Consider the following 56,379-nt stretch of genomic DNA (forward strand, 5'->3'; position numbering starts at 1 on the left):
ATGCCTACCTGGACGACTGGGCGCTCGTCGCGCTGCGCTCCCTCGGTGTCGACGCCACATACAAGCCGCTCAACGACATCGCCAGCCCGCAGGGCAAGATCGGCGGCGCAGCGCAGAAGCGCTTCAAGAACGGCGCCGTGCTGCACCACGTGACCATGAGCTATGACATGGACGGTCAGAAGATGACCGAGGTGCTGCGGATCGGACGCGAGAAGATCAGCGACAAGGGCATCGCATCCGCGGCCAAACGAGTCGACCCGCTGAAGGCGCAGAGCGGACTCAGCCGCGCCGAGATCATCGACCGCATGAAGCAGACCTTCAGCGACCTCTATGGCGCGAGGCCCGGCGACATCAGCGACGCGGAGTACGCGGATGCGGAACGTCTCGTCGTCGAGAAGTTCGCGACCGACGACTGGCTCTATCGGGTGCCCTAGCGCTGGCAGCCGGAGTCGCGGAACCCCGAGCTCCCTGGTCGCGGGCGAGTCGAGGGGCAGCGTTTCTTCGGGTCCGCTACTGGGAGGGGTCGGTGCGTCGGCTTGGTGACCCATGAATGGGGGTGTCCTGGGCGTTCCATTCCGGTCGTGTAAGGTACCCGCGTGGGCTGGTGGATACTCGTCGGTGTGGTCGCCGTCTGCATCCTGCTCTGGCTCGCCCACCACGTCGGATGGATCGACCTGAGCGACAAGAGCCGCAAGGACTCCAAGGGCGGCTCATCCCGTGGCGGCGGCGTGCTGATGATCGGCGACGAGGTGTTCGCCCCGGCCAAGTACGAGGCGCAGCTCGAGGTCGACAAGCAGGCTCGCCTGCCGATTCCAGCGCCCATCCCTGGCGACGGCGACAAGGGGATCTTCGGCGACGGGCCGGTGCGCATCCGTCTCGACGCCGAGGGGCGGCCACTGCCGTAGCGCAGCCTCTCCGAGCCGGTCCCGATGCCGCCGAATCGCCCTTCTATCTCCGGTGCATGAGGGCGAGCCTGCGGTAGCGGATGGGCCGCGAAGGACTGCTCGCCGGTCCGACACCTCGGGCGCGATCGATCCTTCGCCGTGGCGACCCGGCACGCGGCGCGGGATGATGGCGGGATGGATGCCGTCGAAGCGCTGGACGAGATCGCCTTCCTGCTGGAGCAGGATCTAGCGCCGCGCTTCAGGGTGCAGGCGTTCCGTCGCGCATCCGCCGCGATCGGCGGTCTCTCGACCGACGAGCTTGGCGAACGGATCGCCGACGGAAGGCTCGCCCGCACCAAGGGCATCGGGGACCGCACCCTCGAGGTGATCACCCAGGCGGTAGCGGGAGAGACTCCGACCTACCTCACAGGGCTCCAAGAATCACGAGGCGACGCCCCGAAATCCTCGATCGCCCCGTTGTTGCGCGGCGACCTGCACGCCCATACGGAGTGGTCGGACGGCACGGTGACGATCGAGGCGATGGCGGATGCCGCGGCATCCCTCGGCCACGAATACCAGGCGATCACCGACCACTCGCCGCATCTCACTGTGGCGAACGGGCTGAGCGTCGAGCGGCTGGGACAGCAGTTGGAACGCATCAGGGAGTGGAACGACGCCGCGAACGGCGGGCTCACGCTCCTGGCCGGCATCGAGGTGGACATCCTGGAGGATGGCGCGCTCGACCAGACCCGCGAGCTTCTCACGCGCCTCGACGTCGTGGTGGCGAGCGTGCACTCGAAGCTGCGCGCGGACTCCGCGACCATGACGAAGCGGATGCTGTCCGCCATCTCCGACCCGGCGACCAACGTGCTCGGACATTGCACGGGCCGCCTGGTGCAAGGCTCGCGCGGCACCCGTCCGCCGTCCGACTTCGACGCCGACCGCATCTTCGCGGCGTGCGCGCGCGAGGGTGTGGCGGTCGAGATCAACTCGAGACCGGAGCGGCAGGATCCTCCGGACGAGCTCATCGCTGCCGCCTTGAACGCCGGATGCCTGTTCAGCATCGACAGCGACGCTCACGCTCCCGGTCACCTCGGCTTCGTCTCGCTCGGTGCGGCTCGCGCGGAGGCCGCAGGCGTGCCGGCCGACCGGATCGTGACCACCTGGCCGCTGCCGCGGCTGCGCGACTGGCTCACGTCGCGCCGGTGACGCCGATCGCCGGTTGAGCGGGTGGGCAACGCCGAGTCGGACTCTCCGTGTCGCCAGCTGATGGTGTCGAAACCTACCAAGAGCGTCCGGCGTCGTTCAGCGCTGCAGGTCCTGGTAGTCCGGGTGACGCTGCAGCCAGGATCTCACGTAGGGACACAGCGCCACGACGCGCAGCCCAGCGGTGCGCACGTCGTCGAGCGCCGACTGCACGAGCTGGGAGGCGAGTCCCTCGCCCTGGTGCCCCTCGTCGACCTCCGTGTGGGTGAACACGATGTGGTCCTCGAACCGGTTGTAGTAAGCGGCACCGACGATCGCGCCGTCGGTCTCGATCACGTAGCGGGTGGCATCCGGATCGTCGCGTACCTGTGTGCTCATAGCGCCACCTTAGGCGCGCGCGCCGATGGCATCGGGTCGTCTACGCCGGTCAGCGGTGAAATCGTCGCGGAGGAGCGCGGCGTCCGGAAGGGGTGAGATGCCCTTCAGCCGACCGCGATTCACTTGTATGATGACTTACTGAGACATAAGATGACAGTAGTCCAGTTGGTCGGGCGTGGAGACGAGGACGTGACAATGAGCAACGGCGTGCAGCATCCGGAGACCGAATCGGCACGGCAGTCGCAAGCGAGTGCATCGCAGGCCGGTGACGCCGTGAGCCGCATCCGGGTCTCGTCGATCACCCTGCCGCTGGCCACGCCCATCAGCGACGCGAAGGTCTTCACCGGTCGACAGCGACCCATGACCGAGGTGGCGATGCTGTTCGTCGAACTGCGTACGCGCGACGGCGCCGAAGGCGTGGGCTTCAGCTATTCGAAGCGTGCGGGCGGCCCCGCTCAGTATGCGCATCTCACGGAGATCGCCCACGAGCTTCTCGGCGAAGATCCGAGCGACATCGGGCGCATCTACGACAAGCTGCTCTGGGCGGGGGCGTCCGTCGGGCGGTCGGGCGTGGCCACCCAGGCGATAGCAGCCGTGGACATCGCCCTCTGGGATCTCAAGGCGAAGCGAGCGGGCCTGCCCCTGGCCAAGCTGTTGGGTTCGTATCGGGACTCCGTGCGGGCATACAACACGTCGGGCGGTTTCCTGCACGCCTCCATCGACGAGGTCATCGACAATGCGGCCGCGTCGCTCGCCGCCGGTATCGGCGGCATCAAGATCAAGGTCGGCCATCCCGACCAGGCGGTGGACCTCCGTCGTGTCGAGGCGGTGCGAAGGTCCATCGGCGATGCGGTGCCGCTCATGGTGGACGCCAATCAGCAGTGGGATCGCACGACCGCCATGCGCATGGGCCGTGCTCTCGACGAGTTCGATCTGACCTGGATCGAAGAGCCGCTCGACGCGTACGACGTCGCCGGGCACGCCCGGCTCACGACATCACTGGCAACACCCATTGCGAGCGGCGAGATGCTGACGAGCGTGGCCGAGCACGAGCGATTCATCGAGGCGGACGCCGTGAGCATCCTCCAGCCGGATGCCCCGCGCATCGGCGGCATCACGCCCTTCCTGCGTCTGGCGACGTTCGCTCATCATCGTGGGCTCTCGATCGCGCCGCATTTCGCGATGCAGATCCACCTGCATCTGGCGGCGGCGTATCCGACGGAGACGTGGGTCGAGCACTTCGACTGGCTCGACCCCCTGTTCGTCGAGCGACTCGAGACCCGTGACGGGCGGATGCTCGTGCCTGCTCGTCCCGGCCTCGGCATCACGCTCTCCGAGCAGGCCAGACGCTGGACGACCGCCTCCCTCGAGCTCGACGCGAGCGACGCGTGACCCCGCGCGAAACGCCTGACGCGGGGCCGGAAGCATCCGCCGCGCCACAGTCCGGCATCGGCCCTGTCGACTTCGTCATCGCGGATCCGATCGACCGCTCGGCGCCCGACGGTCTCGCGCAGCAACTCGTGCGACGGCTCACCGAGAGCATCCGCTCCGGAGAGCTTCGCGCGGGCGAACGTCTGCCCACTGAGAGCGAGCTGGTGCGCATCCACGGAGTGAGTCGCACCGTCGTTCGAGAGGCGATGTCCCGGCTGAACGCGCAGGGCCTCGTGGCGACCCAACAGGGACGTGGTTCGTTCGTGCTCGCCGTGCCGAGCTCTGTGCCGTTCGCGGTCGACGCGTCAGGAGCACGAACCCCCGAGGACTTTCTCGAGCTGCTCGATCTTCGGCTCGGATTCGAGACCGAGGCGGCCGCGCTCGCCGCGCGCCGTGCGGATGCCAGAAGAATCGCCGACATCAAGGCGGCGTTCGCGAAGTTCGCTGACGAGGTCGAGTCGCCTGGGGCGTCCGTGGCGGCGGACTTCGACTTCCATCGCAGCGTCGCACTGGCGTCGCACAATCGGTACTTCGTACAGCTTCTCGACTCCCTTGGTAGCGCTGCGATTGCGGCGCCGCGCGAACGGCTGTCGATGTCCACGGATGCCGAGCCGCTGTGGCACCTTCACCTGGTGGCCGTCGAGCACGAGAACATCTACCGAGCCATCGCCAGACGCAACCCGGACGATGCCCGCGCCGCCATGCGCGTTCACCTGGCCAACTCGCAGGAGCGGGTGACCGGCCTCTCGGAAGTCGGTCATGGCTGAGGGCCAACAGGCGGTCGCGCCGGCACCCTGTTCCTCGCTGGTCTGAGCAACACCGAACGGCTTCGGTCCACTACAGCTGCCTGGCGCTCGCGAGTGTCTCATCCGGCTGCGAACGGGAGCTGCCGCGGGACGGCAGAATTGATGCATGCCCGAACCGTGGACGCCAGCGTCGCCCAACACGGTATTCGAGGCCGACAACATGACGGTGCTGCCGTCGCTTCCCGATTCCTCCTTCACACTCATCTACCTGGATCCGCCGTTCAACACGGGACGTCGGCAGGAGCGGCGCACGGTGACGGCGGTGCGCAGCGAGGCGGCCGGATCCGTCGCCGGGTTCCAGGGGCGCACGTATCAGCGCATCCGCGGCGACTTGCTGCGCTACGACGACCGCTTCGACGACTACTGGGAGTTCCTCGAGCCGCGGATCGTCGAGGCCTGGCGCTTGCTCGCCGATGACGGCACGCTCTATCTGCACCTCGATTATCGGGAAGCGCACTATGCGAAAGTGCTGCTCGACGCGCTGTTCGGTCGGGAGTCGTTCCTCAACGAGATCATCTGGGCCTACGACTACGGCGCGAAGCCACGTCGAAAATGGCCCGCGAAGCACGACACGATCCTCGTGTACGTGAAGAACCCGAAGAACTACGTCTTCGACGCGGATGCCGTCGACCGCGAGCCCTACATGGCGCCGGGTCTCGTCACTGCGGAAAAGGCATCCCGTGGGAAGCGTCCGACGGACGTGTGGTGGCACACCATCGTCACCACCACCGGCCGCGAGAAGACGGGATACCCCACGCAGAAGCCGGAGGGAGTGGTGCGACGCATGGTGCAGGCATCCTCCCGTCCCGGCGACTGGGTGCTGGACTTCTTCGCAGGCAGCGGCACGACGGGAGCCGTGGCCGCGGCACTCGAGCGCCGCTTCGTCCTCGTCGACAGCAACCCCGACGCCATCGCTGTGATGCGCGCGCGGTTCGCCCACCACCCCGACGTCGCCTTCAACTGACGGCGACCCTTCCCGAAAGTGCCCGTTCCTCCTCCCCAGGGTGCCCGTTCCTCCCCTCGAAAGTGCCCCTTCCACTTCCCGGGGGTGCCTGTTTCTCCACTCGGGGGTGCCCGTTTCTCCACTCGGGGGTGCCCGATCCTCCACTCGGGAATCGCGAGACAGTCCAGTTAGCTCAGGCCGTCTTGCTAGCCCGAGGAGCGTCGAACTCGGCTGAGCGGCCAGTTCACGACTGCCGCGGCGAGGACGAGAAGGGCCGCGATCGCCGGCGCATACGCCGCCACCCCGGCGGAGGTGGTGGATGCCACGGCCCCGACGATCCCGGACGCGGCGGCTTGTCCCACCACGATGCCCGATCCCAGCATGGTCATGACGGTTGCGGAGCGTCCGGCGGGACTCCGCAACGCCGCGAGGCTGTACAGCGTGACGAGCGTCGGGCCGACGCCGATGCCGGCCACGATCAAGGCGCCGACGACGGTCCCGAGCGCCGCGGTCAGCACGGCGAACAGCACGGCGCCCACGAGGAGGACGCAGGCGAAGGACAGCCAGCGCGCGCGGAGCGTGAACCGTGCGGGGAACAGGGCGACTCCGAGCGCGAAGGCCGCGGATCCGACTCCCATCGCGCCGTACACGAGTCCCGACTGATCGGCACTCCCCAGCACACCCATGACGGCGGTGAGCGCTGTCAGCATGGCACCGAAGAACAGTCCAACCGCCGTCGCTCCGACGACCAGCACGAGCAGGCGCGGCCGCAGCAACGCACTCACGGGCTCGCGGTCGCGCACGGCCGACTCGTGAGCCGCGAGCCTACTCGTCGGATGCACCGCGAAAGCGGTCACGAACACGAACTCGAGCAGAGCAGCGCCGATCACCGCTGACTGCGGTCCGATCGTCGTGGCAAGCGCGCCGACGAGCACGGGTCCGAAGACGAAAGTCACCTCATCTGCAGCGGACTCGTATGAGAAGACGGAGTTGAGGATGCTCGCGCGACGAGCCGACGGCATCCGGGTCGAGATGATGCCGACGAGTCTGCTGCGTGAAAGAGGCGACACCTGAGGGGCGGTGGCACCGACCACGACCGCCACGAGGAGCACCACCGCGTCGGGCGAGAAGGATGCGCACCAAGTGATGAGCAGCAGCGCGAGACCGTTGGCGATCCCGGCGACGAGTACGACCCGTCGTTGCCCGAAGCGGTCTGCGGCGGCTCCGATCAGCGGGCCGACAGCGGCTGTGCCGAGGCCGACGCAGGCGGACACGAGCCCGCCCAGTGCGAGCGAGTCCCGCACGATCACGATCAACGTGAGCACTCCGACGACGATCATCGCGTAGGGGAATCGGGCGATGAACGCGATCGGGAAGTACGTCCTGCCCGTCGCGGCCAGCAACAGGGAGACGGTCGAAGGCTCGCCGGGCTTTCTCATCGCGGCGATCAGCCTACGCTGCGGCCGGCGACCGCCAGGGTGCCCCGTCCGACGACCGTGCCGGGATCGCGCGGACCACGCGAACCGTCGTCAACGACCACCCGCACTCTCGAGAGGTGGGACGAGCACCCTCGAGGGGAGGAACGAGCACCCTCGAGAGGTGGGACGGGCACTCTCGGGAGGTGGGACGGGCACTCTCGGGAGGTGGGGTGGGTCAGCTGGAGCCGCGGACGATCAGGCGGGTCTCGAGGATGGTGGCGTGCTCGACCGGCTTGCCCTCGATCATGGCGACCAGCTTGTCTGCCATGGCCGCGCCGAGCTCCGTGCTCGACTGGTGCATCGTCGTGATCGCCGGCGAGGCAGCAGAGCCGAGAGCGTCGTCGTCGTACCCGACGACGGCGATGTCACCCGGGATGCTCAGTCCGGCTTCCGCGATGGCGGTGTACGCGCCGAGGGCCATCTGGTCATTGGCGGCGAACACAGCATCGATCGGCGTGCGTCGCGCCAGCAGCCGTCGCATCGCCATCGCACCGGAGGCCGGCGAGAAGTCGCCCCACTCGATGAGCGACGGGTCGAGGTTCGCCTCCGACATGGCGCGGCGCCAGCCCAGCTCGCGGTCGAATCCGGCGGGCATGTCGGCAGGGCCGGCGATGGTCGCGATGTGCCGGCGTCCGCGATCGACGAGGTGCCGAGCGGCGATCAGCGAGCCTTCGATGTTGTCCACGTCGACGTAGTAGCTGTCGTTGTCGTCGTTGTGGAGCGGACGTCCGCCGAACACGACCGGCACCGTGCGTCCCAGTCGGGCGTACGAGTGGTCGCCCGAGTGGTGCGAGACCACGAGCGCTCCGTCGATGTTGCCACCGGTGAGGTAGCGGCGGGTCTTGTCCGGGTTCGCCTCGGACGCGACGACGATGCCGAGCGTGTAATCCGTGTTGGTCAGATGCATCGCGACGCCCTGGATGATCGCGGCGAAGAAGGGATCCGTGAACACCCGCGACGTCGATTCCGGGATGACGAGAGCGATCGAATCCGTGCGCCTGCTGGCCAGCGACCTCGCCGCGCGATTCGGCACGTAGTTCAACTCGGCGATGGCCACGTTGACCGCGTCGATGAGCTCCGGTTTGACCTTCGGGGATCCGTTGACCACGCGCGAAACCGTCGCTCGAGAGACGCCAGCTCGTGCCGCCACCATCTCCAGCGTCGGCGCCTGTGCCGCTGCTTTCACGCCCATGTCATCCTTTCCCCGCCTGCGAACCTACCGTGATTCCGGCTTCGTGGCGACTCGGCGACGGATCGTGAGCGCGCTCTCATCCCCGAGATGACGCCGATCGGCCGTTCGCGGCTGATGAGCGCGGAGTCACCGGACGCGCGCCGTTCGAGAAGGCATCCGCAGATGCGCGGATGCCGCAGGCCAGGCAGGCTCGCGGCATCCGTCGATTGCAGGGTGGCCGTGCGCGGCTACGGAGTTGCGACCTCTCCGGGGCGTGCCGTGTGCCGTCCGTGGCCTTGCGTTGCCGAAGATCCGGGGCCGGTGTGCGAGGCCCGGGTGACGGGGTCCTGGGGCGCTGATTCCACGGCGTGACGACCGTGTTCGGCCGGCAGACTCGTGCCGGTCAGCGTCAGCTCATCATCCGGCTCGAGATCCGGGAGTGCCAGGGATCCCGTCTCCTCCGCGGCCTCGACCGCCTGGATCGCTTCCTCGTCTGCGGCTTCCTGCAGCGCGGACTTCGCCCGCAGCGGCGGCGTCTTGAAGAACAGGCTGAGCACGAACGCAAGCAGCACGACGAACATCGCGACCCAGTAGACAGTCACAGCGGACGCGTTGAAGCCAACCAGGAACGGCTTGGCGAGACGCGGATCCGCGTTCTTGAGGAACGACGTGTCGTTGATGTCGTTCGAGCTCACCTTCGACGACCCGCCGGACTTCTCCAGCTGCTTCTGGATGGTGGGCACCAGGGTGTCGACGAACTCGTTGCGTTCGCTCGCGTTCGAGAAGTCGAGCGTGACGGTGCCATCCGCGGACACACTGGCGACAGGCACTGCCTTCTCGATGGCCGGCGTGACCTGCGCCAGCGCGGCCTTCTCGCCTGCAGCGGCCCCCGCGCTCGCTGCTGCAGCCTCAGCGGCGGCAGCCTCGCTCTGCGGGATCTGGCCGGCATCCACCTTCGCCTGCACTTGCGCGACCGCTGCCTCTTTGCCCTGAGCGGCGCCCTGCGCCTTCGCTTGGTCCACCTTCGCCTGGAGGCCCTTCTGGGTCTCCGTCGTCGCGTTCTTCACGATCGGGTCGTAGATCGTGTTCATGATCGCCTTGTTCTCTGGCGCGTTCGCGACAGCGGGATCGAAAGCGGCATCGAGTGCGGCCGTCAGCGTGGCCTTGTCGCTCAGCGAACTCTGGATGTTCGTGGGCATCACCGTGAACAGCAGGGAGATGAGCACCGCGGTGCCGAGCGTTCCACCGATCTGCCGGAAGAACGTGGACGCGCTGGTGGCCACGCCCATGTCCCTCAGGCCGACCGAGTTCTGGCTGGCGATCGTGAGCGTCTGCATCAGCTGGCCGAGTCCGAGGCCGATGAGCAGCATGGCTCCGGCGATGAACCAGTACGACTTGTCGTAGGTCAGGAACGTGAGCCAGAAGAATCCGCCGGAGAGCAGCAGCGTCCCGATGATCGGGAACTGTCGATAGCGACCCGTGCGGGCGATGATCTGTCCTGATGCGATCGAGGCGATCATGAGGCCCAGGATCATGGGCAGCAGTTGCAGGCCGCTCTCCGTCGGCGTCGCTCCCAGCACCAGCTGCAGGTACAGCGGGAGGGTCAGCATGGCGCCGAACATGCCGAATCCTACGAGCACGCCGATGATGGTCGCCATCGAGAACGTGGACGACCGGAACAGCTTCAGCGGGATGAGCGCGTCATCCTTCATCAGCATCTCGACGATGATGAACCCGACGATGCCGATGGCGCCCACCACGTAGCAGGTGATGGATGCGGCGCTTCCCCAGCCCCAGTCGCGACCCTGTTCGGCTACGAGCAGCAGCGGTACGAGTGCGACGATGACGCCCGTCGCGCCCCACCAGTCGATGCGCACCGAATCGCGGGGATGATGCGGCACGTGCAGGAACGCCATCACGATGATCAGCGCGATGATGCCGATCGGCACGTTGATGAGGAACACCCAGCGCCAACCGGCGATGCCGAGAATCTCGCTCGCTCCTGCGAAGAGCCCGCCGATCAGCGGACCGGCGACGCTCGAGATGCCGAAGACGGCAAGGAAGTACCCCTGGTATTTCGCTCTCTCCCGTGGCGCCAGGATGTCGCCCATGATGGCCAGCGGCATGGACATGAGGCCGCCGGCGCCGAGACCCTGGATGGCCCGGAAAGCGGCCAGCTGGATCATCGACGTGGAGAACGACGACAGGATCGAGCCGATCACGAAGATGACGATCGCGATGATGAACAGCGGCCGTCTGCCGAAGATGTCGGAGAGCTTGCCGTAGATGGGTGTCGCGATCGTCGACACGATCAGGTAGGCCGTGGTCACCCACGCCTGCTGGCTGAGTCCGTGCAGGTCGTCGCCGATCGTGCGGATCGCGGTCCCGACGACGGTCTGGTCGAGTGCGGAGAGGAACATGCCGGCCATCAGGCCGAAGATCACGAACAGGATCTGCCTGTGCGACATGATCGGGGATGGGCGTGCGGACTGCTCCGACGCGGGTGTTGCGGCTTCTGACATGGTCCCCGGACTTCTGCTCGACGAGCCGAGCGTTCTGCGATGTGAGGAGGAGCGCGAGTGCGAAGACGAGCCGAACGACCGTATCCGCCGTCGTTGGCTCGATGCTGAGATTTTTGCGGTGACTGCAACTTTACGCCCGGGCGCCCCAGACGTCGAACGTCCGGGCCATCCGTTCGCCGACGTTCGCCGGGGGCGAACTCTGCGCTCGTCTGCGCGCGCGTTCTACAGCACCGATCCATCACGGATTGCCAGGCGGAGCCTAGACAAGACGCGTACCGTCGTCTGTGTCATGTCTGAGCCCCACAACGACTTCAGCCATCCATCCGCCCCGTTCGACGTCCCCGCGAGGGACGCCGCTGGAGTGCCCATGTCGCAGGGGCGCCCGGTTCCGCGACGTCTCGGCGGCAGTCGCGAGGTGAACCGGAGGGCGGTCCTCGGGGGATTCGTCGCGGCATCCGCCCTGCTTCTCGCCGGATGCACGTCGACCGTCGTCGGCGCGGCGCAGCGCAAGGCAGTGCCGAAGGCGTCAGCCACGGTGCAGCCCGCCGTATCTACCATCGAGCCCGCGCAGACATCGGTGCTCGGGCAGCAGGTGACGATCCGCGGCGTCGGCCTCCAGAACGTGAAACAAGTGACCTTCGGCGATGCGACGGTAGCCGTCAGCTCGGCGAGCGCGGACACGGTCGTCGCAACGGCACCCGCGGCGGTGAACTACCAGCCGGGGTCGGTCGCCGTGAGCCTGCTCGGTCCCAGCGGATCCGTGCTGGCGAGCAAGCCGAACGCGTTGCAGTACACCTCGGCGGGCGGTGCCGCGGCGCAGATGGAGTACGCGCTTCAGCACTGGAATTCGTACAACACGGCCCAGTACGGAGACCTCAATCCGGATGGCGGCGACTGTGCGAACTTCGTGAGCCAGACGCTGATCGCGCGCGGTTGGACGATGAACGACGACTGGTACAACCACGACGCAGCGGCGGACTGGAGCCCAGCATGGGGATACGTGCCGGCGATGGACCAGTACTTCTCGGACAATGCGTCATCGCTGGGCCTTGAGAAGCTGGACTTCGCCAGCCAAGCCGACCGTGCCAAGGCGGCACTCGGCGACGTCGCCATCTTCTTCTGGGGCGACGACACGTCGCCCGACCACACGCAGGTGGTCGACAAGATCGACGTGGTGAACGGCCAGTACAAGATCTCGATGGCCAGCCACAACGACGACTACGACTACCGGGACCTCGACACGACGATCACCACGCAGCACCCGGGCTCGACTGGTCACTTCTGGCACCTCACGCGGTAGTGGGTAGCGACCTGGTGGAGTGCAGTGACCGCGGTTCGCGCCTGTCGATGCTCGCTCGATCTGCTGCACACCCTTCGACGGCCTAGACCGGTGGCAGAACCCCCGCACTGGGGGCGATGAGCCGGCTGATCGACCTCCTCGCCGCCCATACGCTCGTCACGTGGCATCAGGACGCGCCAGGGTCGGCGTCATCAGTTCGGCCCTCGCGGTCGCCGTGCTCGCTCTCGGGGTCGGAGCGTGGGGACTGAGTTCTGCCTTGAACAAGGACTCGTCGGCGAATGCAGCAGAGCACCTCGTCAGCACGTCCCGTCCGAAGCCCGCGCACTCCGCGGATGCCGCGGACGCCCTAGCGGTGTCCGCGAGCTCGTCGATCCCGACGCCGACGCCGACGTTCGACAAGGCGGCGCAGTCGCACGATGATCCGTCGAGCATCTGGGTGGTCGTCAACAAGCAGCGCGCGCTGGCGCCGGTCGATTTCGTTCCGCCGGACCTCGTGCAGCCACCGGTTCCCGACATCAACGGCCAGCCGGTGCGGCACGAGGTCGCCGATGCACTCGTCGCTCTCTTCGCCGCTGCGAAAACGGAGGATGGGCTGTCGCTGAGCCTGCAGAGCGGATACCGCTCCTACGCGACGCAGGTCTCCGTGTACAACGAGGATGTCGCATCGCACGGCGTCGCCTACGCGGACACCGACACCGCGCGCCCCGGCCACAGCGAGCACCAGACCGGGCTGGCCGTCGACATCAGCGCAGCATCCGGGCAGTGCTCTCTCGACTCCTGCTTCGGCGACCTTCCGGAAGGCAAGTGGCTGGCCGCGAACGCCTGGCGATTCGGATTCCTGCTGCGGTATCCGGCAGACAAGGTGCTGGTCACTGGGTTCACCTACGAGCCCTGGCACTTCCGGTACATCGGGGCATCCCTCGCCGAGCAGCTGCACGACTCGGGATGCAGCACCCTCGAGGAGTATTTCGGTGTGCCGGGCGGCGAGGATTATCCGGGCTGAACGGCTGCGGATCATCGGCTGTTCGCTGCGGACCGCGCGACGAGCATGTGATCCTTGCGATCGTCTGGGCATTCGCTCGCTCCGCGGGACGCCTGGGCGGACGCACAGCGATGTCTCTGTACCGTCGGGAGCATGGCGGAGATCACACGTACCAAGCGCAGGCGGTGGCGCGCGGCATCCGCTGTCTCCGTGATCGCGGTGCTCGCGCTCGCCGGATGCTCGGCCGGGCCCGCCCCGCTGCCTGAGCCGATCGCGAAGCAGTACGACTACGCCATGGCGCATTGGAACGACTACAACACGAAGGTCTACGGCGACCTCAACCCTGTGGGTGGTGACTGCGCGAACTTCGTGAGTCAGACGCTGATCGCGCGCGGCTGGAAGATGAACGACCAGTGGTACAACCACGACGCCGCGGCGGACTGGAGCCCCGCGTGGGGCTACGTGCCCGCGATGGACAACTACTTCGCGGCGAACGCGAAGACGCTCGGGCTCACCGAATATCCGCTGGACAAAAGGTCGAAGATCGCGGTCGGCGACATCGTGGTGTTCTCCTGGGAGGGCACCGACTCGTACGACCACGTGGAGATCGTGAGCAAGGTGATCGACACGACGGTCGACGGCAAGAAGCACATCGAGATCAAGATGGCCGGCCACAACAAGGACACCAAGTACCGCGATCTGGACTACGTGGTCGACACGGAGTACAAGCAGGCGAGCGGCCACTTCTGGCACGTCGCATTGCCGCCCACTGCGAGCCCGACGCCGACCAAATAGCGGGCGCGAACGTCGGGCGACGCACGCCTGACATCGCGTGACACCACGTGGTGTCATCCGATTTGCCGAATGTGCTTGACGTGACACCACGGTGGTGTCATATTGGTGTCATGGAACTGGGAACGTACGTCGATGAACTGCAGCGACAGCTGGCGGCAGCCGCCGCCGCGGGAAGCGACGAGACACGCGAGACGGCTGGACGCCTGACGACGGCGCTGGATGCTGCGGCGCGACTCGTGCTGCTCGAAGCGCTGGGCGCTGCAGCAGCCGAGATCACGACCGAGCTGACGCCCGGATCCGTCGACGTGCGGCTCCGCGGACGCGAACCCGAGTTCGTCGTCACGCAGGCACCGCAGTGGGATGCACCCACCGAGCCGACGACACCTGCTGCTCCGGTCTCGTCTTCAACCGTCGACGTCGAGGAGGGCGCCACCACCCGCACCACGCTGCGGTTGCCGGATGAACTCAAGTCCCGCGTCGAGGCGGCGGCCGCTCACGCCGGCGTCTCGGTGAACACCTGGTTGGTGCGGGCCATTGCGGCCACGCTCGACGGCGGAACGCGCCGCACCGTCGGATTCGAGACGAACGGCAAGCGCGTCACCGGATGGGTGCGGTGAACGACATGAGCACGGCATCCGCAACAGCAACGACAGCGACCACCTCGACAACGCAGAGGAGCGAATTCATGAACACCGAGTACGAAACGCCCCAGCCGATCCACGTGATGCTCGACCTGCTGGTCGTGGTCACGCTCAGGATCACTGCAGCCGACACCACGACCACCACCGTGGCGATCAAGGCGGCGGACCCGACGAAGAAGGACGATGTTCGCGCCCTCGGCGAGGTCAACGTCGAGTACGCGGATGGCGTGCTCGGCCTGCGGATCGCTCGCACGCTTCGCTATTACACGTGGTTCAGCGGCAGCCCGCGGATCATCGTGGACATCACCGTTCCGACGGGGTCGAGCCTGGACGGAAAGGTCGGCGCCGGCAGTGTGACGACCGAGGGAGAGCTCGGCGACTGCTCGCTCCGCACCGGAGCCGGCGAACTCCGCGTCGACCAGGCAGGCAAGACCACGCTGCACAGCGGCGCAGGAGCCATCCAGGCGGGACGCGTGGCGGGACCGCTGCGCGTGACCAACGGTGCCGGGTCGATCCGAGTCGGAACGCTCGGCGGCGAAGGCTTCGTGAAGAACACCACCGGAAACACCGTGTTCGGCGAGGTCGGCGGGCCGCTCACCGTGAAGGCGGTCACCGGCGACGTGCTGATCGAGCAGCTGAACGGATCCGCCGAGATCAAGTGCGCCCACGGCGAAGTGCGGATCGACAGCGTCGGCACCGGGGACGTCAAGATCGACGGCGGGTACGGATCCATCGAGGTGGGCATCCCGGAGGGAACGGCGGCCTGGCTGGACATCGCCTCGCGGCACGGCGAGGTGCGCAACCAGCTCGAGTCGGCATCCGCTCCGGTCGAGACGGACCGTCGTGTCGCGGTCACCGCCCACGCCGACTACTCATCGATCACCATCAGGCGACCGCTCGTGTAGCCGCCGGCTGAGCCGCCACATCCGTTCAGGTCGCGATGGTGGCCCTTATCCGAAGGTCATAACGGCCACCATCGCGACCTGAATCAGCGAACACCACACAGAGAACGCCCCACCCGGGCGGTATTCGTCGCGCCCGAAAGCGCGATCGGAACACGAACACTCACAACACGAAAGACCGAACGAGAAGGAAACCACCATGACAACCACCGCAGTCCAGAGTTCTGCGATCCACGTGCAGGGCCTGGTGAAGTCCTATGGCAAAGTGGACGTGCTGAAAGGTGTCGACTTCGATGTGACCCGCGGCAGCATCTTCGCGCTGCTCGGTTCCAACGGGGCCGGCAAGACGACGGCCATCCGCATTCTGTCCTCGCTGCTGCACGCCGACGGCGGCGCGGCAACGGTCAACGGGTTCGACGTCTTCAAGCAGGGTGCGGACGTGCGGCGATCGATCAGCCTGACCGGGCAGTTCGCGGCCGTCGACGACATCCTCAGCGGACGCGAGAACCTCGTGCTGATCGCTCAGCTTCGTCACGTGAAGAACCCGGGCGCCGTCGCCGATGGTCTGCTCGAGCGGTTCTCCCTCACCGAGGCGGGCGGACGACGTGTGTCGACGTACTCCGGCGGAATGCGCCGCCGGCTCGACATCGCGATGAGCCTCATCGGCAACCCCCCGGTGATCTTCCTCGACGAGCCGACCACCGGCCTCGACCCCGAGGCGCGCATCGAGGTCTGGGATGCCGTCAAGGAGCTGGCGAACGGCGGCACCACGGTGCTGCTCACCACCCAGTACCTCGACGAGGCCGAACAGCTGGCCGACCGCATCGCCATTCTGCACAAGGGCCGGATCCTCGTGAACGGCACCCTCACGGAACTCAAGGGGCTGCTGCCGCCCGCGAAGGTCGAGTACGTCGAAAAGCAGCCAACCCTCGAGGACGTGTTCTTCGCGATCGTCGGCGACAAGGGCGACGAGTCGGCGGATGCCGACGCCAGCAACGACTCCAGCAAGACCGGCGCACACGCCGGCGCGACCCAGAAGTAGGCGACGATCATGACAACGACAACGACAACGCAGTTCTCGGCAGCACCGCGCACCGCGACGGGGACGCACTTCTTCGCCGACACGGCGGTGTTGACCGGGCGCACCGTGAAGCACATCACGCGCAGCCTCGACACGATCATCACGACGTGCCTGATGCCCATCGGGTTCCTGCTGCTGTTCGTGTACGTGCTCGGCGGTGCCATCAACACGGGGACGAACACGTCCTACGTGAACTACCTGCTGCCGGGCATCCTGCTCATCACGGTGGCATCCGGCATCTCGTACACGGCCTACCGGCTGTTCCTCGACATGCAGGGAGGCATCTTCGAGCGGTTCCAGTCCATGCCGATCGCGCGTTCATCGGTGCTCTGGGCCCATGTGCTGACGTCCATGATCGCGAACGTGGTCTCCATGGTCGTCGTGGTGGCCGTCGCGTTCGCCATGGGCTTCCGCACCGGCGCGAGCGTCGGCGACTGGCTGGCGATCGCGGGCATCCTGCTGCTCTTCACGCTGGCGCTCACCTGGATCGCCGTGATCCCGGGCCTGACCGCCAAGAGCGTCGACGGCGCGAGCGCGTTCTCGTACCCGCTGATCTTCCTGCCGTTCATCAGCTCGGCCTTCGTGCCAACGGAGTCCATGCCGGGCCCGGTGGCATGGTTCGCGGAGTACCAGCCCGTGACACCGATCGTGAACTCGATGCGCGATCTGTTCTCCGGCCAGCCAGTGGGCAGCGACCTCTGGATCGCGCTGGCGTGGCTCGTGGCGATCCTGGTCGTGGCGTACGTCTTCGCCCAGGTCATCTACCGGAAGAAGATCTCGTAACCGAAGCTCTGCACGAGCGAAGCGAGTCGAAGGGAAGCCTTCGGCTCGCTTCGCTGTCTGCCCAGAACGGCAGGCGATGCGCTCTCGTGTTGCGTACGGCGGGAATCGGCCTGTTCCCGGGTGGATGGCCTGCGTGGGCGCAGTCCCGCGCTCACCACGGTCGGACGGACTCGACCTACGCGATCGCCTTGTCGACGATGGATTTCGCTTCGGCCTGCACCTGCTTGAGGTGGTCCTCGCCCAGGAACGACTCCGCGTAGATCTTGTAGACGTCTTCCGTTCCGCTCGGACGGGCCGCGAACCACGCGTTCTCGGTGACGACCTTGACTCCACCGATCGCCGCATCGTTGCCCGGCGCCCTCGAAAGCTTGGCCGTGATCGCCTCGCCGGCGAGCTCGTCCGCGGCGATCGCGTCGCCGTCGAGCTTGGACAGCTTGGCCTTCTGCTCCTTGCTCGCCACGGCATCAACGCGCTGGTAGACCGGGTCGCCGAATCGCTCGGTCAGTCCGCGGTACAGCTGCGACGGGCTCTTGCCCGTCACCGCGGTGATCTCGCTCGCCAGCAGGGCCAGCAGGATGCCGTCCTTGTCGGTCGTCCAAGCCGAGCCGTCCAGCCGCAGGAAGGAGGCGCCTGCGCTCTCCTCGCCGCCGAAGCCCACGGATCCGTCGACCAGCCCGGGCACGAACCACTTGAAGCCGACCGGCACCTCCCAGAGGCGGCGGCCCAAGGACGACGCCACCCTGTCGATGACGGACGACGACACGAGGGTCTTGCCGATTGCGGCATCCGCTCGCCAGTCGGGGCGGTGCGCGTACAGATAGTCGATCGCGACGGCCAGGTAGTGGTTCGGGTTCATCAGGCCGCCGTCGGGGGTGACGATGCCGTGACGGTCGGCATCCGCATCGTTGCCGGTGAGCACGGCGTAGTCGTCCTTGTGCTTAAGCACGGATGCCATCGCGGACGGGCTCGACGGGTCCATGCGGATCTTGCCGTCCCAGTCCAACGTCATGAAGCCCCACTGCGGATCGATCACGGGGTTCACGACAGTGAGGTCGAGGCCGTACGTCTCGCCGATGAGCGCCCAGTAGTGCGCGCTCGCGCCGCCGAGCGGATCGGCTCCGATGCGGATGCCGGCACGCTTGATGGCGTCCACGTCGATGATGTTGCGCAGGTCGTCGACGTAGTTCGCGCGGAAGTCGTACGTGGCAACGCCGCTCGGCTCTGCACGGTTCACGTCGCGCAGGCCGTCGGCGAGGATCTCGTTGGCGCGGTTCGCGATCCAGCTCGTGGCATCCGAATCGGCGGGGCCGCCGTGCGGCGGGTTGTACTTGAAGCCGCCGTCGCGGGGCGGGTTGTGGCTCGGGGTGACGACGATGCCGTCGGCCAGACCACGACCGGATCCGTCTCCCGCGCCGTGCTCCTTGTTGTACTTGATGATCGCGTGGCTCACCGCCGGCGTCGGCGTGTAGTCGTCGTATTCGTCCATCAGCACGTCGACGCCGTTGGCGACGAGCACCTCGAGTGCCGTCGTCTGGGCCGGCATGCTGAGCGCGTGCGTGTCAGCGCCGATGAAGAGCGGTCCTGTCGTGCCCTGTCCGCGTCGGTACTCGACGATCGCCTGCGTCGTTGCGGCGATGTGGTCGTCGTTGAACGCCGTGTCGAAGGCGCTGCCGCGGTGTCCGGAGGTGCCGAAGACGACGCGCTGGGCCGGTACAGAGACATCCGGATGCAGGTCGTAGTACGCCCTCACCAGGGCCTCGACATCGATCAGGTCTTCGGGAGTGGCTGGGGTGCCCGCGCGGTCCGACATGTCGTCCAGTCTCGCATCGTAGATAGGCTTTTCGGCATGTCGGATGCCCGCACCCAACCTTCGAGCGAACCGGTCGGCGAGTCCCACGCAGAGACCTACAGCTTTCTGGGTCCGGCGGGCACCTTCACCGAAGCGGCACTCGCGCAGGTGCCGCAGGCGCAGGGCAAGCCGTGGCGCGCCGTGAACAACGTGGGGGAGGCGCTCGACGATGTCGTCTCGGGACGCAGCGTCGCGGCGATGATCGCCATCGAGAACTCGATCGAGGGCGGAGTCTCCGCGACGCAGGACGCGCTGGCCACCATGCCAGGGCTGCGGATCATCGGCGAATACCTGGTGCCCGTCGGGTTCGTGCTCGTGGCCCGTCCGGGAGTGGCGCTGGCCGACGTGAAGACGGTCACCGCGCATCCGGTCGCCTACGCCCAGTGCAAGGCGTGGCTGGGCGAGCACCTGCCTGCCCACGACTACATTCCGGCGTCCAGCAACGTCACGGCGGCGACCTCGCTGCTGGAGATGGATGACGCTGGCCGTCCGACCAGCCCTGCCGATGCCGCGATCGCCCCGCCCACGATCGTCGCCCACCACGGCGTGGTCGTGCTCGCCCAGGACATCATCGACAACCCGAACGCGGTCACCCGGTTCGCTCTCGTGAGCCGTACGACGGGCATCCCGGATCCGACCGGCGCCGACAAGACCAGCCTCATCGTCGAACTGCCGTCCGACCGCTCGGGAACCCTGGTCGAGATGCTCGAGCAGTTCTCCACGCGCGGCGTGAACCTCAGCCTGATCGAATCACGCCCGATCGGCGACGAGTTCGGCCGCTACCGCTTCGTCATCGACGCCGACGGCCACGTCACAGACGAGCGCGTGGCGGATGCCCTGCTCGGCCTCTTCCGCTTCAGCCCGAACATCATCTTCCTAGGCTCGTATCCGCGGGCCGATCACCAGACCATCGCGTACGACAGGCGCTACGCGGACGACGTGTTCATCGAGGCGCGAGATTGGCTGCGCGGGCTGATCGGCGGCGAGCCGACGGCCTGACGCGCTCCGACGCGGGCCCGGACAGTCCTCCGAGGCCCCTAGCCTGGTGCGATGGATGACCGCTACCGCTTCTCGTCCCGAACCGCCGACATCGATCGCGACACGGTGCATCGCTGGCTGAGCGAGGAGTCGTACTGGGCGACGGGGCGCGCTCGCTCCACGCAGGACGCCGCGATCGATGCATCGCGCAACTACGGAGTCTTCGACGCGAAGACCGGGCAACAGGTGGCGTACGCCAGGATCGTGACCGACGGTGTGACGTTCGCGTGGCTGTGCGATGTGTTCGTGGATCCGACCGCGCGCGGCAACGGTATCGGTGTGGGCCTGATCGAGGGCGTGGTCGCGGACCTCGAGCCGCTGAAGCTCAAGCGCATCGCCCTGGCCACTGGCGATGCGCACGGGCTGTATGCCAAGTTCGGATTCGAGCCGCTCGCCGATCCGTCGATGTGGATGTCCCGCTCCGGAGTGTGAGGTGGACCGTCCCCATCACGTCGGATGGCGCAGCTCGTGCGATCGAGGAGGATGAATGCCAGCAGACGACAGCACACCCACGTTCGACCCGCGATACGACCCGGTGTTCCAGCGCGGGTATGGCGGCGGACCCGATGCAGGTGCGAGCCAGCCGTCCGATGCCGTCGTCCAGACCGCGACTGGATACGCGATCGGACGCGGCGCGAGCGGCGCGGCAGGCGACGGTCGTCAGGCGAATGAAGGCCGGGGCCGTCCAGCGCGTGACGTCGGCGCGGTGGCGCTGCAGATGCCCACGACGGAACCCGTGCGGGGTGTCGATGCATCGGCTGAGCAGGAGGATGACGACGTCGTCGACCTTTTCGATCAGCCCGATGGCTCGTGGATCTCCGCTGGCGTGCGACGGATGCCCGGCTGGTGGCCGATGCTGACGCTCTGGCTCGTCGGTGTCGTCCTCGTACTGGTGGGGGCGTTCTGCCTGGCCAACGGCGTTCGATTCAATCTCGACATGCAAAGCGGAGTCGAAGGCGACTCGCCCATTCTGATCGGGTACGAGGTGTCATTGGCGCTCGTGCAGCCGGCACTGATCGTCGGCCTCGCGACACTCGTGTCCGCCGTGGCCTTGCACTTCATCGTCCCGGCGCGGCGGGCGCACAGGTGAGCGCGCGCTCGACCGAGCGGACGCGGAGCGTGCGGCGTCTCCGTGAGGTCGCTGTCGCGTCCGACCTCGTCGGTGCGGGACTCCTCGCGCTGGGGGTCGTCCTGCTCTGGTACACCGAGCAGCCGCAGGCCGCCACGACTCTCGACCAGTCGGACACCCCCGCCCAGTTGATCCTGTGGGGCCTTCGCAACGTCGAGCTTCCCGTGCTCACCGTCGGGCTCGCAGCGCTCGTGCTCCCGGTCTTCCTCTGGGCGCTGCGGTCGCGTCTCGGTCGCTGAACCCTCCACGACGTGGAGTCGTGCGCCGGACCGAACATTGCGACCTTCGCGCCAGCGGTCAGCGACGCAGCGGCGGTGCCGCTGTCGGTGCTGGTCTACGCGTCGTGGGGGACGCGCACGACGAGAGCACCGGCATCCGCCCAGAAGTGTGCGCCGGTGACAGTGCCGAATCCGTCGCCGTCGAGCTCGATGGGCTCCGGGTTCTCGACCTCGACGTGCAGCGAACCACCCCGCAGGTAGCTCACCGTGCGCTTCCTGTCAGAGGTCGTGAAGCCGATGATCTTGCGGCCGAGCGCCGTGCGCCGCAGCACCCGGTTCTCCCAGGTGACGGTGCGCCAGATGAGAAGCCAGCCGAAGACGGTTCGCGGCTGGAGGAGGGCGATGTCGAGTTCGCCGTCGTCGAGAGCGGCTTCCGGCATCAGTTCGATGTTGCCGGGCAGCACGCCGCAGTTCCCGGCAAGGATGCTGTTCACATGCGCCGAGTGCCGTCCGTGTCCCTGCAGCTGGTAGTGGATGGCGAACTTGCGCGAGCTCAGGGAGCGCAGGCCGCCGTCGACGTATGCCAGCCACCCGACCTTCTTCTTCAGCTGCGGGTTCGTGTTCTCGATCATCGCGGCGTCGATGCCGATTCCGGCCATCACGAGGAACACATGGTCGCTGGACGCGCCGTTCTCCCTGGTCAGCTCGGCCACACCGACGTCGATGGCCTTGTCGGCGCCTTCGAGCGCGAGTTGCACGCTGGCCCTGACATCGCCGAGCGGAATCGCCAGGTTGCGCGCGAGGAGATTGCCCGTGCCGAGAGGAACGATGCCCAGCGGCACCCCTGTCTCGCGCAGGCCGGCCGCAACCGCGCGCACGGTCCCGTCGCCTCCGGCGGCGAGCACGAGATCGGCGCCCTCCTCGACCGCGCGACGAGAGAGTCCTTGCCCGGCGTCATCGACGGTCGTCTCGAGCCAGACCGGATCGTCCCATCCGGGATCCTCGGCAGCGGATGCCGCCTTCCGCGCCTGCTTCAGCGCGTCATGCACCGCGGAGCGCAGCACGAGCCCATCGGCCTTCGTCGGGTTGTAGACGACGGCGAGGCGGCGCGGTCGTGCGTCGTATCCGGTGGTCCGAGGCTTTCCGGACGAGGTCGCCTCGGCCCCGCCGGACGATGCAGGCTCTGCGGATGCGAGGGAATCGCTCACACGCCCACCGTAACCAGAGGTGACCTGGATGACGGCACCCCAGGTGAGGAATCATCCGATCCGCGGAGTCGAGCCTTCCAACGGTCCGTCATGACGAGCTCATGGAGTCCGCTCGGCCGACCGCTGTCGACCCGTCGTCGATCGCGTGCGAGATCGGGGCGAGCGGACGCTGGCGGGGCGAGTCGGAGGCGGCTCGTGACTGCAGAGCGGCGGGTGCGGGTGCGTCCTCCGGCTCGCGTGAGCGCCCAGAGACCTGAATAGACTTGAGCGGTGATCGATCCCGTACTCCTGCGCGAAAACCCCGACCTCATCAGGCGTTCGCAAGAGGCGAGAGGCGAGTCTCCGGACACGGTGGATGCCGCACTGGCCGCGGACGCGGAGCGTCGCGCCGCGATCACGGACTTCGAGTCGTTGAGGGCCGAGCAGAATGCGTTCGGCAAGCGCGTGGCATCCGCTCCGAAAGAGGAGAAGAAGGAACTCGTCGCGCGGGCGCAGCAGCTCGCGGCACAGGTGAAGGAAGCGCAGGCCGCTGCCGGCGGAGCAGACGAACGATTCGACGCCGCTGTGCGACGCATCGGCAACGTGATCGTCGACGGTGTGCCGGCGGGCGGCGAGGACGACTTCGTCACGCTGCGCGAAGTGGGCACGATTCCGACGTTCGACTTCGAGCCGCTCGACCACCTCGAGCTCGGCGAGAAGCTGGATGCCATCGACATGGCGCGCGGAGCCAAGGTGAGCGGTGCCCGCTTCTACTTCCTCAAGGGCGTCGGCGCGCGTCTCGAGATCGCACTGATGAGCTACGCGCTCGACAAGGCGCTCGCCAACGGCTTCACGCCGATGATCACCCCTACGCTCGTCAAGCCCGAGATCATGCAGGGCACCGGATTCCTCGGCGCTCACGCCGACGAGGTGTACCACCTGGGAAGTGACGACCTCTTTCTCACCGGCACGAGCGAGGTCGCGCTCGCCGGATACCATTCCGATGAGATCGTCGACCTCGCGAAGGGTCCGCTCCGCTACGCAGGATGGTCGACGTGCTACCGGCGCGAGGCGGGCTCCGGTGGCAAGGACACGCGGGGCATCATCCGGGTGCACCAGTTCAACAAGCTGGAGATGTTCGTCTACACGCTGCCGGAGGATGCCGAGAACGAGCACGCCCGCCTGCTCGGCTGGCAGGAGGAGATCCTGCAGTCGCTGGGCCTGGCGTACAGAGTGATCGATACGGCAGCGGGTGATCTCGGATCCAGCGCCGCCCGCAAGTACGACGTCGAGGCCTGGGTGCCGACGCAGGGCCGCTACCGCGAACTCACCTCCACGTCGAACTGCACGACGTTCCAGGCGCGACGCCTGCAGACCCGGTACCGCACCGAGAGCGGCAAGACGGCGCCGGTCGCCACCCTCAACGGCACGCTCGCGACCACTCGCTGGATCGTCGCGCTGCTGGAGACGCACCAGCGTGCAGACGGATCCGTGGTGGTCCCGGAGCCGCTGCGCCCATACCTCGGCGGTCTCGACGTGCTGACGCCGGTCGCGTCATGACGGCTTCGGACTACGTGGCGGATGACGCGGCATCGCGTGACCTCGAGACCGAGGCACCGGCATCCCGTCGCCTGCTCATCGCCCTCGACGTCGACGGCACGCTGCTGCACGAGGACGGATCCGTCTCCGACGCGGTGAAGGATGCCGTCGGCCGCGCCGCCGACGCCGGTCACAACGTCACGCTCGCCACCGGACGCAGCTGGGGGACGGCGCGCGATCAGCTGCCGCTGTTCGGCATCCACCCCGAGTACGTGGTGTGCTCCAACGGCGCGGTCATCATGCAGCGCGACGACACCGTGGACGACGGATACCGCCGCGCGTATGTCGAGACGTTCGACGCCCGACCCGTGCTCGAGCTCGTGCGTCCGTTCCTGCCGGAGGGCGGGTACATGGTCGAGAAGGCGGACGGAACGCGCGTTCACACGGAGGGAATGGATTCGTCCGGCTGGCAGCTCGGCGAGGCGGCACCTGTGCCGTTCGAGGAGTTGGCGGTCGAGCCGGCGAGCCGTGTCGTTGTGGTGTCGCCGTCGCACGACGCCGAGGAGTTCCTCGGGATCGTCGAGCAGATGGGTCTGCACAGGGTGACGTACGCGGTCGGCTGGGCTGCGTGGCTCGACATCGCGCCGGACGGCGTCAGCAAGGGCAGCGCGGTGGCGAGGGTGCGCGAACTGCTCGGGATCCCCGGGGAATCGCTGCTCGTCGTCGGCGACGGACGCAACGACATCGAGATGTTCGAGTACGCCCGATCCGTCGGCGGCCGCGCCGTCGCGATGGGACAGGCCCCTGACGAGGTCAAGGCGGCGGCGGGCGAGGTGACCGGATCGGTCGAGGAGGACGGGCTCGCCGACGTGCTGCTCGAGGTGCTCGCGCCCGTCGGCTGAGTGCTCGCGCCCGTCGGCTGACCGTTCGCGCGCGCGCGTTGGCTGGTGTCGGACTCGCTGCGGGATCGCTCAGACGGTGGGTCTGGCCCCCGCGCGGGGACGGCTGTTACCCTCGAATGTTGAACGCTCCGGATCCTCGAGAGCTGTTCCAGCCCGAATCGAACGCGGCAGCACGCCCGATGTGCTCCGCGGTATCCGGAGACGATGACTTCTTACCCGACACGACGCGCCGCGCGTGAGGCGTGGGCTGCGCAGGAGAGTGCGCAAGCGAGCCGGCGCACCAACCCGCAGCATTCGCCGAACCCGCAGGCGGGCTGGGGCTCGGCATCCGCTCGGCCGTCCGCTGCGCCGCGGGCCAAGGCTTCGCACCGTGCTGCGCCGAAGAAGTGGCGCTCGCCAGGCCGAGTGACGGCCGCAGCAGCCGCAGCAGTGTTCCTCGCCGGTAGCGCCATGGTCGCCATACCCGCGAACGCCGCGACAACGCCGAACGGAACCATCTACGCCGACCAGCTGCTGGCCAGCACGCAGACGCTGCACGTTTCGGGCGGAGTCTCGAGCCAGACGGTGGATCAGCCGAAGTACGGCTCGGCCGGATTCACGCGCCCCGATGGGTCGGCGGCCATCACGGTCGGCGGCACGACGAACGTGGACTGGGCGGCACTCGTGCTGCAGGACGGCAAGTTCCCCGTCACCCCGAACAACCTCACGGTCATGCTGCAGTGGATGGACTCGGAGAACGATCCGCACAGCTGGTGGCTGCGCAACAACCCGCTGAACAACGGGCTCGGGTCGGGCGGCGGCGCCGGATTCGGCAGCTACGACAATCTCACGATCGCTGCCGGCTATGTCGCCCAGCAGTTGCGCAGGGACCTCTTCTCCGGCATCGCTCAGGCCTTCGATTCGAACGCACCCGTTGCGACGAGTGTGCAGGCGATCATCGATTCACCGTGGGCCGGCGGGCACTACGACTACGGCGCGATCTGGCATTCGGTCGACGTTCCGATCGTGGCGGCGCCGGGATCCGACTGGTAGGTCGAGCTGCCGGCTCCCGGAGCCTGGTCGCCAGTCCGTGCGTTCAGGGAGCCGGGACGCGGTCGACGTCGTTCTGCAACGCCCACGTTGCGAGCTCGTCGATGATGGGCTGCAAGCGGATGCCGCTTGGCGTCAGCTGGTAGGTGATCAGCGGCGGGCGGGCATCCGTCTCGGTGCGTGCCACAACGCCTCGCTCGACCAGTTCGGCCAGGCGATCGGTGAGCACCGAGTCCGTGATGGATCCCACCGCGCGCCGCAGCTCGGAGAACTTCAGCGGGCCGTCGCGGAGCACCCTCAGGATCACGCCGTTCCAACGCTTGCCGAGCAACTCGAAGGCGCGCACCACTCCCTCGTCGCACGACGCGTGCAACTGCTCTGGCGCACCGTTCGCGGTGGAGAGCCGCTCGGGTGCGTGCTGTGCGGTGGGAGGCATGGAGCGAGTTTAGCCCAATGCACTCGGATAAAACGAGTGCTAGCATTCTACAAGCGCTAGTTTTCTGCTAGTGCCGAGGGAGAGCGCCATGGACTACGGCCATCCGATTCGGTTCGGCACATTCGTCACCCCGATCAACTCCAGCCCGCAGCAGCCGGTGAAGCTCGCTCAGCTGAGCGAGGAGCTGGGGTTCGACCTGGTGACGTTCCAGGATCATCCGTATCAGGCCGCGTTCCTCGACACCTGGACGCTGCTGTCGTATGCGGCTGCTGCGACCACGCGCATCCACCTCGCCCCGAACGTGCTCAACCTGCCGCTGCGGCCCGCACCGGTGCTGGCGCGGGCGGCGGCATCGCTCGACCTTCTCTCCGGCGGCCGGTTCGACCTCGGGCTGGGTGCAGGCGGGTTCTGGGATCCGATCGCGGCCATGGGCGGACGGCGCCTCACGCCGGGGCAGGCCGTCGACCAATTGGACGAGGCGATCGACGTCATCAGGGGCACGTGGGATGCCGGCAACCGAGAGCACTTCCGCGGCGGCGAGTACTACCCGGTGAACGGAGCCCGGCGAGGGCCGGCTCCTGCGCACGACATCCCGATCTGGATCGGCGCCCTGAAGCCGCGCATGCTGCGTCTCACCGGCCGCAAGGCCGACGGATGGCTGCCGTCGCTCGGCTACCTGAAGCCCGGCGATCTGCAGGCGGGCAACGCCCGGATCGACGACGCCGCAGCGGATGCCGGACGTCGCCCCGATGAGGTGCGCCGCATGCTGAACATCGGCGGTGACGTGTCCGTCGAGCAGCTCGTCGCGTTCGCGCTCGAGGACGGCGTGAGCACGTTCATCCTCGCCGGCGACGATCCGCGGGGCATGCAGCACTTCGCCGAGGATGTGATTCCTGCCGTTCGAGGGGCCGTCGCCACGGAGCGTGCGCACCGCGGCACGGCGACAGGGACCGGCCGCAGCGCGGCCTCGCTGAACGCGCGTCGGACGGGCATCGCGTACGACGAGATCCCCGAGTCGCTGCGTCGCACGGCCGTCGAGCCTGGCGACTTCGGTTACGGCAGCGTCAAGTCGACGTACGCCCGTGCCGGCAGGCCCGGACTCGTGCTGCGCCCCGGTTCGGTCGGCGAGGTGGCGGATGCCGTGCGCTTCGCCCGCCGTCATCCCGACCTCCCGCTCGGCATTCGCAGCGGCGGCCACGGTCTGAGCGGCCGCAGCACGAACGACGGCGGCATCGTCATCGACCTGAAGGCTCTGAACGAGATCGAGGTGCTCGACGAGGGGACCCGTCGGGTGCGGATCGGACCGGGCGCCCGCTGGGCCGACGTCGCGCAGGCGCTCGAGCCACACGGCTGGGCACTGTCCAGCGGCGACTCCGGCGGCGTCGGGGTCGGAGGACTTGCGACGGCCGGCGGCATCGGATTCCTCTCCCGCCAGCACGGCCTCACGATCGACCACCTCGTCGCCGCCCAGGTGGTTCTCGCCGACGGATCGGTGGTGCAGGCATCCGCATCCGAGAATCCGGACCTGTTCTGGGCCCTTCGCGGTGCGGGAGCCAACGTCGGCATCGTGACGTCGTTCGAATTCGAGGCGGATGCCGTCGGCGACGTCGGTTGGGCGCAGCTGGCGTTCGACGCATCCGACACGGCAGCGTTCCTTCAGCGGTTCGGCGACGCGATGGAGGCTGCGCCACGGGACACGACGCTCTTCCTCATCCTCGCCAGGCAGCAGGGCGAGGTGATCGGTCAGCTGTACGGCGTGGTCGACTCGAGCGATCCGGACACCATCATCGAGCGACTTCAGCCGTTCGCGGCGATCGGTCCGCTGATCGGGCAGCAGGTGCAGCTCGCGCCGTACGCGGCAGTGGTGGCGAACGCCTCTGATGCCCCGCATGACGGCCAGGGCGAGCCGCACTTCCGCTCGGGGCTCGTGGAGCACCTTGACGCGGCGGTCGCCGCAGCAGGTGCAGCGCTCGTGCAGTCTGGCGCCTCGCCGTGGTTCCAGATCCGCTCCGTCGGCGGCGCCGTTGCCGACGTACCAGCGGATGCCACGGCCTACGCCCACCGGTCCGCCAGCTTCTCCATCACCGCGACCGGCCGCGGCAGCAGGTTCGATGATGGATGGGACCTGCTGGCCGAACACTTCGACGGGCTCTACCTCAGCTTCGAGTCACGCGAGGGCGCCGAGGTCGTGGCGGATGCGTTCCCTCCGGCCACCCTCGCGCGACTCCGCGACATCAAGCGGCGCGTCGATCCGACTGCCCTCTTCCGCGACAACTTCAGCGTCGCGCCCGATGCGGATTCGGACGAAGCCGCCGACGGCGAACTCGCCGGCTGAAGCCGCCCCAGCCCCAGCGTGCGCGTGTCTCCGCCCGAGAGTGCGCGTTTCTCCGCCCGAGAGTGTGCTTTTCTCCGCCCGAGAGTGCGCTTTCTCGACCCGACCACGTCCCCGGGTCTCGCGCGTCAGACGGTCGAGGCTTCCGCAACGCGGGACGCGGTCCGGGCCGGCGCGTCAACCGGCACGACGAGACCACGGTCCGCGTCCACGATCACGCGCTGTCCGTCCGCGAGTACGCGAGTTCCGTTGACCGTGCCCATGACGGCGGGGATTCCGACCTCCCGCGCGACGATCGCGGCGTGCGACGCCGCGCCTCCCGAGTCGACCACGACCGCTGCGGCCAGCGAGAACAGCGGCGTCCAGGTCGGATTGGTGAACGGACACACCAGGATCTCGCCCGCCTGGAGGGTCGAGAACTCCGACTCGTCGCGGATCACGCGCACGCGTCCCACCGCGCGACCCCTGCTCGCCGGCATCCCGGACACACGACCGTCGCTGCGCCCGGATTCGAACAGCTCCGCGGGTACCACCGTGTAGTGATCGAGAGCTGCGGCCCGGGCGACCTTGCGGCGTGCGATCAGTTCGCCGATCGTGGCGTGATGGGCCGGTTCGCGATCGGCACGGGGATGCGGCGTACGGGAATCGTCATGAGCCTGGGAGGCGACGGCAGTCACCAGTTCAGCCACCTCGTCGGCCTCCAGATAGGCGATGTCGTCGGGGTCGGACAGGATCCCGCGCACGGCCAGCCGGCGGCCGAGCTCGAGCAGGATCCGCCTGGTCACCGCCAGGCTGATCTCCAGCACGTACTGACTGTCGTCGCGGAAACCGGCGCCGCTGCGCGCGGCGGTGAGTTGACGCGTGATGAGGGGCCGGAGCATCTGTGCGCGGTATCCGGTGAGCGCGGCGAGCTCGGACCGCGCGCGTTCATAACGACTGCCTGGCTGGACAGTCGGTGCGTCATCCCTCCGCACGAGTCCGGCGATCAGGCCGTGCACCACCTGGGGGACGTCGCGGAGCGGCGGAAGTCCGACCGTGAAGATCGACAGAGAGCGGTAGCCGAACGCCTGCAGGTGAGCCGAGACCTCCGCAAGGATCGTCCGTCCGGCCGCCGACTCGCCGAGCCGCTCGGCGATGTGGTCGGAATCCACTTCGAGATACACCGCTCGAGCCTCGGGCGAGCGGAGCACGAGGGTTGCGATGCGATCCAGATCCGCGTTCTCGTCGGTCAGCACGCACGGCACCTCGGACATCAGCGCAGCGTTCAAACCCTCGGCTCGCTCGCGGCCCACCGCAGCCCTGACGAGCAACGACGTGATGCCTTCGGCCGCCATCCCGCCGGTGAGCGCACCGAACCGCGACGGCATCAAGCCGCCGACAGCGCGGATCAACTCCTGCGCGGCCTCGAGCAGTTGGACCTCGCCGAGTGCGGAGAGGTCTTGGCTGTCGCGAAGCCGCGCGAGGGGGAGGAGCGTGCTCTCTGACCTGGCTCGCCAGGCATCCGTCCGCGTTCGCACCAGGCGGATGAGCGTCGGCGTCAGGGCAGGGACGCGCCATACCGCGCGCCACGTCGGACGAACGCGCGGCGGTCGGATCTGCACCACGCCGGCGTCGATCTCGACGAGCACGTCAGGGACCGGAGGCGTGGAGAATCCCGCCGAGCGGATGCCGCCGAGCAGTGCGCCGAACGCGGGGCGGAAGATCAGCGAGACGTCCATCGGGAACGGCGGATACGGCATGTGATCGGCCGTGACGGCGAACATGCCGAGTCGGTTGGTGCCACGAGAGGACTCACGGGCTGGGCGGGAGCGACCACTGGCCATGTCGTCACCCCGAGCGGATGCCCGCGCCGTCACCGGCTCATCCGGCAGCGCCGTCAGCGGGCGTGCCTGCACCAACGCGCAGCGTCCGCCGGCATATGTCCACTCGATGTCCTGCGGGGATCCGAACCGGCGCTCCACCTCGAGCCCGAGCTCGGCGAGCTCGCGGATCACCGGCTGCGGCACTCCGGATCCGTCGCCTGCGGCACCCCGGCCGGTGCGGGCTCTCGCGCGATCGCCCCTCATCGCACGCCCGCTCGCCTTGTCGAGCTCGACGTGCTCGCCGGTGACCTCCCCCGACACCAACGCCTCACCGACGCCGGCAACTGCCTCGAGCACCATGCGGTCCCGGCGTCCGGTGATCGGGTCGACCGTGAACAACACGCCTGCCCACTGCGCGTGAACCATCTGCTGCACGACGACGGCGAGGGCCAGTGACGAGTCGTCCCATCCGATGCGCTGCCGGTAGGCGACGGCCCGTGGGGTCCATAGCGACGCCCAGCAGTCGAGCACGGCCTGCAGCACCCCCTCGGATCCCTCGACGTCGAGGTACGTGTCGTGCTGCCCGGCGAAGGAGACGTCGGCGAGGTCTTCTGCGGTGCCGGAGGAGCGGACCGCGACCGCAGGGGATCCGAGCCGTTCGTAGGCGTGCAGGATCCGCTCGGCGATGTCGGACGGCAGGTGGAGGGACGGGATGGCGGTGCGTAGTCGCTCGGGAGACGCGTCCGCCAGTCCGGCAGCCTCGACGACCTCGTGGTAGGCGTCGGTCGTGACGACGAAGCCGTCTGGCACCGGGAAGCCGGCGACGGTCATGGCGTTCAGGTTCGAACCCTTGCCTCCGACGATCGCGGGGTCGCCGGCCGCCGCGGAGTCCTCGCCGAGCCACGTCGTGTATGTCGCCATCGAATGCTCCTCGTCGCGTCTCGACGCCTCTGCCGACACCGGAACCGGCCCCGGCTTCCGTTACCGAGGGCCGAGACAATCTTCACCAGTCGTTGAAGTTTCACGATATCCGCGTTGCCGCATTTGTTCAACAGGCGATGAAGTATTCTTCCCCCATGACGAACACGAGCAGTCGGCGGGGCAGGTGGCGCACCGGAGACGAAAGCCGCAAGCGCATCCTGGATGCCGCACGTACGTGCTTCGGCGAGCACGGATACGACCGCACGACGGTGCGTACCATCGCTGAGGCGGCCGGCGTGGATCCGTCGATGGTCTACTACTTCTTCGACACGAAGGCGCGCCTGTTCTCGGTGGCGATGGAGCTTCCGTCCAACGTTCCCGAGCGGCTGGCCGCGCAGCTCGACACCGGAACGGACGGCCTCGGCGATTGCATCGTGCGCCAGTTCCTCACCATCTGGGACCAGGAGGCGAGCGTCGGGCCGCTCCTCGCGCTGATGCGCTCCGCGCCCACCGATTCGGCCTCAGCGTCCATGTTCGTGGAGTTCATGGAACGCGAGATCGTCGCACGGCTGCGCGACCAGCTGCAGGGGGATGACGCAGAGCTGCGCGCAGACCTCATCGCCTCCCAGCTCACCGGCCTCGCTCTGATGCGCTACGTCGTGAGGCTGGAGCCCCTCGCCTCAGCGCCGGCCGATGAGATCGCCGTGTGGATGGGGGCAGCGCTGCAGCAGTACTTCTCCGGACGGTCCTGAGCGGGTCCGTCGCGACGAGGACCTGGCCGCCTGACGGAGGTGGCGAATACGATGACGGCGATGACCGGGCCGCATCATCTCTCCAGGCAGGAGGCGCGCCGCATCGCCGTGCGCGCCCAGCTGCTGGATGCTGCGCGTCCGGTCGATCTGCTCGACACGGTCCGCAGGCTGACGATCGTGCAGTACGAGCCGACCGCAGCGGTCGCGCCCAGCGCCGACCTCGTGCTGTGGAGCCGTCTCGGCCGGCTCTACCGGCAGGAGGATCTGCAGCGGGCATTGGCAACGCATGTCATCGCCGAGCTGCGCAGCATGATGCGGCCCGCACACGACATCGCGCTGTTCCGCGCCGCGATGGCGGCGTGGCCTGGAGCGGATGCCGGTGGCTGGGAACGCGGACAGGCCGCCTGGGTCGCGGACAACGACGCGCTTCGCCGCGATGTGCTCGACCGGCTGACGCGCAGCGGCCCGCTGACCTCGCGTGAGTTGCCCGACGACGCGTGCGTGCGCCCGTGGCAGTCGAGCGGATGGAACACCGGACGCAACTCGGCGATGATGCTCGAGTTCCTGGAGCAGAAGGGCGAGGTCGCGGTCGCAGAGCGGGTCGGCCGTGAGCGGCGCTGGGACCTCGCCGAGCGCATCTACCCGGACGATCCGGTCGTGCCGCAAGCCGCCGCCGAGCGCGAGGTCCGCATGCGCCGCCTCCGATCCCTCGGCATCGCCAGGTCCCGCACGACGCAGACCCAGTTCGAGCCGATGGACGTGGGCGACGTGGGTGAGCCCGCCGTGGTGGAGGGGATCCGCGGCACCTGGCGCGTGGATCCGGCTCAGCTCGACCGCGGGTTCGAGGGACGCACGGCGATCCTGTCGCCGTTCGACCGTCTCGTCTTCGATCGCAAGAGGATGCTCGAACTCTTCGAGTTCGACTACCAGCTGGGTATGTACAAGCCCGCTGCGCAGCGCAGGTTCGGCTTCTACGCCCTTCCCGTGCTGCACGGCGACCGACTTGTCGGCAAGGTGGATGCGACGACGGATGCCGCGGCATCCGTCCTGCGCATCCACCGCGTCTACGAAGACGAGCCGTTCGACCCGGAGCTCGCGGATGCCGTGCGCACGGAACTCGAGAGCCTCGCGATGATGCTGAGGGTGCGGCTCGCGTTCGAGTAGCCCGCGGTCGCGTCGGCGATCGTCGCGAGTCGCCGGAGCAGTGCATGCCGTTCATGATCGAGCTCCCGGTAGACTCGGCGGCTGGAGGGCTGTCCGAGCGGCCGATGGAGCTGGTCTTGAAAACCAGTGGGCAGAAATGTCTCGTGGGTTCGAATCCCACGCCCTCCGCTTCAGTTGTTTGGCCGGGATCCCTTGAAAACACTGGGATCGCGGCCCTCGCCAGATGCGTTTGACGACAGTTTGACGACAGATTTGACGACAATCGAGTCGTCGTGGGCCTGATTGAGGGCCGCGGCAACGGCGTCGAGGTCGTCATCGAAGAGGTCTGCGTACACGTCCAGGGTCATCGCGGCGGAGGCATGGCCGAGCATGCGTTGGATGGCCTTCACGTTCGCTCCGGTGCTGATCGCCAGGCTTGCAGCGGTGTGCCGCAAGTCGTGAGGAGTCACCCTCGGGAAGGCCGGGTCGACTGACTGTGCTTGCTCGACTGCCTTCTCGAACCATCCACCACCGGACTTGGGGATCCGCATGTGCGAGTTGCCGTCGCCGAAGAGGAGGTCTTCTCGGGCTTTGCCCTCGCAGAGCCGCGCAAGTGGCGTTGACAAGAATGCCGGGTAGGGCACCGACCTGGTCTCGTTGTCCTTCGGTGTGCCGATGATCACTGTGGTGTTGACCAGCACCGCATTCTCCTCGACTGTGACCCGGCGGCGAAGGGTGTCGACGTGCCGCACTCGCAAGCCTGTCGCTTCACCCCACCGCAGGCCCGTATAGGCGAGGAAGCGGACGAGTGTGGGATAGCGGGCGGACCCGGCCAGAAGTTCCACCTGGGCGTGGGTGAGGTAGACATTCGGGGTGCGCCGCTTCTTCGGCAAGGACCGAGTCACTGTGCGCTTGTCCCGCGACGGGTTGGACAGCAGGCGACGGTCTGCGACGGCGTCATCGAGGATGCCGGCGAGCACACCATGGACCCGTAGAACCGTGGTGGCCGATCGGGTAAGACGGAGGGCTGCCAGCCAGTCGCGAACTTCCGTGGCTTTCACGGTCGCGACGCTGCGATCGGCCCATTTCGGTGCCACGTGGATGCGCCAGGCCGATTCCAGCGCACGGTATGCCGACGGTTTTGTCGTGCGCTCTTTGGCGAGCAGCCACGCCGCGGAGAGCTCACCGATCGTCGTCCTGGATTTCGCGACTTCGACGTGCTGCCCATCCGTGACAGCAATCTCGAGTCGACGCAGTGTGTCCTTCGCCTCCCGCTGGGTCTTGAACCCGGTATGTGTCCGGGCTCGGTGATCGGCATCCCGGTATTGAATCCGATACCGGAGACCGGTTGCCGACTCGTAGGCCTGGATGCTCCCCATGTGATCCTCCATTCAGGCCGAAAGCCGGGACCGCTCCTCGTGTCGTCAGCTGCTGAGCGTCCAGCCTGCATTTTTTAGGTAGTCCGTCAGCTCCGCGATCTCGGCTTGCAGCGCGGACAGTCGACTGTCCTCTGATGGCTGTTCGGCGTCGGGCCGGCTGTCCTGGATCGCGCTGAGCCGGACGAGCTCGCGGGTGAGTCGGCTCAAGGTGCGATACGCCTGGAGCTGCATCAGGCTGACCCGTTCCGAAGGGTCAGTCGAGCGGTAGTCGCCGCCCAGTGTCCCGCTGAACCATGCGTCGAATTCGCCAGCGGTCATGTCCGCGAAGTCATCACCAAGATTGGGCAGGTCAAGGCTCGCATCGGGTGTTGCGACTGAGGCGAGGAGATAGCTCGGTGGCACGTGGAGCGCTCGCGCGATGTTGAGCAAATGACTCACACTCACATCGGCCTTACGGCCCGACTCGAGGTTCTCCAGCACGGCCATTGTCACGTTCCCGCCCGGGATCGCCGCAGCCAGGTCTCGGGGCGATTTGAAGCCCCGTTCTCGCCGCAGCGCCTTGACCCGCTGCCCAATGCCATTCGTATCGCCGCTATCCGCCATTTTGACAGGATACGCGCGAAACACTTGTCAATCCAGCTGTAACGCTCTATCGTCGAAATGACAGCAATGTCATTAGATCACTGTTTTAACGACGGGAGAAGGTCATGTTGGGGGATTACATGCAGCCGGCAGAAGTCGAAGAGATCACCGGCATCTCGATCGGGGCGCTGGCGCAACTGCGCTATCACGGCGCCGGGCCCCGGTTCTACAAGCCGACGCCACGCACCGTGCTCTACAGGCGCGACGAAGTGCTCGCCTGGATCGAGGCAAGCGCACGCACGAAGACCGGGGCGATCGCATGAGCGCCGCACCCGAACCGGAGGCGGAGCTCGTTGACGGCTACCTGGTTCCAGTGGATCCGGCAGAGGAGATGCAGTGCGAGTCGTGCCAGTGAACATCCAAATACTGAGCGGCGCGCCCTGGCTGTCTACCCCGGTTCGGGGGATACGGTCCGGAATCGATGGTTCCCGCTCAGTGCGTCCCATTCGCAGCCGGACAGTGTCTGCCCGCCTGGAGGCGGTGACCCCGAATGGCTAAGGATCCGGTCACTGTAACCACGAACCGTCGGATCCTTCTCTGGTCCACCGCCACCGCTGTGGCATTGTTGGCCGGCGCCGGATTCACTCTCTCGTTCTCATCTCTGATCGACCTGGCCGCACTGTCCGGGATTGATCGGCAGCTGGCGTTCCTCTGGCCGCTGATCGTAGACGGGTTCATCGTCGTCGCCACCGCGGCCGCGTTTGCGTTGAAGGGTCGCTCGAGGCGGGTCACCTGGTATCCGTGGACTGCGCTGATCTTCTTCTCGGCGATCAGCGTCATCGGCAACGCCGTGCACGCGACGCAAGTCGCCGACGTGCACATCCCGATCGCGCTGGCCACGGCAGTGTCCTCGATCCCGGCGATCGCACTGCTGGTGGCAACCCACCTGCTGGTGGTGATGGTCGACGCCCACACCAGCCACACCGCAGTACCCGCGCCGTCATCGAAACGTCCGGCGGCACCGAGTTCGGATCGTCAGCTGGTCGCCGCGATCCAGGCGGCCGGCAAGTCGGGTCAGCCGGTGACGGGGAAGCTCGTCGCCTCCCTCGCCGGCACGTCCGTGCGTACCGGGCGCCGCCGTCTGGCGGTGCTGCGTGAGCAGTTTCCGAACCAACTCCAGAAGCAGACCGACACCGTCGAAGGGGCGTGAACGCCATGTCATGGGGAACCGTCGAGAACAACACCACCGGCCCCGTTATCGACGACCTGCTTTTCATCGTCGATGACCTGCGCGGCTACGTCGCCCACCACCTACCGTCGCATCCCGGAGACATTGAGGCGGTGCTGCAAGAGGTCCGCGAAACGGTGTGGCGGAAAGCCGACACCTACGATCCGGACCTCGGCAACCCGAGCAGGTTCGTGTTCGGTATCACCCGCAACATCGTGCACCGCTACCAATGCCGCCACACCAGCACCGACGAACTTCCCGACGAGCTGCCAGCGCCGCCCGATGAGGACATCCTCGCCGGACTCGTTCACCGCTTCGACCTGCACAGGTGGATCAGCCTCGTCGCCGACTTCGTCGGGGTCGAGGAGTGGGAGATCATCACGGATCTCGCTTTCGAGAGCGGCAACACTCAGACGATCGCAGCCCGACACGACATCACACCCAGAAGGCTGCGGACCGTCCGCGACCACGTCTCCCACGTCACCTACACGGTCCGGGCAGCGCTGGCGGCGATCGACCTCGACCTGCCACGCACGGGCAGCCTCCTGATCAACTGCCTTCCCCCTGCAGGCGGATTCCGTGAAGCAGCAGAACACCTGGACGACTCGGGTGCAGAGCTCGCCGAGCGGCTCGGCATCCATCCCGGATCGGCACGCTCACGGATCGCGATCACGAAACGCTTGTTGACGATCGCGCAGATCGTCCTCGACCGGCAGGCAATCCTGTGAGCAGCACCGCCGTCAGCCTCGCGGCCGGGACCAAAACCGGCCGCTGGGTGCTGCTTGTCGTTGCCGCAACCCTCGTGCTCGTACCGCTGGCGGTAGCGCTGCTGCCGTTCAGCGTCGTCCTGGCCATGGGCTCCAGCACCGCCACCGCGTTCACCGGCGCATGCCTCGGAGGAGCAGCCACAGTCGCCGCAAGCCAGACGGTGGACGGATACGGGCACGACCAGTTGGTAATCGCCGCCACGATTATCCAGGTTGGACGCGCCCAGGGCGTGGACGTGCACGGACAGCAGGTCGCCGTGATGACAGCGATGGGCGAGTCCTCCTTGCAGAACCTCAACCACGGTGACGCGGTCGACAACACCACCATCGGCGTCTTCCAGCAAGGCGCCGCCTATGGCACCCGACCGCAACGCCTCGACCCCGCAACAGCCGCCGCCGCGTTCTACACCCGCATGCTCACCATCCCAGGCTGGGAAGCCATGGACCCGTCGTTGCTTGCACACCGCGTCCAGGTCAACGCCGACCCGAACCACTACACAGCCTTCTACAAGCCGGCAGGCGACGTCATCGCGGCCCTCACCGGCACCACACCCGCCTCATGCCAGGTCCCGGCCGATGCGGCCGCGGCCGCGAAACTCCTCGTCGCAGCGATCGCGGCCGGGAAGCTGACGTTCCTGGAAAGCCGGTACGAGCAGCAAGTCATCAGCATGGCCGACGGCACCGCCACCGCGAACTGCCTCCTGGACGTGCACGTCCTCCAGGTCATGGTCATCGCCGTCAACAACTTCCAACAGGTCGGCATCTCCGACCTCAACCGCCGCTGCACCGGCGAAACCCCAGGAGCCGGCACCAGCTCAGCGCACTGGCAAGGCAAGGCCGTCGACTTCTACGCCCTCAACCACCAATCCCTCACCGGCGAGGACGACCTCTCCATCCAACTCATCCGCCTCATCGACCCGTACGTCCCCCACGGCTCAGGACTCGGCCAATCCAACATCCGCGCCGCGAACGGCGACCCCATCACCGGGCTGAAGAACTTCACCCTCCAATTCGCCGACACCGGCGACCACCAGCACATCCAAGTCCCGTGACACGGGTGCGCGCCAAAAACGACACGCACGACGAAGAACAAATGAAAGCACTCCGAAAGGAAGCGAACATGCATCGACGGAACTGGTGGCTTGCCGCGACCGTGATCATGGCGGGACTGGGCCTCGCTGCCTGCACCGCGACCGGCACTACACCCCGGCCAACGCTCACCCCGGTGCCCGTTGCAACGCATCCGAGCGCTCCCTCTCGCCCTATTGCAGAGGCGATCGTGAAGTCCGTCCTGGTTTCGATCTACCCCGGCAACGCATTCAAAGCGTCACGCGGATGCGGTTGCACCTTGAAACCGGACACTGAGGACGAGCTCTTCCCCGCTGGGACCCCGGTGGTCCTGCTGAAGATCACCCTTACCGGCATCTGGGGTCCGTCCGAGGGAACGGCGACAACACAGGACGTCTCCGACACCACCATCAACAAGACGAAGTTCGAGGGGCGGCCCGAGCTCGCCCGACTCGACACCACGGACGGTCCCGCAGCGGCGAGGGCACTGGACCTGCCCTGGTTGCCGTCCGGTGCATTCCGTGAAGCGCCTTGGTCGATCCAGAACGACAAGCCGACCGCGTTCGCCGCTGCCTGGTACATCCCGAAGGGCGTCGACACCATCGACGTCACCGTCGATGTCCCATCAGAAGGGGAGCCAACGGACATCGCGGTCAAGCTCCCCGACTCGGCTCTCAAACTGCTCGGAGCGGGTGAGGAGTGACGCCATGCCCTTCGCTGCTGCCGTCGTCGGTCTCCTCGGATTAATTCTTCTGGGCGTGGCCGGGATCGCCCTTGTCGGCTGGCTGCACGCCGCGCAACTCGAACACGACGAAGACCACGAACCCGTTGATCCGGATCTGCACGAGAGGAAAGAGCCATGATCGGCACCATCACAACGGCGACCCAGGAAGCCCTGGTTCGCGTCGACGCCAGACTCGGCGGCTTCCTGACCATTGCCAGCCCATCGCCTGACTTCTCTGGGCCGGGGGTCTCTGCTCTGCAGTCGATCGCGAATGTGACCTTCGCTATCGTCCTGACCTTGGCCGTCATCGGCGGCCTGATCGCAGCGGGGTTCATCGTCGTCGGCCACATCTCCAGTAACAACCGAGTCCAGAAGATGGGCATCGTCGGCGTCGTCAGCTGCATCGCTGGAGTCGCTGTCGCAGGCGGCATCGCCGGCCTCATCAACTGGGGCGCCTCACTCAAGGTTGCATAGGAGAGGGGCCATGTTTCTTCCCGCAGCCTCCGACCCATGGCAGCCCAACTACGGCTGCTTCGTCGCCAATTGGGGATGCCAAGCCTCACAAGCCGTGGCCGGATTCATGGCCTCGATCATCCGCAACCTTGGCGACTTCATCGGCACCATGATCGCCGGCGCGTTCAACACCAACATCGACGCCAACAGCTGGAACGTTGCCCACTCCCAGTTCCTGTTCTGGGTCGCCGTCACCTCGCCGGTGATCCTGATCATCGCCCTCTTCCAGATCGCCGTCGGCATGATCCTGCAGGACTGGCAACGCATCGGCCGCACCGCGATCGGCGCCGCCGTCGCCATCCCATTCAGCGCGCTCTGCGTATGGGGCATGCAGCAGTTCTCCAACGTCACCGACGACGTCACAGAAAGCCTCACCACCGCAGCCCAAGGCGGAAGCATCCAGCAAGCATTGCTACGCGTTGTCGGGCTCATTGACCTCCCCTCATCGGCGGTCAGCGCCGGCATGCAAGGCACCGACTTCATGCGTGGCAGCCCCATTTACCAACTCGTGACATCGGGTGCCGCCAACCAGAACGCGATCGGCAACTACTTCCTCGCGCTCTTCATCGTCGCCATCATGACGATCGCAACCCTGTTCCTTTTCATTGCGATGTCAATACGTGAGTTCGGCCTGCTCGCTTTGGCGGCCATGGCACCGGTGGCGCTGATGATGATCGGTCAACCCAAGCTCGGCGCCTGGGCACAACGGTGGGCCAGCCTCACCACCGGCCTCCTCCTCGCCAAACCACTCGCCGCCGGAGTCGTCCTCCTTGCAATACAGCTCACCAGGTCTGCCGACAGCATCGGCGTCCTTCTTGTAGCGGCCGGCGCCGTGATCGCAGCATCGTTCTCACCACTGTGGGCCACGCGGCTGGTGTCCTTCGCAGGCGCGGAAGTCGGCACGGCGCTGCACCGGCGCATCTCCATGCGGGAGCAGTTCTCCCGCGTCAATACAGCGGGCGCGCCTATGCGCGCCCTGGTGAAACTAGGAGGCCACTGATGAGCACCCTCATCGCGGACAGCATCCTCACCGAAGAAGGCGCACCGCGCGTCCGGTTCGCGGCGCGCGAGCGACGCGGTGTCATCCTCGGCCTGTCCCTCGGACAGCTCGTCGTCATCGCGGCGGTGGTGGCCATGCTGCTGATCACTCTGTTCGTGGATGTGAACGCCATCTGGGTGATGCTCCCGATCGCGGCGATCGTGTTCTTCTTCGGCGTCGCCACCTACCGCCGCGAACCGATCCTGCAGATCATCTGGCAGGCAGGCCGCTACATCTATCGTGCAGCGACGAAGCAGACCCAGTTCCGTCGCGACGTGTGGTGGCGGGTCAGTACCGCCAGCCTCGACATCGGCAAAGCCCACCTCGAAGCAATCCGCCCCGAACCCATCAGCCGCTTCCTGCTCCCTGGTGCGCTCGGCGATGTTCACATCATCCAGATTCCAGGTGCCGGCGCGTTCGTCTACAACGCCCGCGGCACCCTCGCCTCCATCACCTTGCAAGTCGGCTCATCCGCCTGGTCATTAAGGGACAAGGGAGTGCAACGTGCTGCGTATGACGGTTTCGTTGAATGGTTGGCCTCGCTGGAGAATATGCCGGGTCTGGTCGAAGCGACCTGCCGGATCCGCGTTGATCGGGCCTCCACGAACGAACTCGAGGAATACCTCGCCACCCGCGTCGACCAGCAGAGCCTGGCCGTGTCCGACGAGCTCGCGCACGACTACACCGACCTGATCACGGCGGCCGCGAAAGGGTCCATGGGGTTCACCAACTACGTCACCCTGACCTTCTCCACCGCCAACCTGAACGCCGCCATCCGCGACGGCGGAGGCGGCCTCACCGGACTCGCCGCCGTGCTGAAAGAACGCGTCGCTGGACTCGAACCGGCTCTCGCGCGCGCCCGGGTTTCGCTCCACGGATGGCTCACCGCAGCCGACCTGGACGACCTCTTCGCCGCAGCCTGCGACCCGGTCAGCGCAGCGCATCGGCGCGAACGCGAATCGCTCAAGCATCGTGCGCCGGAGGCGAACCAGCCGGTGATGGGGATCGACGAGACCTGGAACAACCTTCGGGTTGACCAATCCTGGCACCAGACGTTCTGGGTCGCCGAATGGCCCCGCACCGACGTCCGCACCGGGTTCCTGGAACCACTCCTCTACGCCGGAGACGCCACCCGAGTGATCACTTTGCAGGTGCGGCCAGTACCGATCCACAAGGCACTCAACGAAGTCAACCGAGCGCAGAGCGACATGGAAACCTCTGCCGAGATCCGTCTCCGCCTGCACTCCCGTGTCACCCTCGCCCACCTCCGCGAGGTCGAAGCCCTCAACTCCAGGGAGGAAGACCTCGTCGACGGGTTCGGCGATGTAAAGATCCGCGGCTTCATCACCGTCTCCGCCGAAACCGAAGGCGCCCTCGCCCGCGGACGCACCGAGATCGAGCAGGCATCCCACCCATCCCGGCTGGTCCTCGCGTCCATGGCCGGGCAGCAGGCGGCCGGGTTCGTCACCAGCGCCCTGCCCGTCCCCGTGGAAGGAGACTGACATGACACCCACCCACGTCATGGGATCCATTCCCGCCAGAGACTCCCGAGCGCTCAAGACCGCCCGCGGTCTGGCCACACCTGAGGAACAGGGACATCGCCTGATTCCGGTGGGGGAGTTGCCGCAGTCGAAGATGCCCGCCTGGGGATGGCGGCACCCGCAAAACCTCCGCGGCCCACTTCGCGCAGCACCACCCGCACACCGGGTCTCCTCCAAGACCCTCGGCGGCGCGTACCCGTTCCTCGCCGAGACCGGGGACATCCTCACCGGTGCGTACATCGGGGAGAACCAGCTCTCCCGCACTCCGTTCTGCTTCGACCCCTGGGACGCCTATTCCGCTGAAATCGTCCGCTCGCACTCCGTAGCGATCATCGGTGTGAAAGGCACCGGCAAATCGATGCTCGCCAAGTCCTGGTCCGCCCGCCTGGCACGACTCGGGCGAAAGATCGCTGTCCCGCACGACCCGAACGGAGAGTGGGTACCGGTCGCTGAATACGTCGGCGGCAAGTCCATCAGCGTCGGCCCCGGACGGCCCACCCGCATCAACCTCCTCGACGAAGGACCCCGCGACCCGGCCTTCACAGACGAGCAATGGAACCAGAACGTCCTCCAATACCGGCGATCCACGATCAAGACGATCGTTCGCCGCCTCCGTGACGGCGGCCCCCTTGAACCCGTCGAACACACCGCCCTCGACATCGCGCTCGACGCAGTCCGCGACCAGACCACGGTCACGGTCGCCCACGTTTACGACCGCCTTCTGGATCCCGTCGGCAGCACCGAGGTTGAGGATGCCGGCCATCGCCTCGCGCACGCACTGCGCCGTCTTGTTTCCGGTGATCTCACCGGCTTCTTCGACGGCCCGTCAACGGTCGCGTTCGACGCGGACACCCCGATGATGGTCGTCGACACCTCCGCTTTGAAGGGCGCATCACCCGAGGCACAAGCCCTCGCCCGGTTAGCGACGGCGAACTGGATCCGCCGCTCCACCCTGGGAAGCAATCGACAAGCCCGGGTCATCGTCCACGAGGAAGCCGCCGTCGAGCTCCTCAACGACGTCTCTGGCGGCGACCAACTCGCCGACCGCGTCGAAGACGAGAAGGTCGCCCGCCACCTCGGCACCTCCAACTGGTACCTCCTACATCGAATCGCCGACCTCGACTCCCTGGGCGACCGGAACTCCGCCCTCCACGCCCGAGCCCTCGGCCTCCTCGCCGATTGCGAAACCCGCATCTCCTACGCACAACACATCGGCGAGATCGCCCGCTCCCGCGAGATCCTCGGCTGGAACGACACCCAAGCCGACGTCGTCCGCAAACTCCGCAAAGGCGAAGGACTCTGGCAAATCGGCCCCGACCGGCTCGCGAAAGTCAGAAACATCTGCACCGACCACGAACTCACCGTCTTCCGCACCGACACCCTCGGCGGCGAACGGTCATGAACAATACCCGCACCACCCTCACCGCCCTCTACGTCATCTGCGGCATCGTCCTCGGAGGCCTCCTCGCCACAGGCCTCGGCTCCCTCGTGATCAAACTCAGCTGCGGCAGCGGTGGACAACCGAACAGCTTCATCGCCGGACTCCAATGGGCCATCGGCGGCAACACCGCCGGTTACGCCATCCCCGCCGGCTGCACCCCCTCCACCGCAGTCATTCGAATTGTCGACATCACCGCTTCCGCAGCCCTCATCACGTTCGGAGCTCTCGTTCTCTCGTGGTGGCTGCACTACCGGCAGTCGGACCGTCACTTCATCCACGACCTCAGAACCCGTGACGGGTTCGCCAAAGGCGGGGAGATCCGACAGTACGTCTCCGCACATGCCGTCACGGCGAAGACCCGCACCCTCCGACCCAGCGCGGCAACCCCATCACCGGAGCTCGTGGGGTGGAAGGTCGGCCGCGCCCATGGCCGCGACGTGTACGTGTCCATCGAGGACTCCGTCGTCGTCGAAGGCGCGCCGCGCAGCGGCAAGGGCTACCGATTCATCATCAACGCGATACTCGACTGGACCGGACCCCTGATCACCACCTCAACCCGCAACGACAACCTCTCCGCAACCATGGCCGCCCGCACCGGCAGAGGAGAGGTCACCGTCTTCGACCCGCAACAGCTCTCTGGCGTCCGCTCCACACTTCGCATCTCACCCATCACCGGCTGCGAAGACCCCCTCGTCGCCGACCAACGCGGGCAAGCCATCGTCGCCGGCACCGCGCTCGGCACCTCGGCGAAGAACCAGGAATGGGCGCAAGTCGCCTCCTCCGTTCTCTCCCGCCTCCTGCACGCCGCAGCCGTCTCCGGGCGCAACGTCGATGCACTCGCACGGTGGGGATCCAACCCGCGCCTCGCCCTGGAAGCAGTCAACGTGCTCACCGAGGACGGCACACCCGGATGGGCGGAAGACCTGGACGCGATCATCAACGGCGACGAACGGCTCCTCGCCTCCAGCTGGTTCGGCGTCTCCGGAGCCGTCCGCCCCCTCGCCATCCCCGCCATCCGCGACGCCATGACACCCGGACCGGGAGACACGTTCGACCCTGACACCTTCCTCGCCGGAGAGAACACCCTCTACCTCATCGGCACCGGAGCAGGAGCAGGATCCGTCGGCGGATTCCTCGGCGCCGTCCTGGACGACATCGTCGAAACCGCGCGCCGCAAAGCACTCGCCTCCACCGGGTCACGACTCGACCCGCCCCTAGCTCTGATCCTGGATGAGATCGCGAACATGTTCTCCTGGCCCGCACTGCCACGGATCATGGCCGACGGCGGGGGCGTTGGAATCTCTACCGTCGTCGTCCTCCAAGCGCTGTCCCAAGCAGAAACGGCGTGGTCGAAAGCGGAAGCCGACACCATCTGGTCCGCCGCCACCGCAAAACTCCTGCTCGGTGGCGCCAGTGACGTCGGGCATCTCCGCGACGTCGAATCCCTCCTCGGCACCCGCCGCATCCACGCTCGCGCCCATTCCTACAGCGACAGCAATACCACCACCAGCATCAGCCGTGAAAAGGTCCCCGTGCTCACCCTCGACGAGATCCGCCGCATGCCCCAAACCATCGGCCTCCTCGCCTATCGCAACCGGCGCGGTGTCCTCCTCGAACTTGAAGGTTGGACGGAACGGTCCGACGCGAACACGATCTCGAGCGGGAAGACCGCGACCGAACTCGAACAGCAGCAGGTGTTCGCGCAACAGTACGAGCTCGCACGGCAACGCCGGGCAGCAGCAGGGGAGCGACGCTGATGTCCAACCACCGCAAGTCAGCCTGGGACGCCGCCGGCTACCGCAACCGCTACCTCCGCTCACCCGCCTGGTACCGACGCCGCGCCAAATGGTTCATCGCCGAACGCCACCAACACGGCGAACTCCGCTGCGCACTCTGCCTCGGTGCCGGCACCGAACGCACCCTCGACCTGCACCATCTTGACTACCGCGGCGTGACCCAAGGACCGCACGGCTGGTCGGCAACCGAACCCCACGACGACCTCATCGCGCTGCACCCACGCTGCCACGAATGGGTCCACAAACTCATCGACCGCGACCGCGCACTCTCCGGCCTCATTTCCCGCCGCGCCGCCTCCGCCCAAGCCATCACTCGCCTCCGCGGCAAGATCGCACAACTCCTAGAGGAAGCGAGTGGGCAATGAGCGGCGAAGACTTCACAGAACTCCTCGACTCGCTCCCCGAAGGGTGGGAGAAGGAGTCACGCGATCGACTCGGCGGCATGCTGGGCGTCACCATCGTCAACTGGCGCAGCCTCGACGCAGACCGCGCACCCGAGACCTGGGAGCGCCTCGCGGACTGGGTCGACTGGTTCACCGATCGCTACCAAATCCCGCAGCGCAAGATCCCCGCCTGCTGGTACCGGCACCCCGCACTCGTCGAAGAGCTCACCGCACTCCACACCGCCTGGACCGTCTCGTTCGACACCGTCGACGCCGGTTACGGACCCATCGGATGGCACGAACGCCTCGCCGCCGCCCTACCCCGGATCGCCACTTGGTACAACGGCGAATGCCACAACGGCCACACCGAACCCCACACCACACCCCAACCCGGACACCAACACGACCCCGGCTGGGAGGCATGGGCACGTTATCCACACGGCAGGAGCGATGCGCGCCAGCGGTAACCCGAAATCTAAAGCTTCACGGAAGAAGAGTTGAAGGCTCCGCATGAGGGCTTCAGATCGAAAGGAATAGCCATGTCCAGCAAGGTCCCAATCACCATCGAGGGCAACCTCACCGCTAACCCCGCATACGGCGAAACCGACAACGGTGTCAAGTACGCCAAGTTCACCGTCGCCGTCACCGACCGCAAACTCCAAGACGGCGAATGGGTCGACGCAGGCGTCCAGTACCACCGCGCGACCGTCTTCGGACGTACGGCCGAGAATGTCCGCGACAGCCTCGGCAAAGGCGACCCTGTCCTCGTCACCGGCAACCTCGAATTTCGACACTGGACCGACGAAACCAGCCAAGAATCCCGAGTCTCCACCGAAATCCTCGCCGACGCCGTCGGACCCTCACTCCGATACAACACTGCTCGCCTGGACCGGCACGTCCCAAAAGCTGACGGCCCGGCAATCGACCAGACCGGGCCCAGCATGCAGCGTTCCACTCCTGCGGCGTCCGCCGTGGAACCCGCCTTCTAAACAACAACCAGAGGGCGCCAATACGCGCGGAGCCACGAGGGATCGGTACATCGGGGAGGGCGAGCGGCAGTCGCCGCTCGCCCTCCCCGGACGGACACGACTCGCATGCACATGCGCCGCACACTACCCGCCGAAGGATCCGATACTGACGCAGTCGGCCGCCGAAGCACTGCAGCGCTCAGGTGGACCAATCCCGGAACGGAGAAGGACCGGGTTGCGGGCGCGTGTTTCGCGGCGGACAGAAGTGGGTTACGAGTGGTGGACAGTTTCAAGGCCGGCGATGAGTTCCGCTCTGGCGCGGGAAATGTCGTCCGAGGCGGGGTTCGGTGAAGGCGACGGTTGTGTTGAGCGCGATGAAGACGTCTTCGCGTTCCTCGGTTTCGATGAACGGGCGGCGTCGCCCGTCAAGGAGATTGAAGGCGATCCCGTAGTCGCGGCCGATCGCCGGTAGCTGCTCGCCGTCTACAGTCAATTTCACTGATTAGCTTGCCTTAGGAGACCGGGCAGCGCTGAGGCGTCGGCACCTGCAACTGCACCGGCACCGAGTCGTGAGCGCGGGCAATTTAGTGCGAGGCCGTTGTCGGGCTGGCGTCATGTGGAGGATGTCCCGCGAACTGTCCTGGCCACGTGCGCTCGTATCCACTCCGAGTTGAATGGTCCGGTGCGAAGCAACCATCGGTGGAAGATCGGGCCGACGAAGAGCTCTGCGGCGCCGTCGGGGTCTGGCACGTTCTGACGACGAAAGCGGTTTGCGATGGCGCTGAGCTGGGGGCCAAGGAGCAGCTCGCGGAACTGTGTCGCGAGTGCTTCGTCTGCTTGCATCTGCGCTGTGAGAGCTCGTAGCAGGGGCTCGTGGGTTGGATCGGTGAGCTCGGCACTGGTTGCCACCGCCAGCGTTTCTAGATCTGTGGCGAGATTGCCCGAGTCCGGCACCACGACAGCATCGTTCTCGTCCGTGCTCCGGGCCAGGAGCGCGTCGAAGAGGACCGCTCCGGTCGATGGCCATGTTCGGTAGAGCGTCTGTCTGCTGATGCCGGCACGCCCAGCTATGCCCTCCATAGTGATCGATCCGACCCGAGTCTCACGCGCGAGGGAGAGCGCCGCCTCGTGCACTTTCCAACGGGTCTGCTGACGTGCCATACAGGAACAATAGTCGAGCAAACGAGACAGTGTGTCCAGTTTTCGTTATAGTGGCGGGATGACTTCACCTCAAACATGGATGATCACCGGAGCTAATCGAGGTCTGGGTCGAGCACTCACCCTGCGGGCCCTGAACGCCGGGCATGCCGTGGTTGCCACGGTGAAGGGAGAGCACTCTCTTCCCATGCACGAACGCCTGACCGTGCTGACTCTCGACGTTCGTGACCGTCGCGCGGGCAATGATGCTGTGGGGTCCGCCGCTGCTCGTCTTGGTCGAATCGACGTTCTTGTGAACAACGCCGGCTACGGCCTGATCGGTGCTGTCGAGGAGGTGTCCGAGGAGGATGCTCGCGCGATCCTCGACACGAACCTGTTGGGACCGTTATGGCTGAGCCAAGCCGTCATACCGATCATGCGCGGTCAGGGGTCGGGGCATATCGTTCAGATCTCGACCGTAGGAGCGGTGGGCACGATGCCGATGCTCGGGCTCTACAACTCCACGAAATGGGGCCTGGAAGCATTCAGTGAGGCAATGGCAGCAGAGGTGCGGCAGTTCGGCATCCGCGTCTCCCTCATCGAGCCAGGGGCGCTCGACACCGACTGGGCAGGCGCCAGCATGCGGTTCAGTTCACCAGCGGGCGCGTACGACGCTCTGCGAACCGAGCTGTTCGGCACCGCCGAGGTGCCGTGGCCGGAGGGCGAATCCTCCGGCGGAACAACACCGGAGGATGCTGCCACGGCGATCCTGGCGAGCGTAGCCGCGAAGGACGACCACCGCTTGCGTGTGCTCGTCGGGGACGACGCCCCTGCTCAGGTTCGGGCAGCACTCGATCTTCGTCACGAGGACTATGCGCGCGACCCCCGCTTCCCCCTCACCTAGACCGTGGTTGCGACCTCGAGGGTGAAGAGGCGTTTGGTTGCTCGGGTTTGACCAACGTAAAGGTCGCGCAAACCAGCATCAATCGCGGCGTGGATACCGTTCGGATCGATGATGATCACGGTGTCGAATTCCAGTCCACGCGCATCGGGTGCGGAAATGACCGCGGCGTCGGTCTCATCGATCTCGGTGTGCTGGGGGCGTTCGCGGTGCACGCCATCGAGCCCGTCTGGATTTGTGAACTCGTAGAGGGCTGTTGCCATTCTCGCTGATCTTGCCCAACGTTGAGGCGGCTGCTGAAGCTGCGCTAGAGAACGAATCCCACGCACCCGCATGAGGTCAAGTGGACGTTCTCCGCGCAGCCCACGGCGATCCGGATGTCGGCGCCATTACCTCCTCACAGCACCCGGTAGCTCACGTGGACGACTGTGCTCACCGTCCGTGCGTAGATCTGCTCCAAGGTCAGTGGCGGCACTCCGTCGAACAGGCGGGCACCGGCCCCGAGCGTGAATGGGACGATGTGCAGTCGTACCTCGTCGACCAGTCCTGCGGCCAAGAATTGGTTGACGGTGTCCGCACCGCCTTGGATCGAGATCTCGCCGCCGCGGGCCGCTTCGCGCGCCTGAGCCAGTGCCGATTCGATGCCGTCGGTGACGAAACGGTAGGTGGTGCCGCCCTCCATCGGCTGCGGGTCGCGCGAGTGATGGGTCAGTACGAACACGGCACCGTGGAACGGCGGGTTTTCGCCCCACCACCCGTTCCAGGCCCGGTCCCACTCGCCGCGCACCGGCCCGAACATGTTGCGGCCCATGATGTGAGCGCGGGCACCGGCCATCTGTGCGACTTCCGTCGCGTTTTCCTCGGCATGGTCGAACATCCAGGCGTGAAGCCGGTCGCCCCAGCCATCGCCGCCGTCCTGCCCGAAGGGGCGCTCCTCGGTCTGGTCGATTCCGGCGGCGTAACCGTCGATGGTGATGGTCTGATTGACGATGACCTTGCTCATTGTGATCCTCCAGTGCGCCATCGAAACAGGAATGGTCAAAGTGATTGTGTTCTGCAATCAGTCGGCAGCCTAACCACGTGCGTCTCACCAAAGTGCCGACCCCTGTCCCGGTCTGGGAGTACCGCTTCCTCGCTGACATCCCCGGCCGGTGTTTTCAGCCCATCAGACCGATGTCATCTACTACGGAGACAACCTCCTCGACTACATCGCACACGAGTTCCACGTCGGGCCACCGCACCCGACCGATCGGCCGTAGGTCCCGTTCTGGTCCGCACTGACGGAAGGACTCGAGCCCGACGAACTGTAGGCGTTTCATCGCCTCGAGGCACAGGCGGCGCGCAATGGGTCCGTCACCGTGCAACACGAAGGCAGCTCATCCCGAGCGGCGCGGTAAGCGATCCGCAACCGTGCCTCGCGTTGGGCGATGACGGACTCGCGGCCGGCTGCCGCCCGCAGCAGGATCCGTCACCGTTCAATATGAAGGCAGTACACCCCGAGCGGCGCGATAAGCGATCCACTTGCGCGCAAACCGACCGGCTTGCGGGACCCTTCTGGAACACCGTTCACAGTGCACCAACCAGCGTCGTTGAGTAGCTTCCTCCACGGCTCGGAAGAATCTTTGCTCTCCGCTAGCGCTCCAGGCTTCTGATCTGCGATGGCGCTGCCGATAGTCTCGGGTCATGCCTGGGGACCGTCGCGAGCAAGTATTCGTCAGTTCTACCTACCTCGACCTTCGTGACGAGCGCCAATCGGTAATCCAGGCATTGCTGATCGCAGGTTGCATTCCCGCTGGCATGGAATTGTTCCCAGCTGGCAACGATGAAAAGTGGCGACTGATCCAGCGGGTCATCCGGGAGTGCGACTACTACGTGCTCGTTATTGGCGGGAAGTATGGCTCTGTAGATCCGACAACTGAACTTAGTTACACAGAGATGGAGTTCGACTATGCCGAGTCCCTCGGGAAGCCGATCATGGCCTTTTTGCACGGAGAACCCGGAAAGCTGACCGGCGAGCAAATTGAGCTCGACAAGGAGCGTCGCGACAAACTCGATGCATTCCGCGCGAAGGTCGAAGCCGCCCGTGTCGTCAAGTACTGGAACACTCCCGCGGAACTTCCAGGTCATGTCGCACTTGCCCTGATGGAAACACGTGAGCATTATCCCGCCGAAGGCTGGGTTCGCGCGAGTCAGGCGATGACGCCCGAGCAGAAGACGGAGATTGCCGAGCTTCGTGCTCGTGTCGCTGAACTCACCAGGGAAACCGACTTGCGAACCACCGCACGCGCTGTCATCGCTGATGACCTTGCGCAAGGCGACGATGAGTATGCGTTCAAGTTTACGGTTACGGGTTACAGCATCGAGGACCTAGATGAGGACGGCGACGCACCATGGAATGCCCAGAAATACACGTGGACAATCACGGAGTTCACAACGTGGAACGCTCTCCTTGAGAGAGTGGGCCCAGCGCTGCTTCATGAGGCAAGCGAGCCCGAGATGAGCAAGGCGCTTGAAGACTATGCGAGCCTGCTATGGCGCACGAAGAGGACAGTACTTGCGCCCGAGAGTTTCGGAAAGCTGTGGTCTGGTCCGTCCTTAGCCCCCGAAGTCGTCACTGACGTCGTAGTGCAGTTCTATGCTCTTGGCGTGATCGAGCGCGGTGTGAAGAAGCGCACTGTGAGCGACAAAGGCAAGTACTGGGCCCTGACCGAGTTGGGCCAGGACCAAATGATGAAGCTCCGAGCGAAACGTCGAGCCTGATTCTTGAGTTTTGCGGTGTGAGCTTCCCTACTGCAATTCCACGGCTGGTGGCCAGCGCGGGTGCCCGCAAATGGATCCCGTCTCGCGCTTACGCGCGGAAGCCGATCCGGTTCTGCGCGTGAGTTCATTTCACACGTAGCTGCTGTTTGGGGCCGTGCGTATTACAGTTCGAGCGATGGCGCACCTGAGGCGTTTCGGGAGGGCGTCTCGACGGACGGGAGTCGTGATGGCGCGGCCGAGATCATCTGGCAAGGGCAAGATGATCTATGCGCGCGCCTTCTTGGCGACGGCAGTCATCATGACCTGTCTATTCGTTGTCGGCCTGATCGGAGGGTTCGTAAGCCGGGGCACTCAACCACTGTTTGCCGCCGCTCTGTGGGTTGCTCTTGCACTCTTCGCAATGATGGCGGTCGTAGCGTGGATTCGTCGTGGACTGGCCTACGCAAAAGCGCGCCATCCGAAGGAGTAGTGGACCGGCAACCGCGAGGTCGAGCCGATGCCCGCAAGCCGATCCCATGGTGACGCATCAGCGCCGTGCTGATGCCGTTCGAGCGCGGAAGCGGATCCGTCAGCGTGCGGCTCTGACTAGTCCCACAACGTGTCTGTAGCGGGGCCTGCGGGCGAAGTCGGTCCAGGACCAGGTCGCTGGCCGGCCTTCTTCGGCGCAGAGGTGCAGCAGATCGTCGCCCATGACGATCGCGACGTGTGCACCCCACGCTGCATCCGAGTTGTTGAACAGCACAAGATCCAGGTCTTCGGCGTCGACCCGGTCGGGATGTTCGAGGCTCTGGTCCTCCCACAGCTCGCTGGATCGGTGCGGCGGGACATGAAGGCCGAAGAGTGCTAAGACTGCGTAGGCATATCGCTGGCAGTTGGCGCCGGACTCAAGTCCACCCAATTCCGACGCCTGCGGATGCGCTTCATAACGGTACGGAGCGACCGTCGCCCAGGCGGGCCAGCCGCCAACCGGCCGAAGCCGTCTATCGAGATCCTGCGCCTCCACGTCATGATTCCAACACGGCCGATCCACCTGCGCGCTGAACTCGACTACGTGCCGGCCGACTGGGCGAAACCGGATCTCTGGCTGGCGCATTGCTCCGAGTTCGAGTCGTCGGCGCGTGGGGGATTCTGCTGGGTGGGTTGGTTGTCGGCCGTGCCGTGCCGGAGAATCGCCGTGTCTGTGTGTGCATGCTGGTTCGATGCTTGGTCCCTCGCTGATTGGAGGAGTCGCGTGTCCGATGTCGCCGCTTCATCGTCGAGGCCGGTTCCGCATGCTGACCAGGTATTCGAGATGACGACGCGAGCGCACCTCGCGTGGCGGATGGCGATTCGGGTGGCGATCCTGCGTCACTTCTGGTGGATTGTGGTGTTGCCCGTTGTAATTGTCGCTGCCGGGTGTGGATTCGAAGTCTGGCGTGGGGTCACCACATCGTCGCGGGGTCCCGCCGTGATCGGGGTTCTTGCGCTGGCCATCGTGACTGGTTACGGAGTGTTTGCTGTCCTGCGTGAGGTGCGCCGTTACCAGCGGCTCGCGAGGGAGTCAGCGCGCAGACCGTTACGCCTCTCCACAGGTTTCGATGAGGACGGGTTCTGGTTCATTCGCAATGGCCGGGCTTTGTGGATCCGGTACGCCGCGATTGGCACCGTTCGGGTGTCCCTCGGCTGGGTGCTTCTGTGGACTAGGACGAGCGCGCGCACGATCGCGATACCTCGCGAACTCGTACCGCAAGACGCTCTCACTACCCTTCGTCGCGCCGCGCAGCACAACCAACGCGCAGGAGGCTCCGCAAATCCCTGGCGCCTCAGCGCCCACACACACGACAAACAGCAACACATCCCCACCGAGTAACACCCACCGGCCCGCTGACGGATCCGGTTACGGGCGGTCCGATGGTTGCTTATTGGATGCCCATGGCGAGGTTGATGCGGTCTTCGGGTTTGATGAGGTGGCTGTGGTCGTCGAGTCCGAGGTCGAGTTGCACCCAGTGCACGGTTCCGTTGAAGGCGCGGCGGGAGTAGTCGTCGGTGACGGGTGAGCCGAATTCGTTGCCGATGTCGAGGGTTTCGTCGGCGGAGAACAGGAACGCTTCTGTTTGCTCAATCCTTCCGGTGCCGGCTGCGACGCCGTCGATGTAGATGGTGCCGGATCCGCCTTTGCCGATCCCGCCTCCGTCGTATGTGAACTCCCATCTCACCTGGTGGTCGCCGGCAGGGATTTCGGTGGTGCCCTCGACGAAGTACCGTTCGAGTCCGAAGAAGTTGTAGCAGAACTTCGGCTTGCCGTTCTTGACGTAGAGGGAGAGGCCGCCTGTCACGCCGCCCTGGGCGATGATGACGCCTTCGGCCGGGTCGTCGGCAACGGTGATCTGCGCGGTGAGTGAGTACGAGATGTTCTTGAACGTGATGACCGAGTTCTCGGTGAGGCGGCCCATGCCGCGGAAGAAGAGTTGCTTCTTCCCCTGGACGAGGGTGGGGCGACCTGCCATCTCGGGCAGGCCACGTTCCACGAACCGGTCGTCGAGGGGCACGACCTGATACTTGACCGCCTCGATGAGCCAGAGCCGCTGCAGTTCGTGCAGACGGTCAGGATGCTCCCGCGAGAGGTCGCGCGCTTGCGTCCAGTCGGTCGTGGTGTCGTAGAGCTCCCAGACATCGTCGTCGAAAGCAGGAACCTTCGCGTCGATACCGGTGTCCCATGGAGTGCGGTGCTTCGTGACGGCGGTCCACCCCTTGTGGAAGATGCCGCGGTTGCCGAACATCTCGAAGTATTGGGTTTCGTGCTGATCGGGTGCGTCCGCGTCGTTGAAGGAGTAGGCCATGCTGACGCCCTCGATCGGCTTCTGCTGAACACCGTCGACGCTGACCGGGTGCGGCACGTGGGCAAGCTCGAGGATCGTCGGCGCGACGTCGATGACGTGGTGGAACTGGTTGCGGATCTCGCCCTTGCTGTGTATCTCTGCCGGCCAGTGCACGATCGTGCCGTTGCGGGTTCCGCCGAAGTGGGAAGCGACCTGCTTCGTCCACTGATACGGCGTATCCATGGCGTGAGCCCAGCCGACGGCGTAATGGTTATACGCCTCCGGGCCGCCGAGTTCGTCGATCTTCGATCTCAGGAATTCTGGCGTCTCGAGTGCGCCGAAGCCGCCGAGGGTGATCATCTCGTTGAACGTGCCCTTCAGCGACCCTTCGGCCGACGCTCCGTTATCGCCGATGATCACGAAGATGAGGGTCTCGTCGAGGATCTCCAGATCTTCCAGGGCATCCAGCAGCTGCCCGACGTGGTGGTCGGTGTTCTCGAGATATCCGGCGTAGATCTCCATCTGTCGGGCGAGCACGGGTTTCATCTCCTCGTCCACATCGTCCCAGGCGGGGATGCCGGCGCTGCGTTCGGTGAGTTGAGCGTCCGCCGGGACGACCCCAAGCTCCTTCTGCCGGGCGAACGTCTCTTCGCGCAGCTTGTCCCAGCCTTGATCGAATCTGCCGTGATACTTGTCCGCCCACTCCCTCGGCACGTGGTGAGGAGCATGCGTCGCGCCGGGTGCGTAGTAGGCGAAGAACGGCTTGTCCGGCATCAAGGCCTTCTGTTGGCGCATCCACGCGATTGTGTGATCGGTGAGGTCGTCGTTGAAGTAGTAGCCGTCGGACGGCTCACCCCACGGCTCTACCGGCGTGGTTCCCTCGTACAGGGCCGGGTACCACTGGTTGGTCTCGCCGCCAAGGAATCCGTAGAAGTACTCGAACCCCATACCGGTCGGCCACTGGCGGTACGGGCCCATCGGGCTGGTCTCCCAGACCGGCACCTCGTGGCACTTGCCGAACTGGGCGGTGCTGTATCCGTTGTATTTGAGCGTCTTCGCCAAGGGAGCGGCCGTGTTCGGCCAGATGGAGCTGTTGCCCGGCGCCGAAGTGGCCAGCTCGGTGATGTTCCCCATGCCGACCGAGTGATGATTACGGCCGGTCAGCAGCGCAGAACGGGTCGGCGAACACAAGGCTGTGGTGTGGAACCGCGTATAGCGCAGGCCTCCGGACGCCAACCGCTCGAAGTTCGGCGTCTGGCACGGACCCCCGAATGCGCTCGACGACCCGAAACCGGCATCATCGATCAGAATCAGCAGCACATTCGGTGCACCCGCCGGCGGGCGCAACGGGACGATCGGTGGATACGATGTGTCCGGATCCTTCGCGTCATACGTCGTCAGACTCGCAGGCGGCACATCGGGGTTCGGCAGGACCGTACGCTGCGGCACACTCTCCACACTCATACCCCGATGCTCACCCCGGACGCCCCATCCCGCGCTCCTCCACAACGGGTGAACAACCGAGACTCACATCAGGTTGACGGCCCTCTACCCGACCGACCCCACTACTCACCGAGAGGACCGCCCGAAGAGCGATCCGCTTCTGAACCGATCCTGCGTTGACGCGTAGGGTCAGATTCGCCGGGTGGCTGAGGCTGGCGAAGATCGCCATGTCGCGTATGTCCGTATTTGATCTGCTTGATGCTGAGCTGGACGGTGTCGGCCGCGTCCTCGATGACGTGACCGATCGGCAGTGGCATGCTCCTACACGATG

General features: G+C 66.3%; 56 protein-coding genes and 1 tRNA gene (1 of these 57 only partly in view). 42 read left to right on the plus strand and 15 right to left on the minus strand.

The annotated features are described in order from the left end of the window. The 3 genes from HII28_RS13020 to HII28_RS13030 all read left to right on the plus strand — a co-directional run. Window positions 1-434, plus strand: partial view of a biotin/lipoate A/B protein ligase family protein gene (locus tag HII28_RS13020; RefSeq protein ID WP_170025769.1) — the 3' end only. Its footprint begins 616 nt before the window's first position; 434 of the gene's 1,050 nt are visible here — the last part of the coding sequence; the start codon falls outside the window, past its left edge; it ends in the stop codon at window positions 432-434. 162 nt (window positions 435-596) lie between these two features. Continuing rightward, the gene (locus HII28_RS13025; RefSeq protein WP_170025770.1) at window positions 597-905 is read left to right on the plus strand and encodes a hypothetical protein; all 309 of its coding nucleotides are present in this window, start codon (window positions 597-599) and stop codon (window positions 903-905) included. A gap of 174 nt (window positions 906-1,079) precedes the next feature. Further along, window positions 1,080-2,093 carry a PHP domain-containing protein gene (locus tag HII28_RS13030; protein ID WP_170025771.1) on the plus strand — a complete coding sequence of 338 codons (1,014 nt, stop codon included), beginning with the start codon at window positions 1,080-1,082 and terminating at the stop codon, window positions 2,091-2,093. A gap of 96 nt (window positions 2,094-2,189) precedes the next feature. Here the strand turns inward: HII28_RS13030 and HII28_RS13035 are convergent, their stop codons facing one another. Further along, complete coding sequence (locus tag HII28_RS13035) at window positions 2,190-2,468, minus strand: GNAT family N-acetyltransferase (RefSeq protein WP_170025772.1); 279 nt, start codon at window positions 2,466-2,468, stop codon at window positions 2,190-2,192. A gap of 195 nt (window positions 2,469-2,663) precedes the next feature. Here HII28_RS13035 and HII28_RS13040 point away from each other — a divergent pair, with 195 nt between their 5' ends. From HII28_RS13040 to HII28_RS13050, 3 genes are all read left to right on the plus strand, one after another. After that, window positions 2,664-3,860, plus strand: coding sequence for a mandelate racemase/muconate lactonizing enzyme family protein (locus HII28_RS13040; RefSeq protein ID WP_170025773.1), 1,197 nt, complete (start codon window positions 2,664-2,666; stop codon window positions 3,858-3,860). Continuing rightward, entirely contained in the window at window positions 3,857-4,666 is an 810-nt protein-coding gene (locus tag HII28_RS13045; RefSeq protein WP_205864652.1) for a FadR/GntR family transcriptional regulator, read from the plus strand. Before HII28_RS13040 ends, HII28_RS13045 begins: the two co-directional genes overlap by 4 nt. A gap of 145 nt (window positions 4,667-4,811) precedes the next feature. Beyond that, window positions 4,812-5,669, plus strand: coding sequence for a site-specific DNA-methyltransferase (locus HII28_RS13050; RefSeq protein WP_170025774.1), 858 nt, complete (start codon window positions 4,812-4,814; stop codon window positions 5,667-5,669). A gap of 185 nt (window positions 5,670-5,854) precedes the next feature. On the opposite strand, the gene HII28_RS13055 is transcribed toward HII28_RS13050, so the two are convergent. The 3 genes from HII28_RS13055 to HII28_RS13065 form a co-directional block, all read right to left on the minus strand. After that, window positions 5,855-7,087, minus strand: coding sequence for an MFS transporter (locus HII28_RS13055; protein ID WP_170025775.1), 1,233 nt, complete (start codon window positions 7,085-7,087; stop codon window positions 5,855-5,857). Between the two features lie 214 nt (window positions 7,088-7,301). After that, the gene (locus HII28_RS13060) at window positions 7,302-8,318 is read right to left on the minus strand and encodes a LacI family DNA-binding transcriptional regulator (protein ID WP_170025776.1); all 1,017 of its coding nucleotides are present in this window, start codon (window positions 8,316-8,318) and stop codon (window positions 7,302-7,304) included. A gap of 227 nt (window positions 8,319-8,545) precedes the next feature. Beyond that, window positions 8,546-10,819: an MDR family MFS transporter gene (locus HII28_RS13065; RefSeq protein ID WP_240977355.1), complete on the minus strand. Its 2,274-nt coding sequence runs from the start codon at window positions 10,817-10,819 to the stop codon at window positions 8,546-8,548. A gap of 289 nt (window positions 10,820-11,108) precedes the next feature. Here HII28_RS13065 and HII28_RS13070 point away from each other — a divergent pair, with 289 nt between their 5' ends. From HII28_RS13070 to HII28_RS13100, 7 genes are all read left to right on the plus strand, one after another. Beyond that, the gene (locus tag HII28_RS13070) at window positions 11,109-12,119 is read left to right on the plus strand and encodes an amidase domain-containing protein (protein ID WP_170025777.1); all 1,011 of its coding nucleotides are present in this window, start codon (window positions 11,109-11,111) and stop codon (window positions 12,117-12,119) included. Window positions 12,120-12,279: 160 nt separating this feature from the next. Further along, the gene (locus HII28_RS13075; RefSeq protein ID WP_346769304.1) at window positions 12,280-13,122 is read left to right on the plus strand and encodes a M15 family metallopeptidase; all 843 of its coding nucleotides are present in this window, start codon (window positions 12,280-12,282) and stop codon (window positions 13,120-13,122) included. A 132-nt stretch (window positions 13,123-13,254) separates the two neighbouring features. Beyond that, window positions 13,255-13,896 carry an amidase domain-containing protein gene (locus HII28_RS13080; protein WP_170025778.1) on the plus strand — a complete coding sequence of 214 codons (642 nt, stop codon included), beginning with the start codon at window positions 13,255-13,257 and terminating at the stop codon, window positions 13,894-13,896. Between the two features lie 110 nt (window positions 13,897-14,006). Next, entirely contained in the window at window positions 14,007-14,513 is a 507-nt protein-coding gene (locus HII28_RS13085) for a toxin-antitoxin system HicB family antitoxin (RefSeq protein ID WP_170025779.1), read from the plus strand. Window positions 14,514-14,581: 68 nt separating this feature from the next. Next, window positions 14,582-15,442 carry a DUF4097 family beta strand repeat-containing protein gene (locus HII28_RS13090; RefSeq protein WP_170025780.1) on the plus strand — a complete coding sequence of 287 codons (861 nt, stop codon included), beginning with the start codon at window positions 14,582-14,584 and terminating at the stop codon, window positions 15,440-15,442. A 196-nt stretch (window positions 15,443-15,638) separates the two neighbouring features. Then, window positions 15,639-16,481, plus strand: coding sequence for an ATP-binding cassette domain-containing protein (locus tag HII28_RS13095; RefSeq protein ID WP_170025781.1), 843 nt, complete (start codon window positions 15,639-15,641; stop codon window positions 16,479-16,481). Between the two features lie 9 nt (window positions 16,482-16,490). After that, window positions 16,491-17,303 (plus strand): ABC transporter permease, encoded by an 813-nt coding sequence (locus HII28_RS13100; RefSeq protein WP_170025782.1) that lies wholly within the window; start codon window positions 16,491-16,493, stop codon window positions 17,301-17,303. Window positions 17,304-17,478: 175 nt separating this feature from the next. On the opposite strand, the gene pgm is transcribed toward HII28_RS13100, so the two are convergent. Next, entirely contained in the window at window positions 17,479-19,113 is a 1,635-nt protein-coding gene (gene pgm, locus HII28_RS13105) for a phosphoglucomutase (alpha-D-glucose-1,6-bisphosphate-dependent) (RefSeq protein ID WP_170025783.1), read from the minus strand. Between the two features lie 36 nt (window positions 19,114-19,149). Between pgm and pheA the strand changes: the two genes are divergently transcribed. From pheA to HII28_RS13125, 4 genes are read left to right on the plus strand one after another with little or no spacing between them, the layout of a single operon-like run. Next, entirely contained in the window at window positions 19,150-20,151 is a 1,002-nt protein-coding gene (pheA, locus tag HII28_RS13110) for a prephenate dehydratase (protein ID WP_170025784.1), read from the plus strand. A 51-nt stretch (window positions 20,152-20,202) separates the two neighbouring features. Next, window positions 20,203-20,622: a GNAT family N-acetyltransferase gene (locus tag HII28_RS13115; protein ID WP_170025785.1), complete on the plus strand. Its 420-nt coding sequence runs from the start codon at window positions 20,203-20,205 to the stop codon at window positions 20,620-20,622. A 55-nt stretch (window positions 20,623-20,677) separates the two neighbouring features. Further along, window positions 20,678-21,280 (plus strand): hypothetical protein, encoded by a 603-nt coding sequence (locus HII28_RS13120; protein ID WP_170025786.1) that lies wholly within the window; start codon window positions 20,678-20,680, stop codon window positions 21,278-21,280. 29 nt (window positions 21,281-21,309) lie between these two features. Next, window positions 21,310-21,558, plus strand: coding sequence for a hypothetical protein (locus HII28_RS13125; protein ID WP_170025787.1), 249 nt, complete (start codon window positions 21,310-21,312; stop codon window positions 21,556-21,558). 95 nt (window positions 21,559-21,653) lie between these two features. On the opposite strand, the gene HII28_RS13130 is transcribed toward HII28_RS13125, so the two are convergent. Then, window positions 21,654-22,745, minus strand: coding sequence for a diacylglycerol kinase family protein (locus HII28_RS13130; protein ID WP_170025788.1), 1,092 nt, complete (start codon window positions 22,743-22,745; stop codon window positions 21,654-21,656). Between the two features lie 270 nt (window positions 22,746-23,015). On the opposite strand from HII28_RS13130, the gene serS reads away from it, so the two are divergent. The 3 genes from serS (at window position 23,016) to HII28_RS13145 (ending at window position 26,197) form a co-directional block, all read left to right on the plus strand. After that, on the plus strand, window positions 23,016-24,284 hold the full coding sequence (serS, locus tag HII28_RS13135; RefSeq protein WP_170025789.1) for a serine--tRNA ligase: 1,269 nt from the start codon (window positions 23,016-23,018) through the stop codon (window positions 24,282-24,284). Continuing rightward, the gene (locus HII28_RS13140) at window positions 24,281-25,165 is read left to right on the plus strand and encodes an HAD family hydrolase (RefSeq protein ID WP_170025790.1); all 885 of its coding nucleotides are present in this window, start codon (window positions 24,281-24,283) and stop codon (window positions 25,163-25,165) included. Before serS ends, HII28_RS13140 begins: the two co-directional genes overlap by 4 nt. A 204-nt stretch (window positions 25,166-25,369) precedes the next feature. Further along, window positions 25,370-26,197: a hypothetical protein gene (locus HII28_RS13145; protein WP_170025791.1), complete on the plus strand. Its 828-nt coding sequence runs from the start codon at window positions 25,370-25,372 to the stop codon at window positions 26,195-26,197. A 43-nt stretch (window positions 26,198-26,240) separates the two neighbouring features. On the opposite strand, the gene HII28_RS13150 is transcribed toward HII28_RS13145, so the two are convergent. Beyond that, entirely contained in the window at window positions 26,241-26,630 is a 390-nt protein-coding gene (locus HII28_RS13150) for a helix-turn-helix domain-containing protein (RefSeq protein WP_170025792.1), read from the minus strand. An 88-nt stretch (window positions 26,631-26,718) separates the two neighbouring features. On the opposite strand from HII28_RS13150, the gene HII28_RS13155 reads away from it, so the two are divergent. Next, the gene (locus HII28_RS13155; RefSeq protein WP_170025793.1) at window positions 26,719-28,965 is read left to right on the plus strand and encodes an LLM class flavin-dependent oxidoreductase; all 2,247 of its coding nucleotides are present in this window, start codon (window positions 26,719-26,721) and stop codon (window positions 28,963-28,965) included. A 125-nt stretch (window positions 28,966-29,090) separates the two neighbouring features. Here HII28_RS13155 and HII28_RS13160 read toward each other — a convergent pair whose 3' ends face one another. After that, on the minus strand, window positions 29,091-31,685 hold the full coding sequence (locus HII28_RS13160; protein ID WP_170025794.1) for a PEP/pyruvate-binding domain-containing protein: 2,595 nt from the start codon (window positions 31,683-31,685) through the stop codon (window positions 29,091-29,093). Between the two features lie 155 nt (window positions 31,686-31,840). Here HII28_RS13160 and HII28_RS13165 point away from each other — a divergent pair, with 155 nt between their 5' ends. From HII28_RS13165 to HII28_RS13175, 3 genes are all read left to right on the plus strand, one after another. After that, the gene (locus tag HII28_RS13165; protein WP_170025795.1) at window positions 31,841-32,437 is read left to right on the plus strand and encodes a TetR family transcriptional regulator; all 597 of its coding nucleotides are present in this window, start codon (window positions 31,841-31,843) and stop codon (window positions 32,435-32,437) included. A gap of 60 nt (window positions 32,438-32,497) precedes the next feature. Continuing rightward, window positions 32,498-33,601, plus strand: a complete 1,104-nt coding sequence (locus HII28_RS13170) for a crosslink repair DNA glycosylase YcaQ family protein (RefSeq protein ID WP_170025796.1) — start codon at window positions 32,498-32,500, stop codon at window positions 33,599-33,601. A gap of 83 nt (window positions 33,602-33,684) precedes the next feature. After that, window positions 33,685-33,769: transfer RNA gene (locus HII28_RS13175), tRNA-Ser, on the plus strand. A 2-nt stretch (window positions 33,770-33,771) separates the two neighbouring features. Here HII28_RS13175 and HII28_RS13180 read toward each other — a convergent pair. Then, complete coding sequence (locus tag HII28_RS13180) at window positions 33,772-34,959, minus strand: site-specific integrase (RefSeq protein WP_170025797.1); 1,188 nt, start codon at window positions 34,957-34,959, stop codon at window positions 33,772-33,774. Between the two features lie 45 nt (window positions 34,960-35,004). Then, complete coding sequence (locus HII28_RS13185; protein WP_170025798.1) at window positions 35,005-35,562, minus strand: helix-turn-helix transcriptional regulator; 558 nt, start codon at window positions 35,560-35,562, stop codon at window positions 35,005-35,007. Window positions 35,563-35,666: 104 nt separating this feature from the next. Between HII28_RS13185 and HII28_RS13190 the strand changes: the two genes are divergently transcribed. The 16 genes from HII28_RS13190 to HII28_RS13265 all read left to right on the plus strand — a co-directional run bounded on the left by HII28_RS13190 (window position 35,667) and on the right by HII28_RS13265 (window position 47,481). Beyond that, on the plus strand, window positions 35,667-35,864 hold the full coding sequence (locus HII28_RS13190; protein ID WP_170025799.1) for a hypothetical protein: 198 nt from the start codon (window positions 35,667-35,669) through the stop codon (window positions 35,862-35,864). Continuing rightward, entirely contained in the window at window positions 35,861-35,956 is a 96-nt protein-coding gene (locus HII28_RS13195) for a ribonucleotide-diphosphate reductase subunit beta (protein ID WP_170025800.1), read from the plus strand. The genes HII28_RS13190 and HII28_RS13195 overlap by 4 nt, the downstream gene beginning before the upstream one ends. Window positions 35,957-36,091: 135 nt before the next feature. Next, window positions 36,092-36,751 carry a DUF2637 domain-containing protein gene (locus HII28_RS13200; protein WP_170025801.1) on the plus strand — a complete coding sequence of 220 codons (660 nt, stop codon included), beginning with the start codon at window positions 36,092-36,094 and terminating at the stop codon, window positions 36,749-36,751. A 5-nt stretch (window positions 36,752-36,756) separates the two neighbouring features. Then, window positions 36,757-37,497: a sigma-70 family RNA polymerase sigma factor gene (locus tag HII28_RS13205; RefSeq protein ID WP_240977930.1), complete on the plus strand. Its 741-nt coding sequence runs from the start codon at window positions 36,757-36,759 to the stop codon at window positions 37,495-37,497. After that, window positions 37,494-38,588 carry a hypothetical protein gene (locus HII28_RS13210; RefSeq protein ID WP_170025803.1) on the plus strand — a complete coding sequence of 365 codons (1,095 nt, stop codon included), beginning with the start codon at window positions 37,494-37,496 and terminating at the stop codon, window positions 38,586-38,588. The genes HII28_RS13205 and HII28_RS13210 overlap by 4 nt, the downstream gene beginning before the upstream one ends. Window positions 38,589-38,656: 68 nt before the next feature. Continuing rightward, a complete protein-coding gene (locus HII28_RS13215; RefSeq protein WP_170025804.1) occupies window positions 38,657-39,307 on the plus strand; it encodes a hypothetical protein in 651 nt (216 codons plus the stop codon). Window positions 39,308-39,311: 4 nt separating this feature from the next. Beyond that, window positions 39,312-39,467, plus strand: a complete 156-nt coding sequence (locus tag HII28_RS13220) for a hypothetical protein (protein WP_170025805.1) — start codon at window positions 39,312-39,314, stop codon at window positions 39,465-39,467. Further along, the gene (locus HII28_RS13225) at window positions 39,464-39,802 is read left to right on the plus strand and encodes a hypothetical protein (protein WP_170025806.1); all 339 of its coding nucleotides are present in this window, start codon (window positions 39,464-39,466) and stop codon (window positions 39,800-39,802) included. Before HII28_RS13220 ends, HII28_RS13225 begins: the two co-directional genes overlap by 4 nt. A 10-nt stretch (window positions 39,803-39,812) precedes the next feature. Continuing rightward, a complete protein-coding gene (locus HII28_RS13230; protein ID WP_170025807.1) occupies window positions 39,813-40,841 on the plus strand; it encodes a hypothetical protein in 1,029 nt (342 codons plus the stop codon). Continuing rightward, window positions 40,841-42,382, plus strand: coding sequence for a PrgI family protein (locus HII28_RS13235; protein ID WP_170025808.1), 1,542 nt, complete (start codon window positions 40,841-40,843; stop codon window positions 42,380-42,382). The genes HII28_RS13230 and HII28_RS13235 overlap by 1 nt, the downstream gene beginning before the upstream one ends. Window position 42,383: 1 nt before the next feature. Next, on the plus strand, window positions 42,384-43,823 hold the full coding sequence (locus HII28_RS13240) for an ATP-binding protein (protein WP_170025809.1): 1,440 nt from the start codon (window positions 42,384-42,386) through the stop codon (window positions 43,821-43,823). Next, complete coding sequence (locus HII28_RS13245; protein WP_170025810.1) at window positions 43,820-45,619, plus strand: TraM recognition domain-containing protein; 1,800 nt, start codon at window positions 43,820-43,822, stop codon at window positions 45,617-45,619. Before HII28_RS13240 ends, HII28_RS13245 begins: the two co-directional genes overlap by 4 nt. Further along, window positions 45,619-46,023 (plus strand): hypothetical protein, encoded by a 405-nt coding sequence (locus tag HII28_RS13250; RefSeq protein WP_170025811.1) that lies wholly within the window; start codon window positions 45,619-45,621, stop codon window positions 46,021-46,023. Before HII28_RS13245 ends, HII28_RS13250 begins: the two co-directional genes overlap by 1 nt. Next, window positions 46,020-46,508 (plus strand): hypothetical protein, encoded by a 489-nt coding sequence (locus HII28_RS13255; protein WP_170025812.1) that lies wholly within the window; start codon window positions 46,020-46,022, stop codon window positions 46,506-46,508. The genes HII28_RS13250 and HII28_RS13255 overlap by 4 nt, the downstream gene beginning before the upstream one ends. A gap of 72 nt (window positions 46,509-46,580) precedes the next feature. Next, entirely contained in the window at window positions 46,581-47,030 is a 450-nt protein-coding gene (gene ssb, locus HII28_RS13260; RefSeq protein ID WP_170025813.1) for a single-stranded DNA-binding protein, read from the plus strand. A gap of 280 nt (window positions 47,031-47,310) precedes the next feature. Further along, a complete protein-coding gene (locus HII28_RS13265) occupies window positions 47,311-47,481 on the plus strand; it encodes a hypothetical protein (RefSeq protein WP_170025814.1) in 171 nt (56 codons plus the stop codon). A gap of 140 nt (window positions 47,482-47,621) precedes the next feature. On the opposite strand, the gene HII28_RS13270 is transcribed toward HII28_RS13265, so the two are convergent. Next, the gene (locus HII28_RS13270; RefSeq protein WP_346769305.1) at window positions 47,622-48,143 is read right to left on the minus strand and encodes a TetR/AcrR family transcriptional regulator C-terminal ligand-binding domain-containing protein; all 522 of its coding nucleotides are present in this window, start codon (window positions 48,141-48,143) and stop codon (window positions 47,622-47,624) included. A 106-nt stretch (window positions 48,144-48,249) separates the two neighbouring features. Here HII28_RS13270 and HII28_RS13275 point away from each other — a divergent pair, with 106 nt between their 5' ends. Then, on the plus strand, window positions 48,250-49,050 hold the full coding sequence (locus HII28_RS13275) for an SDR family NAD(P)-dependent oxidoreductase (RefSeq protein ID WP_170026147.1): 801 nt from the start codon (window positions 48,250-48,252) through the stop codon (window positions 49,048-49,050). On the opposite strand, the gene HII28_RS13280 is transcribed toward HII28_RS13275, so the two are convergent. Further along, window positions 49,047-49,310, minus strand: a complete 264-nt coding sequence (locus HII28_RS13280) for an ATP-binding domain-containing protein (RefSeq protein WP_240977356.1) — start codon at window positions 49,308-49,310, stop codon at window positions 49,047-49,049. The two genes, HII28_RS13275 and HII28_RS13280, sit on opposite strands and share 4 nt — an antisense overlap. Before the next feature lie 134 nt (window positions 49,311-49,444). After that, complete coding sequence (locus HII28_RS13285; protein WP_170025817.1) at window positions 49,445-50,050, minus strand: dihydrofolate reductase family protein; 606 nt, start codon at window positions 50,048-50,050, stop codon at window positions 49,445-49,447. Between the two features lie 680 nt (window positions 50,051-50,730). Between HII28_RS13285 and HII28_RS13290 the strand changes: the two genes are divergently transcribed. Then, a complete protein-coding gene (locus tag HII28_RS13290; RefSeq protein ID WP_170025818.1) occupies window positions 50,731-51,807 on the plus strand; it encodes a DUF4062 domain-containing protein in 1,077 nt (358 codons plus the stop codon). Window positions 51,808-52,375: 568 nt separating this feature from the next. Here HII28_RS13290 and HII28_RS13295 read toward each other — a convergent pair. Next, window positions 52,376-52,810, minus strand: coding sequence for a hydrolase (locus HII28_RS13295; protein ID WP_170025819.1), 435 nt, complete (start codon window positions 52,808-52,810; stop codon window positions 52,376-52,378). Between the two features lie 895 nt (window positions 52,811-53,705). After that, entirely contained in the window at window positions 53,706-56,069 is a 2,364-nt protein-coding gene (locus HII28_RS13300) for an arylsulfatase (protein WP_170025820.1), read from the minus strand. Window positions 56,070-56,379: the final 310 nt, after the last annotated feature.

The sequence above is a fragment of the Planctomonas sp. JC2975 genome, assembly GCF_012985205.1.
Classification (GTDB): Bacteria; Actinomycetota; Actinomycetes; order Actinomycetales; family Microbacteriaceae; genus Humibacter.

Excerpts from the sequence above, each read along its gene's own strand:
- HII28_RS13030 (WP_170025771.1), top strand. The coding sequence starts at position 1,080 with ATGGATGCCGTCGAAGCGCTGGACGAGATCGCCTTCCTGCTGGAGCAG.
- HII28_RS13035 (WP_170025772.1), bottom strand. The coding sequence starts at position 2,468 with ATGAGCACACAGGTACGCGACGATCCGGATGCCACCCGCTACGTGATC.
- HII28_RS13040 (WP_170025773.1), top strand. The coding sequence starts at position 2,664 with ATGAGCAACGGCGTGCAGCATCCGGAGACCGAATCGGCACGGCAGTCG.
- HII28_RS13050 (WP_170025774.1), top strand. The coding sequence starts at position 4,812 with ATGCCCGAACCGTGGACGCCAGCGTCGCCCAACACGGTATTCGAGGCC.
- HII28_RS13055 (WP_170025775.1), bottom strand. The coding sequence starts at position 7,087 with ATGAGAAAGCCCGGCGAGCCTTCGACCGTCTCCCTGTTGCTGGCCGCG.
- HII28_RS13060 (WP_170025776.1), bottom strand. The coding sequence starts at position 8,318 with ATGGGCGTGAAAGCAGCGGCACAGGCGCCGACGCTGGAGATGGTGGCG.
- HII28_RS13065 (WP_240977355.1), bottom strand. The coding sequence starts at position 10,819 with ATGTCAGAAGCCGCAACACCCGCGTCGGAGCAGTCCGCACGCCCATCC.
- HII28_RS13070 (WP_170025777.1), top strand. The coding sequence starts at position 11,109 with ATGTCTGAGCCCCACAACGACTTCAGCCATCCATCCGCCCCGTTCGAC.
- HII28_RS13080 (WP_170025778.1), top strand. The coding sequence starts at position 13,255 with ATGGCGGAGATCACACGTACCAAGCGCAGGCGGTGGCGCGCGGCATCC.
- HII28_RS13085 (WP_170025779.1), top strand. The coding sequence starts at position 14,007 with ATGGAACTGGGAACGTACGTCGATGAACTGCAGCGACAGCTGGCGGCA.
- HII28_RS13090 (WP_170025780.1), top strand. The coding sequence starts at position 14,582 with ATGAACACCGAGTACGAAACGCCCCAGCCGATCCACGTGATGCTCGAC.
- HII28_RS13095 (WP_170025781.1), top strand. The coding sequence starts at position 15,639 with ATGACAACCACCGCAGTCCAGAGTTCTGCGATCCACGTGCAGGGCCTG.
- HII28_RS13100 (WP_170025782.1), top strand. The coding sequence starts at position 16,491 with ATGACAACGACAACGACAACGCAGTTCTCGGCAGCACCGCGCACCGCG.
- pgm (WP_170025783.1), bottom strand. The coding sequence starts at position 19,113 with ATGTCGGACCGCGCGGGCACCCCAGCCACTCCCGAAGACCTGATCGAT.
- pheA (WP_170025784.1), top strand. The coding sequence starts at position 19,150 with ATGTCGGATGCCCGCACCCAACCTTCGAGCGAACCGGTCGGCGAGTCC.
- HII28_RS13115 (WP_170025785.1), top strand. The coding sequence starts at position 20,203 with ATGGATGACCGCTACCGCTTCTCGTCCCGAACCGCCGACATCGATCGC.
- HII28_RS13120 (WP_170025786.1), top strand. The coding sequence starts at position 20,678 with ATGCCAGCAGACGACAGCACACCCACGTTCGACCCGCGATACGACCCG.
- HII28_RS13140 (WP_170025790.1), top strand. The coding sequence starts at position 24,281 with ATGACGGCTTCGGACTACGTGGCGGATGACGCGGCATCGCGTGACCTC.
- HII28_RS13145 (WP_170025791.1), top strand. The coding sequence starts at position 25,370 with ATGACTTCTTACCCGACACGACGCGCCGCGCGTGAGGCGTGGGCTGCG.
- HII28_RS13150 (WP_170025792.1), bottom strand. The coding sequence starts at position 26,630 with ATGCCTCCCACCGCACAGCACGCACCCGAGCGGCTCTCCACCGCGAAC.
- HII28_RS13155 (WP_170025793.1), top strand. The coding sequence starts at position 26,719 with ATGGACTACGGCCATCCGATTCGGTTCGGCACATTCGTCACCCCGATC.
- HII28_RS13160 (WP_170025794.1), bottom strand. The coding sequence starts at position 31,685 with ATGGCGACATACACGACGTGGCTCGGCGAGGACTCCGCGGCGGCCGGC.
- HII28_RS13165 (WP_170025795.1), top strand. The coding sequence starts at position 31,841 with ATGACGAACACGAGCAGTCGGCGGGGCAGGTGGCGCACCGGAGACGAA.
- HII28_RS13170 (WP_170025796.1), top strand. The coding sequence starts at position 32,498 with ATGACCGGGCCGCATCATCTCTCCAGGCAGGAGGCGCGCCGCATCGCC.
- HII28_RS13180 (WP_170025797.1), bottom strand. The coding sequence starts at position 34,959 with ATGGGGAGCATCCAGGCCTACGAGTCGGCAACCGGTCTCCGGTATCGG.
- HII28_RS13185 (WP_170025798.1), bottom strand. The coding sequence starts at position 35,562 with ATGGCGGATAGCGGCGATACGAATGGCATTGGGCAGCGGGTCAAGGCG.
- HII28_RS13190 (WP_170025799.1), top strand. The coding sequence starts at position 35,667 with ATGTTGGGGGATTACATGCAGCCGGCAGAAGTCGAAGAGATCACCGGC.
- HII28_RS13195 (WP_170025800.1), top strand. The coding sequence starts at position 35,861 with ATGAGCGCCGCACCCGAACCGGAGGCGGAGCTCGTTGACGGCTACCTG.
- HII28_RS13200 (WP_170025801.1), top strand. The coding sequence starts at position 36,092 with ATGGCTAAGGATCCGGTCACTGTAACCACGAACCGTCGGATCCTTCTC.
- HII28_RS13205 (WP_240977930.1), top strand. The coding sequence starts at position 36,757 with ATGTCATGGGGAACCGTCGAGAACAACACCACCGGCCCCGTTATCGAC.
- HII28_RS13215 (WP_170025804.1), top strand. The coding sequence starts at position 38,657 with ATGCATCGACGGAACTGGTGGCTTGCCGCGACCGTGATCATGGCGGGA.
- HII28_RS13220 (WP_170025805.1), top strand. The coding sequence starts at position 39,312 with ATGCCCTTCGCTGCTGCCGTCGTCGGTCTCCTCGGATTAATTCTTCTG.
- HII28_RS13225 (WP_170025806.1), top strand. The coding sequence starts at position 39,464 with ATGATCGGCACCATCACAACGGCGACCCAGGAAGCCCTGGTTCGCGTC.
- HII28_RS13230 (WP_170025807.1), top strand. The coding sequence starts at position 39,813 with ATGTTTCTTCCCGCAGCCTCCGACCCATGGCAGCCCAACTACGGCTGC.
- HII28_RS13235 (WP_170025808.1), top strand. The coding sequence starts at position 40,841 with ATGAGCACCCTCATCGCGGACAGCATCCTCACCGAAGAAGGCGCACCG.
- HII28_RS13240 (WP_170025809.1), top strand. The coding sequence starts at position 42,384 with ATGACACCCACCCACGTCATGGGATCCATTCCCGCCAGAGACTCCCGA.
- HII28_RS13245 (WP_170025810.1), top strand. The coding sequence starts at position 43,820 with ATGAACAATACCCGCACCACCCTCACCGCCCTCTACGTCATCTGCGGC.
- HII28_RS13250 (WP_170025811.1), top strand. The coding sequence starts at position 45,619 with ATGTCCAACCACCGCAAGTCAGCCTGGGACGCCGCCGGCTACCGCAAC.
- HII28_RS13255 (WP_170025812.1), top strand. The coding sequence starts at position 46,020 with ATGAGCGGCGAAGACTTCACAGAACTCCTCGACTCGCTCCCCGAAGGG.
- ssb (WP_170025813.1), top strand. The coding sequence starts at position 46,581 with ATGTCCAGCAAGGTCCCAATCACCATCGAGGGCAACCTCACCGCTAAC.
- HII28_RS13265 (WP_170025814.1), top strand. The coding sequence starts at position 47,311 with ATGAGTTCCGCTCTGGCGCGGGAAATGTCGTCCGAGGCGGGGTTCGGT.
- HII28_RS13275 (WP_170026147.1), top strand. The coding sequence starts at position 48,250 with ATGATCACCGGAGCTAATCGAGGTCTGGGTCGAGCACTCACCCTGCGG.
- HII28_RS13280 (WP_240977356.1), bottom strand. The coding sequence starts at position 49,310 with ATGGCAACAGCCCTCTACGAGTTCACAAATCCAGACGGGCTCGATGGC.
- HII28_RS13285 (WP_170025817.1), bottom strand. The coding sequence starts at position 50,050 with ATGAGCAAGGTCATCGTCAATCAGACCATCACCATCGACGGTTACGCC.
- HII28_RS13290 (WP_170025818.1), top strand. The coding sequence starts at position 50,731 with ATGCCTGGGGACCGTCGCGAGCAAGTATTCGTCAGTTCTACCTACCTC.
- HII28_RS13300 (WP_170025820.1), bottom strand. The coding sequence starts at position 56,069 with ATGAGTGTGGAGAGTGTGCCGCAGCGTACGGTCCTGCCGAACCCCGAT.